Origin of the sequence: Geminocystis sp. M7585_C2015_104, from assembly GCA_015295805.1 — a bacterium.
In the GTDB taxonomy this organism is placed as follows: domain Bacteria; phylum Cyanobacteriota; class Cyanobacteriia; order Cyanobacteriales; family Cyanobacteriaceae; genus DVEF01.
The window spans coordinates 1-57671 of the sequence record DVEF01000079.1; the positions used below are offsets into that span (position 1 = coordinate 1).

Genomic DNA, 57671 nt, shown 5'->3' on the forward strand with positions numbered 1-57671 from the left:
AGGCTGCCAGGCGGGCTTCCTTACCCAGTCCCCGCAGCGACACCCCCGCCTCTTTAAATAGACAAGCACGCAGAACCCCATCCGCAGAGAGTCGCCATCGGGAACAGTGACCACAAAAAGGTTGCGACTCCGAGGCAATAAATCCAATCTTGGCACCACAGGGGGTGACAAAATTGAACGAAGTTGAATCTTGAGGACGAGAAACAGGATGTAGCTCATAGTGCTGACGTAGGCGGGTTATCATGGCGGCGGCGCTTACAAATAGCTCCTGGGGTAGATTACAAGCATAGCCGACCCGCATCAGCTCCAAAAAGCGTACCTCAATTCCTAATTCCTTGGAATACTCCACCATAGGCACCAGTTCGTGGTCGTTGATGCCCTTCATCACCACCATGTTCAACTTGACGTGAAAGCCCTGAGCCACCGCCGTGGCAATGGCGGTCTTAACTTGCTCTAGGTGGCCACCATGGGTGAGGGTGGCAAAGGTTTGAGGGTTGAGACTATCTAGGCTAATGTTGAGCCGCGACACCCCATAGCGCGCCAGTAAGGGCAAAAAAGGAATCAGGCGAATCCCATTAGTGGTCAGGCCCAGTTCTGGGACACCCACTGCTGCTATGGCTGCCACAATTTCGGGGAACTCCGGTCGTAATAATGGCTCTCCCCCTGTTAAGCGCACCGACTCAATACCCAGTTCCACCAGTTCCCCTACAATAGTTGCGTACTCTGCCGGTGTCAGGTACTCCTTGGGGGACATAAATGAGGCATCCACGGGCATACAGTAGGTGCAGCGCAAATTACAGCGATCCGTCACCGAAAGGCGAAGCTTACGAATCCTACGCTGCTGGGCATCCACAAGAGGTCGCACCGGTGGGGCAATAGTGGCAGGCAAGACCATTTTTTCTAGCTCCATGGAAAATAGCGGTAACACTCTCCTGCTTCAAAGTTATCTCGCTCCGCAGGAAGTTCAAGGAAGCCGTCACTGTCGGCCAAAGCCAAGAAGTCACCCGAATTTTGTGTGGGACGAGGGTGGGCAATCAATTCAGCCGAAGTTGTCGCCTCTAGTTTGACGGGCAAAAAGTAGGTTAACGGCTTGTCAAAGTGAAAAGGAGTAGCCAGGCGAGCATAAAGCGGCGGCATCTCCAGCAGATAGCGGTGCAGGCACACTAGACTAGAAACGGGATTTCCCGGCAAGCCGAAAATAGCCGTTTTGTGCTGGTAGTCCACTCCAAACCAAAGGGGCTTTCCCGGTCGCTGCGCCACCCCATGGACCAACTGCTGCACCCCCTGCCGCCTCCAAATCTGGGGCAGATAGTCAAATTTGCCCTTTGAAACTCCCCCGCAGTAAATCAACAAATCATAGTTTCGGGTGGCTTGCTGGTAATGGGTAGTAAAGGCGTGGGGGTCGTCTGGCAGGTGGATAATGCTTAGCTGGGTGTACCCCTGACGTTGTAAGGCCGCGGCGAGGGCATAGGCATTAGAAAGTCGCAATTGGTAAGGCTTGGGTCTTTGCTCGGGACAGACCAGTTCATTGCCCGTAGCGATAATTTGGGTGCGCGGACGACGCTTGACTGACACTTGGGTTTTCCCCACAGAGGCCAAAATACCCCAAGCCGGACTGTGGAGGATGATTCCTGGGGACAGAATTGTCTTGCCCGCCGGGGCGTCACTGCCGCAACGGTGGATGAACTGATGGGGCAGCCATTGTTGGGAGTCAACAATGTGGGCAATGCCGTCCTTAAGCTCCAGGGCTTCGTAGGGAATGACCATGTCACAGCCATGGGGCAAAGCTGCGCCCGTCATCACTTCAAAACAGCCTCGGGGGTCTGTTAAGGAGGGCGGGGGGTCTCCTGCGGCCACTACTCCCAGAATCGGAAATGCCCGCTGCCCCGACTGGTAGGTCCCCCAAGAAAGGGCAATACCGTCCATCATAATTCGGTCCATTGGCGGATACGGGCGATCGCTTTCTATGGACTCCGCTAGGAGCCCCACCCGCGACTCCCCCAGGGAAATTTTTTCAGTCCCCCAATCAGGCAAATGCTTGGCAATTAGTTCGGCTGCAGTTTCGACGCTAATCATCCCCATTGTTTGTTTGTACTTCCCTCCCCTTGGAGTTTATGTGTAACAGCAACACTTACCAAAATGATAAAGCAGAGCCTTCACTGCTGGCCCTCGTCCTTCAGGGAATATGATGGATTTGCCCCGCACAATTAAGCACAGTTAAAAAAACTAGTTGGTTTTGCCCCCGCCTCATTACATTTAAATCTGGCAGGCAAAGAAAATGGGGCTAAAGTTTCTTATCCCATCCATGGGAGAACACCCACCCCCCATGTCCACCCCGCCTCTGGTTTAGCTCCACTGAAAGGGGGTACCATCAACCGCTCTGCACTACAAAGGATGTCCCCTTTGGCTCTTTTCCCGTCTGCTTTGCCAGTAACTGTGCGCCAGTGTAACATAAAAATGAGTTCCTGTCAAGTATAATACTATTGTATTCTTTTTAGAATGCCCATAACTTTCCTTCCTCCCAAATAATTCAAAAGACACTGGGCTGTGAGCACCAATTTTCGGGCAGTAATTGATAGAGGTGCCTAAATTTAGTGGCTGGGGAAGTGAAGTGACAGGGAGCTGAAATAATAGAAAATTTTTTGCCCTTGTCCACTAAAAGGTTGTGCTTTATTTCATCTAGGAAGAACCTCTTCCTGGGAACAAGCCCTTCCAGCACGAAAAAACAAGCTGATATCAAAAAAAATCAGCTCCAATTCTGGCAGACATCACCCACTGCCGGGGGTGGTTGCCGCTCGTTGCAATAATTGCGGATGTGAATGACATGAACAGAACCCATCAACCCTATTATTCCAAATCAGTTCAAAGCAGCGCGGCCCATTATGACTGACAGGGGGCGTTGACAGTATTCCTATTTGCCCGGAAACCTTACAATACGTTTTCTGCATACTGAGTATACATTAGCCGCATTTAAAAAAGGAAAATGTAGTCTAATTTACAAAAGTTTACAATTTAGCTGCCTAAACTGGGATTTAAAATCAACTAGATGCAAAAGCAAGAACCGTGAGCAATAAAATTGAGGCCATCAAACGTGAAAAAGATGGCTTAGCGGTAAAAGAAGAGTTAGAGCATTTTGCCGCCGTTGGTTGGGAGAACATACCTGAAGCGGATCGCGATGTTCGTCTTAAGTGGTTAGGGATTTTCTTTCGTCCCGTCACTCCGGGCAGGTTCATGATGCGGTTAAGAGTGCCCAACGGCATTCTAACCAGTGAGCAGTTGCAGACTCTTGGAGAAATTGTCGCTCGCTACGGTGAGGATGGCAATGGCGATATTACCACCCGCCAAAACATTCAAATACGCGGTATCCCCATTGCCGACATCCCGGAAGTGCTGCGGCGACTGGAGGCTTGTGGCCTTACCTCTGTGCAGTCAGGGATGGACAATGTGCGCAACCTCACCGGGTCCCCGGTAGCTGGAATTGACCCGGATGAACTAATTGACACTCGCCCCCTGCTCATGAAGTTGCAGGCGATGATCACCAACAATGGTAAGGGCAATCCCGAATTTAGCAACCTGCCCCGTAAGTTTAACATTGCCATTGAAGGGGGGCGTGATAACTCTGTCCATGCTGAAATCAACGATCTCGCTTTTGTTCCGGCCTACCGTGAGGGGCAGCTGGGGTTTAACGTCCTAGTAGGAGGGTTTTTCTCGGCGCGGCGCTGTGCTGCTGCCATCCCCCTCGATGCTTGGGTTCCCCCCGACGATGCTGTCATTCAGCTCTCGCGGGCTGTTTTGGAAGTATTCCGCGATCACGGGCTGCGGGGCAACCGCCAGAAGGCTCGCTTGATGTGGTTGATTGATGAGTGGGGCATCGAAAAATTCCGGGCCGCAGTTGCCGCCAAACTGCCCTTTGAATTGCTCACGGCGGCCCCTAAAGACGAAATTGACTGGGAAAAACGGGATCATCTAGGGGTGCACCGGCAAAAACAGCAGGGGCTAAACTACGTGGGATTACATGTGCCCGTCGGACGACTCTACGCCCCGGATTTTTACGAGCTAGCACGCCTTGCTGAGGTTTATGGCAAGGGAGAAGTGCGGCTGACGGTGGAGCAAAACATAATTATACCCCATATTCCCGATGCAGTTCTGCCAAGTTTTTTGCAAGAACCCCTTTTGCAAAAGTTTCGCCCCTCTCCGCCCCCTTTGGAACGCCACCTTGTCTCCTGCACCGGCTCCCAGTTCTGTGGCTTTGCCCTCATTGAAACCAAAAATCGTGCCCTTGCCCTCGCCCGTTGGCTGGATCAACAACTGGTTCTACCGCGTCCTGTACGAATTCATTGGACAGGGTGTCCCAACTCCTGTGGGCAGCCGCAGGTGGCTGACATTGGTCTGATGGGCACCAAAACCCGGCGAAATGGCGAAACCGTTGACGCCGTGGATTTGTACATGGGTGGCAAGGTGGGCAAGGATGCTAAGCTGGGAACTTGTGTCAAAAAAGGGATTCCCTGTGACGAACTGCCGGAAGTTTTGCGCCAACTCCTGATTGAGCATTTTGGTGCACGGCCAGTCAACGCTGAAAACCCACCTGCCCCCACAGCCAAAGTAACCATGACAGTTAACTAGCTTAAACTCCTCTAAATCTATCATTCTTAATCCATCAACCGATCGCACTTCAGGATAAAGGACTAAAAACTATGGCTCATTTTTCTCGTCGTCGTTTTTTAATGACTGCGGCCGCTACAACCGCGACAACGTTTCTCTTCCATGGCTGCACCAACACCAACCAGCAGCAAGCCTCCCAGACGGCCCAACCGACCACTATGGCAGAAACCCCAGAAACCACCACTGCCAAATTGGGGTTTATTGCCCTCACCGATGCCGCACCTCTAATCATTGCTAAGGAAAAAGGGCTGTTTGCCAAGTATGGGATGCCGGATGTGGAAGTGGTGAAGCAGGCATCCTGGGGGGTGACCCGCGATAACCTAGTCCTAGGTTCAGAGGGAGGTGGCATTGATGGGGCTCACATTCTCACCCCCATGCCCTACCTTATGACCACCGGCACCATCACCAGTGGCAAAAAAGTGCCTATGTACATCCTGGCAAGGCTGAACACTAATGGTCAGGGAATTGTCCTTGCCAATGCCTATAAGGAGCTAAAGGTCAGCACCGATAGTAGCCCCCTGAAAAAGGCCTTCGCAAAAGCCAGGGCAGCGGGCAAGGAAGTCAAGGTAGCTGTGACTTTTCCGGGGGGTACACACGACCTATGGATGCGTTACTGGCTGGCTGCGGGGGGCATTAACCCAGAAAAGGATGTTTCACTGATTGTCGTGCCGCCACCCCAGATGGTGGCTAACATGAAAACCGGCACTATGGAGGCCTTTTGCGTTGGCGAGCCGTGGCCTCTCCAGGCCGTGAATCAAAAGGTGGGAGTTGGCGCAATCACCACGGGGGAGTTTTGGAAGGATCACCCTGAAAAATCCCTCGCCTTACGGGCAGATTGGGTTGACAAGCATCCAAAAGCGGCCAAGGCCATTTTGATGGCAGTGATGGAGGCCCAGCAGTGGTGCGATAAAGATGCCAACAAGCCGGAAATGGCCAAAATCCTCTCGAAGCGCGAGTGGCTCAAGGCGCCCGTGGAGGACATCCTAGATCGCTCTCTGGGCAAGTTTGACTTTGGCAACGGCCGCACTATCGAAAAACCTGAAGTAGCAATGAAATATTGGCGCGATACAGCTTCCTATCCTTACCAAAGCCATGAACTCTGGTTCTTAATAGAAGAAATTCGCTGGGGGTATTTGCCCGCTGATACGGACACTAAAGCATTGATCAAGCAGGTTAATCGCGAGGACTTGTGGCGGGAGGCGGCCAAAACCCTGGGCGTGCCTGCGGCGGAAATCCCCACCAGCACATCGCGGGGGGTAGAGAAGTTTTTCGATGGTGTGGCCTTTGATCCGCAAAATCCGCAGGCCTATTTAAGTAGTTTGGATTTGAAGAAGGTATAGGTTGACCATCAGTTTAAGACCCACTTTATCAAAGTGGCAAAGGAGGAAAAGAAATATGGTAAGTTACTCAAGAGAATTTATCGGGGTGCGGCGGCAACGCTGGCTAAAACTACTTAAGGCATTGCCCGTCTTCCGGAAAGTGACTATGGGCTGCCTTGGGGTGCTGTGCTTTTTGACGATTTGGCAGTTCTTATGTATAGTGGGGCTACTGAAGTTGCCGACACCGCTAAGGGTTATTGCCGACACCTGGGATTTGATTGTTAATCCTTTTTACCGGGGCAGCGGCAATGATGTAGGCCTGGGTTGGCAAATTCTCTCGAGTTTACGGCGAGTGGCGATAGGTTTCTCTCTGGCGGCGGTGGTGGGCGTGAGTATAGGAATGCTAATTGGCTCCAGTCGCCTCCTCTACGACGCAGTAGACCCGATTTTGCAGGTGCTGCGTCCTGTTCCCCCCCTGGCTTGGTTGCCGATTTCTCTGGCGGCCATGCGGGACAATGAGCCGGCGGCAATCTTTGTGATTTTTATCACCGCCGTTTGGCCTATTATCATAAACACCACTGTGGGGGTACAGCAAATACCTAGAGATTACAAAAACGTTGCAAGCATGTTGCGGCTGTCGCGGAGGGACTACTTTTTAAACATCCTTGTGCCCGCAACCCTGCCCTATGTATTCACGGGGCTGCGGATTGGCATTGGCCTATCGTGGTTGGCCATTGTGGCGGCAGAAATGCTCATAGGAGGTGTTGGCATTGGCTTTTTTATCTGGGACGCCTGGAACAGTTCTTTGATTAGTGAAATTATTGTTGCCGTGGTCTATGTGGGCATTATTGGTCTGGTGCTAGATCGCTCTGTGGCCTTTTTGGGACGACTGCTCAGCCACGGTGAAGAAGTGCATTCTTAATGTTTTTCCCCGATGGAATTGATGTAACTACTATGGCGAAGTCCCTACCCTTGATTGAAGTTGACCACGTAGACCAGGTTTTTGAGCTACCTGGAGGCGAGCGATACATTGCTCTCAAGAATATTCACCTGGAGGTCCAAAAGGGGGAGTTTATTTCCCTCGTCGGTCATTCCGGCTGTGGCAAGTCCACCCTCCTGAACATCATTGCCGGTTTTCAGCAGCCAACCAGGGGTGGAGTGGTGATGGCGGGCCGCCAAGTTACAAAACCGGGGCCGGAGCGCATGGTGGTGTTCCAAAACTACTCCCTACTACCCTGGAAAACTGTTTATCAAAATGTAGCCTTGGCAGTGGAAGCGGCACTGCCCCGTCTAAGTAAATCAGAACGGCGGCAACGGGTAGAAACTGCCTTGGAGCAGGTACACCTGAGTGCCGCGCGGGACAAGTACCCCAGCCAACTTTCGGGGGGGATGAAGCAGCGAGTAGCCATCGCCCGGGCTTTGGCAATTCAACCCCAAGTACTGCTTTTGGACGAACCCTTTGGCGCCCTGGATGCTTTGACGCGTGGGTTGCTACAAGACGAACTGATGCAAGTCTGCCAGGCGACAGAAACCACATGCATTATGGTCACCCACGATGTGGATGAGGCTCTACTGCTGTCGGATAGGGTAGTGTTGCTCACTAACGGTCCTGAAGCTCAAATTGGCCAGATTCTTAAGATTCCCTTTGCTCGTCCCCGCAATCGCCATGATGTCCTCAACCATCCTAGCTATTATGAGCTGCGCAACGAAATGATTTCTTTTTTGAATCAGCAAAGGCTTCGTCGCAAGAGCCACTACCCACTCCCGACAACGACTACCCCCTGCAAGGTGAGTCTAACCCTTGGCTTTATGCCCACCATCGACTGTGCCCCTCTGGTGGTGGCTAAGGAGTTGGGGTTCTTTGCTAAGCACGGCCTTGAGGAGGTTAGCCTGCATCGCGGGGAAAGCTGGCAGGAGCTGGTGAGGGGTGTGCTCAGCGGTAACCTCGACGGGGCACAGATGCCAGCGCCTATGCCATTGGCAATGACGTTGGGACTGGAGGGACAACCAGCCCAACCACTGATGGGCTCACTAGTCCTAAGCCGCAATGGCAGTGCCATAACCTTAAGTAGACGGCTTTGGCGGCAGGGCGTAAAAACCGCAGCTGACCTGCGGGCGTACATCGAGTCCACTGGCCAGCGTCTCCGCTTTGGCATTGTTCACCCGGCCTCGATGCAGAATCTCTTGCTACGTTACTGGCTAGCTGCGGCGGGCATTGATCCCGACCAGGACCTGGAACTACTGGTCATTCCAGCAGCACAGATGGCGCATCACCTAGAGGCGGGTTATATCAGCGGCTTTTGTGTGGAGCAACCCTGGAACTCTCAAGCAGTGCGTCTAGGGGAAGGGGTGATAGTGGCCACTGATCTGGAGATTTGGCCCGGGCGTCCTGAAAAAGTATTGGGGGTGCGTCCCGAATGGGTACAGGCACGACCCCAACAGCATCTGGCGCTAGTCAAGGCACTAATTGAGGCCTGTGAATACTGTGACACCATTAAAAACCGCGCCGAAATTGCTCAACTGCTCTGTCGGCCAGAATATGTGGGGGGTTCACCCGAAGAGGCGTACGCCGGTTTTGTGCACCCCTTAAACCGGGGAGATGACAGTGCCCCCGCTTTTCAACCTCGCTTTCACCAATTTTACGTGCACCGTTCCCTCTGTCCCCGGCAACCGGAGGGGCTTTGGATGATGACTCAGTTGGCACGCTGGCAACTCACTCCTTTCCCCAAGAACTGGCTAGAGATTGTCCAGCGGGTGCAGCGGGTAGAGCTGTTTAGCGCGGCTGCCCGGGAGCTACAGCTCCTCGAAAACGAGCCCGAGCGGCAGGCTTTTGCCCTATTTGACGGGGTTCCCTTTGAGCCCGACAATCCCCTTGCCTACCTTGAAGCGACGCCAATTCGCCGAGCTTTTGACATTCAGACCATCCCTTTTCTGGAAATGGTTTCTGTCTAAGTTTTTTCTCTGATTAAACTACGGTTGATTCCTATGAAAACCCTCTATCGCATTGAACCCCCTATTACCGCCACCAGTCATCTGCTCATTGATGGGGTGAGCAAAGTTTACCCCACCGTCAATGGCCCCCATGTAGTCCTAGATGACATTCACCTCTCAGTAGAAAGTGGTGAATTTGTCTGCATCATTGGCCATTCTGGTTGTGGCAAAAGTACCCTTCTGAACATGGTGGCGGGCTTCACCAGCCCGACTTACGGAGAAATTCGTCTCAATGGGGCACCGGTAATTCGTCCCGGCCCAGAACGTATGATGGTGTTTCAAAACTATGCGCTACTGCCTTGGTTGACGGCGTACCAAAACATAGAGTTGGCAGTCAAGTCCGTCTGCCCCCACCTAACACGCCAACAACGAAGGAAAATAGTAGAAGAACATCTGGAAATAGTGGGACTGACCGCCGCCGCCCACAAGCGTCCGGCGCAACTGTCGGGTGGCATGAAACAGAGAGTAGCCATTGCCCGTGCCCTGGCGATTCGTCCTGAGGTTCTGTTGTTGGACGAGCCCTTTGGCGCCCTAGATGCCATCACCAAAGAAGAGCTGCAAGATGAGTTGCTGGAAATTTGGCACAGCCACAAACTGACGGTATTGATGATCACTCATGACATTGACGAGGCTCTTTATTTAGCGGATCGGGTGGTGATGATGACCAACGGGCCAGCTGCCCGCATCGGTGAGATTCTGGAAATTCCCTTTCCTAGACCAAGGCTACGGTCTCAACTTTTTGAAGACCCACAGTATTGCCATTTGCGCAACCGCATCGTGGATTTCTTGTACACGCGGTTTGGGCATTAGGGGAGGTGGGGTTATGAGTAAGTCCAGGGATTGGCTACAGACTGGCTCACCGGCAGTCCGAGCCGATGCCTCTCCGTTGGTACAACAAGTGGCAACCAACCCCCATTTTATTTCTACTAGTCCTGTCTCCTCCTTGTGTCCCTATTGTGGGGTTGGCTGCGGCCTCGAAGTTGTAACCCAAGGACAGGGGAACTACAAGGTTAGGGGAGATCGCCGACATCCCTCGTCCCAAGGCATGGTTTGCGTAAAGGGTGCGACAATACTAGAGGCCATGGACCGGGATCGTCTTGCCTATCCTCTATGGCGGGAAAATATGGATGAGCCCTTTACGGTAATTTCCTGGGATGAGGCCCTCTCCCGCCTGGTGCAGAGGCTTCAAGAAGTACGGCAGAGTCAGGGAACCGATGCTATTTGCATGTACGCCTCGGGTCAATTGCAAACGGAAGACTATTACGTAGCGCAAAAACTTATCAAGGGCTGTTTGGGCACCAACAACTTTGACACCAACTCGCGGCTTTGTATGTCCTCTGCCGTGTCAGCCTACATGGCCAGCTTTGGCTCCGATGGTCCTCCATGCTGCTATGATGATTTGGAAGCCACCGACTGTGCCTTTCTCATTGGCACGAACACCGCCGAATGCCATCCCATCGTCTTCAATCGACTGCGCAATCACCATAAACGAAATCCCAATGTTAAGCTGATCGTTGTGGACCCGCGTCGCACCCCCACAGCTGAAGTGGCCGACCTTCACTTGGATATACGCCCTGGCACTGACATTGATTTGCTCCACGGTATTGGCCATTTGCTCTTGCGGTGGGGATATGTCTGTAAGGAATTTGTTGATAATCACACTCGTGGCTTTGACGACTATGTAAGACTTTTGGCAGCCTACCCGCCGGAGAAGGTGGCTGAACGTTGCGGCATTAGGCAAGAGGACCTGGAACGGGCGGCGCGCTACTGGGGAAACGCCCAGGCCGTGTTGTCCCTGTGGTCCATGGGCATTAACCAGTCGGCAGAGGGCACTGCTAAAGCGCGTTGTCTGATTAACCTACACCTGCTCACCGGGCAAATAGGTCGTCCCGGCAGTGGCCCTTTTTCCCTAACAGGACAACCCAACGCCATGGGAGGACGGGAGGCCGGGGGGCTAGCACACTTATTGCCGGGTTATCGCCAAGTTACGAATCCCCGGCATCGGCAGGAGGTGGAGGATTTTTGGGGCCTGTTACGGGGACAGATCAGCCCTCGCCCCGGACGTACGGCCTGGCAGCTAATAGAGGCTCTGGAAAGAGGCGAAATAGGCTTTCTTTGGATCGTAGCGACCAACCCCGTGGTGAGTATGCCCCACCTGGAGCGGGTCAAAAGGGCTCTACGTCAATCCCCCTTTACGGTTTATCAGGATGCCTACTTCCCCACCGAGACGGCGGCCTATGCTCATCTCCTTTTGCCTGCTGCCCAATGGGGGGAAAAAACAGGGGTGATGACCAACTCTGAACGCCGAGTTACTCTAGCGCCGGCCTTTCGCTCGCCACCGGGGGAGGCCCGCCCCGACTGGGAAATCTTTGCAGAGGTGGGGCGACGATTGGGCTATGCAAGACAGTTTGATTTTCCCGACGCCGCTGCCGTCTATGCCGAGTTTGTCCAACTTACCGCGGGCCGCCCCTGTGACCAGTCGGGGCTAAGTCATGAACGTCTGGCACGCCTGGGAGCAGTGCAATGGCCCTGTCCCGCGGGCTGTAGCGATGAAGAAGCCCTAGCCCCTAAGCGCCTTTACACCGACTGGCGTTTCCATACACCCGATGGGAAAGCTCGTTTTTGTATTACCCACAGCAAGGGAGTTGCCGAACCCACTGATGCCGTGTACCCCTTCCTCCTGACCACGGGTCGCCTTTATGGCCACTGGCACACCCAAACCCGCACCGGCCGCATTCCTAAAATTCAGAAAATGCATCCTAGTCCTTTTGTGGAAATGCACCCAAGTGATGCGGCAAATCTGAATCTCAAAGACGGCGACTGGGTGGAGGTGCGTTCGCGCCGGGGAATGGTCTGCCTGCCGGTGACGGTAACTGAGGCTATTCGGCCGGGGACTCTTTTTGTCCCTATGCATTGGGGGTTTCTATTTGCTGAAAATGCCGAGGCTAACCAACTGACCCACCCCACAGCCTGCCCCGTATCCCAGCAGCCTGAACTCAAGGCCTGTGCCGTCCAGGTACTTCCTCTCAAGGGAAAGCCAAAGCCTTTTTCCACTAGGCCTTTTTTGGGGGTGAAAAATGGAATCCAAAAAGGGTGATGAGACAAAAGAGAACCGAATCATGTCTCACTTTTTTGGTTTTGAGGCTGATTTCGCCGCCACACTGCGCTGCATTCCAATGATTGTGCGCTATAAGCTGGATTTATGTGGTGTGAAGCTGAAGCTGTCACACTGGCATCAGTTGACACAAAATCAGCGGCAATGGCTTGTAACTGCTCCCTGCGATAGCCCAGAAACAAGGGACAACTATCGTCAACAACTACGGGATTGGGTAACCCAAAACCATGGGGCCCCTCCCAGCGATTTGGAAATGCCCCAGCCATTTCCCTGGGACATCATAACCGAAATACCGGAAACTGTGCAACAACAACTGACCAAAGTTCCCCACCACACCCTAACCGTGGAAAAGTGGGCGGCCTTGACACCATTGCAACGCTTTGCCCTCGTCAAACTCAGTCAACCAGGCCACGAAAATCGTAACTTCTGGCCGGCTTTGCAGGAATTTGGCCTGGCTTAGGCGGCACTTCACCTCTTATTTGCTGTTTATCATTCACTTTGATAGGCTAACACTGGCTATGGATTCAATTCATCAATCAACCCCCTGCCATGAGCCCTAAGAGAACATCCGTAGTCATGGAGAGCTACACCTGTTATACGGCTTATTAACCAATTAGCGACTTTAGAGGGGACTACTCTAGTAATGGTATCATCCCGACGGTGTCTACGCCAACCGCTCACCAAGTCGTAGCCCTCTTGTAGTTTAGCTAACAACAAGGGAATGTCAGCCGGGTCATTTTGCAAATCCCCATCCAGGGTGACAATAAATTGACCACGGGAATTTTCAAAGCCAGCCGCCATAGCAGCCGTTTGGCCATAATTACGTCTTAACGCCACAACCCTAAGACGGGGATTGACCATGGCCAGATTTTTCAGTATTTTTAAAGAGCAATCCTGAGAGCCATCGTCTACACAGACAATTTCATACTCATAACCGGTGTCCTTCAGACTCTCTTCAATAGACTGGATGAGGATAGGAATATTATCCTCCTCATTGTATATGGGGACAACTATGGACAAGTCCATTGCTTAACGCCACCAGAGTTGGTGATTATAGTGTAAAACAATACCTCATGGAGAAAGATAGTAGACGGAGGCACATAAACCCCTCTACAAAAGCTAAGACTTAGAGCCACCTCATCGTAAACATCTCTAAACACATCCCTATCCACTTCTTGGGGTAAGGACTTTTTGGTGGTATTCCCCACCGGCCTAATACCAATTTCCTCAGCCCTCTTTTTAACCTTCTGACGGCCCTGAGCTCTGAAATTAGCAAGTATAACCCCTATAGCCCTCTTATTCTCATTGGCTCGCCTGATATCTTCCAAGGCCCTGCTATAGCCATACCTTTGATTGGAAGCCCCTTTCTGAGAACCTGTCCCATCAAGAAAGCTTATAGCCATTTTATCCTCCTCATAACAGATGCACAAGCTGAACGCACTGTTTCTGATATCCTTGAAAAAACCTCATGGGCCTCTTGTAGTCTCCTGCAGTCAGGTCACCCTTATTTTCCCAGTGAGGCCTTCTCACATAGGTCAAAGGATATTCTACTTGATACTGTCCTGTTATAGAACTCCTGAAAATGTAGAAGTGAAAGCACATGAGTCTGGGGGCAGAAGTAGAACTGTTGAGCCAACTGCTGAAAACTGTTAATATAATAAAAAAAATCAATCCCTATCCCCTAACCCCTACATGCTACCCCCTTTCTACCAATGGGGCCCGCGGGATATTGTTACAAATCTAACAGTCCAGGATTATCTGTTCAATGACACTTTCTCTTAGATCCTTTCCTAGTATTTTTGAGAGCTTGTTGTAAATAGATTCTTTATACTTCTTAATTATACTTCTGTGCTCCCGGAATTCTTCTTTCAGCCTAAAAAATCTTTGGTTATTTTCCTTTTCCTGGTAGGAGATAACTTCTATATTTACCAGGGAATTCAGGCAATCAATTAGGGTTTTGCCGTTTATTTCGGGGTATTTTTGGTTTATTTTCTCTTGAATGGTGTTTAGAGTATATTCTTCTGATAAAAGGGTGATGGCTGCGGTGATTTTCAAAAAATCTTCGGAATCAATCACTATAATTCGCGGTTTTTGAGTTTCAAGAATATCTCTATAGTTTTCCGGGGAGTGGACAAAATTATCATCTAGGGGGGGCAGGGGTATAAAGGCTTCAATGGTGGCATCACGAAAGGCTATCTTTGCCTGGCATTTTTCACCTATCAGTATTTGTAAATCAGTGTCACGACAGATGTACTGTAGAAATTTTACAAATTTAGGAAAACCGACTTTCGATGGGTGAAAATCTTTTATTCCATATTTGAAAGCTTCTCTGACTACCGACACGTAAATACCGGAGCTAGATAACAGTTTTGCCGCCTCTTTGTCTTCAGCAAACCACTGCAATATTTTGAGAGAGTGTTGGATAATTTCCTCTCTATTATCGGATGAAATTCTCTCCAGAGATTTTGACATTCTTAGGATTAGGGGATGGGTAATTTGTGTCTTTTCCGATTCTTTTTTGTCCTCTTCAGGGGTTCTGTTCTCACTATTGTTTTCTTTATCTGGCTCTTCTATGGTTATAAATTGGTCACAAATGGACTCGAATACCTGATTGGTAGAATACTTATAACCACAGCCAATAACGTATTTTCCATACTCATGTAGTTTTCTGGCTACAGCGGAGAATCCTCCATCGCCGGAGACAATTACAAAAACATCAATATTCTTTCTAACATAGGCCAAATCGATGGCATCTACTGCTAGTTGTATGTCGGCCGCATTTTTCTTTTGATAGTAGGAAAAACCAAAGATCTGCACTGGCTCAATTCCCAGTTCGTTTATCTCTTTCTTCATGAAGGAAAGACGATAATCACTCCAATTTGCATAGGCTTTTTGGACCAGCACCCTTTCTACTTGCGGAAGGCTTATTATCTCCTGAAATATGCTTTTTAGTGATATTTTACTAATATATTTTTGCTCCAGACTGTAGCCCTTTAACAGATTTTCTACATCGTAAAATATAGCAGTATTGCCGTTCATGCAAAACTTTGAACGAGGTTTTTTATCGGTATTACACTAACCAACCCTCCCCTATCTTAGCAGAGAAGTATAACAAACTCCAAGGGGCCGCTCTTGGTATAAAATTCACCGGCGTCAAGGGGGATTGACCATTGAGTTTTGGGGGAGCAACCGGAGAAAATAGGGAGATAAAGGGAATAAAATATTGAAGAGGGGAAACAATGACTAAATGGGTTACGATAGCATCCTAGTGGAATTAAAGCTGGAGCCTATTAGGGCCGATAGCTTGTTTTTTCTAAAGCTATTACATAAAAATTAATATTATGGAAATATTAGACTACTGGATAAAACTGGTAGGGCAAATACGGGAAAAGACTAACTCCCTCCTAGCATATGTTGAAAACCATACAGAAAAATTCCAACTGGTGGTAAAAGGTTTATTGCCAAGCCGGGGAAAGTCAAAATTCTCATCCTAATCCCTGAGAAACTCCAAAATGTGATTTGACACGGTGTCTGGTTTTTCCAGATGAGGCACATGCCCACATTCCTCAATCCAAATTAACTTGCTGTGGGGGAGTAGCTGCTGAAAACGAGTGGCTGGGTTTGTGCCCAGGATTTTGTCTTGTCTGCCCCACAGTATTAAAGTAGAACATAGTATTTTACCAAGTTGTGCACTGAAATCCCCATAACCTCCGCTTCTGGTAAAGGAAATTAATGCCTGACTCCAGTTGTCACACAGGGTATGTAGGGAAGCACAACACCTGGCATCCTCGTTGGCAAGACTGGGATTGTAGTAGGCTTTCTCGCTAATTTTTTGTCTTACTAAAGAGTTGCGCAAAAACTCAGTAGCCAGATAACCAAAGGGGAGGAAAGTGGCAATTCGACTAACCAGTGGCGGTTTTGTCAAGCCTACACTGTCGATAAGAATGAGTTTTTCTACTATGTGGGGATGGCTAAGACAAAAGTCAATGGCGGTGGCGCCTCCCATAGATGCCCCTATTAACACCATTGGTTGTTTAATGACTTCTGCCCAAAAATGATACACATGTGCTTTAATGGTAGCGGGGGAGTAATTCAAGTTTGGCAGTCTTTGGGTAAAACCGAAACCCAGCAAGTCCAATGCCCACACCTGACAGTGGTTGCTCAATTTGGGTATTAAACGTCGGAATTCTAATAGGGAACTGTCAAAGCCGTGTAATAATAACAGGGGCCTATTCCTTTTTGTCTTTCCCTGATGGATGTAACTGGTGACAATGGGACTTTGGCAAATACTTGTTTTTAGGGGGATGAATCGAATTTGGTTGAATGTCTCACGGGATGTGCTTTCTTGCAACTGCTTTGCTCTTTGCTGAATTTGGGGTGACAACATGCCCTAACTTGCCTTTTTTAATCAAATAATACTGACTTATTGTCTCCTGTTCCGGGACTAGTTTATTCTATTAGCAATTCGGGAAACTCATTTAGGGTTTCGTCTAGGGATTCTAAGTCTAGGTTTTCAATATCCTTCTTTATTTTTTCGACGTATTTTAACAATGTTTCCTCATGATACCTGATGGCTTCCTCCCTTAGGGCTTCCGCGAATTTCTTTATCTTGGATATAATTTTTGTCTCTTTAATTTCCAGCCACTGTTTTTTGTATACATCTCCCATCTTTTGCTTCAGTTCAACACTGGATAGGGCTTTCCCTGAGTTTAAGTCTATGGTTTTGTTGCTGGTTTCTTTTGCTTTCTTCTCATTAGAAAGTACTTTTTGAACCAATTCTTTTAAGTCCTCTTTTTTTAGGGGTTTCAATAACAAGCCTTGGAGCCCCTCCCACTGTTTTACTTGTTCGTATTTTTCAGGAGATGTGATGACGATAAGGGGTATATTTTTTGTGTCCTCATGGTTTCTAAGGGTTTTCACAAGTGCTTCTTCTGGTGAATTATTAATCCCCAATAGGAGCATTTCTGGGTTATATTTTCTTGTTAAGTTGATGGCTTCTTCCCCGGATTCGGCGTAAATTACATGACGGTTATTGCCTTGAAAATACTCTCTGATTGTCGCCAAATCTGACTCAGTTTCGTTTACCACTAGTACACATGGTGTGAAGATTTGTGGGTCAAAGTTGTGTTTTTCTAGGGAAAAAATAGGGGTCACATTCGGGAAGCATACTGTAAATTTACTCCCCACGCCCACCCGGCTTTCTACATGAATATGTCCCCGGAGGAGAGACACTAGTTTCTTGGTAATAGTCAAACCCAAACCAATTCCTTCATACTGGCGAACAGTTTGTTCATCTTCCTGGGTAAATGCCTCAAAAATTCGCTCCAATTGATCTTTTTTAATGCCAATGCCAGTGTCTTCTACAATTATCCTAAATCCACAACAGTTGGGCTTGTTATTACTATCAATCCCTTGGGCAAACACTTTTACATATCCCCGGTGGGTGAACTTGATAGCATTTCCAATTAGATTGAATAGTATTTGCCTTAATCTTATTTCGTCAAACAGGATATTGTCTGGGCAATTTTCGCCCACTATCAGCTGAAAATCTAGGTTTTTTTCTTTGGCTTTGAAGGAAAAAACTCCCATGACATCTCTTAACAGTAGTCTTAACTGCATTGGATTGTGGTTGACGGGCATTTTCCCCGCTTCAATTTTCGACAAATCCAGGATATCATTAATCAGGGATAAAAGGTTGTTTCCACTGCTTATAATAGCTTCAAGATAGTCTTTTCCCTTTTCGTCAGCAATTATGTCTCGAAGCAACTCGGCGAAACCGAGGATTGTATTCAGGGGAGTGCGAATTTCATGACTGATATTAGCTATGAATTCGCCTTTGGCTTTGCAGGCTATTTCTGCTTTTTCTTTTGCTTGTTTTAACTCTTCGGATTGTTTCTTAATTTCCTCGAACAAATTAGCCTGTTCGATGGCAACACCCAGCTGAACTGCTATTTGTTTTAGTATGTTAACATGACGAGGTTGCCAATGGTAGGGATGACGATAATAACAGGCCAATAATCCCCATAGTTTATTGCCGCAAAAAATTGGGATTGTACATAGGGATTTTATGTTGTACTCTCGGTATTTTTGACGGTGACAAGGGGATAATTCACACTCATCTAAGTTATCAACAGTGAGAATATCGCCGTGACGGTATCTCCCTCCCTTTAGAGATTGTAGGTAGGAATCATCCCAAACTCCATTGTGGTGATGGAGGAGGGAGACGGAATCGCGACGACGATTTTCTGCCACAAAACTTCCCCCCCAATCCTCCCGAAATTTGTATACTGCCACTTGATCACAACCTAGTAGATTCCTCACCTCGGCGGTAGTGGTATCGCAGATGGATTGAAAGTCTACTGTTTCCCTCATTTTTTGCATTATGGAGTTAACTGTCTTTTGGAGGAGGGCATTTTCTCTTAAGGCGATTTCTCTTTGTTTTTCCACCGTCACATCAATCACAATTCCATTCCAAATTAGACTGCCTCCTGAGATTTTCTGTGGGGAGGAGTGGATGCGTATATATTTGGTTTTACCACTGGGGGTGAGGATTTGACAGTCAAAACTAAGGGGGCTACAATATTGTTTTGATAACTGGATAGCTCGCTCTAGTTGTTGTTTTTCTTCTTGGTTGATACAGGAGAGTATTCTATTTATGTCCTGAATAGCCTCTTCGGGAGTGCACTCAAAAATGTCCTCTACTGCCCTACTGACGAAGGTGAAAAAACACTCATGGGGTGGGTCATATTTTAGTTGAAACACCATTCCCGGGATAAAACTGGCAATTTGTTTGATTTGAATATTGCTTCCCCATACATTTACGTCTTCCCACCTTCCGGCCTCCAGACAGATGTACTGTTCATAATAGACTTTTAATGCACTAATTACCTTTTGTTCTAGAATATCAAACTGCAGATTGTGAGTTTCTAAGTAGTCCAACACCTCCTCGTTTTTTAGGAGTGAGCTTCTTGTTTCCCTGTCTATTTTGTCAGTGGAAATTACCAGAATCTTAGGGAGGAAGTTATTGATTTTTGCCCTTATTGTTCTAAAAAAATAATCGGATATGTTTGTGGAATTAGATATGATGACAAACAGGAGGGACAGATTCAACTCTTCGGGGGAAATATTCTGTAAGTTGTCCAAAAGACGGCAGGGTTTATTAAGGAAATAGATGTTGTCACAATATTGTTTTAACTGGCGGAAAAGTTGTGCTCCCCCCCCGACACATAGAATATCCCAGTGGCTTTTACGGGCAATTGTTTCCTGGGTCAGGTTGACGGCTACCATTGGTGGTGGGCTGATATGATTTTTTTAGGACGGTTAAAGGGGGAAAAACCCCGGATGGTTGTTGGTTTATACTTGGCCTACACTGGCAATTATAATTGCAAAACCGGAGCTATTATGATTTTAGTTTAAAAGGTTTTTCCTGCCACTGGATGTGCCATTGTTTGTCATGGAGATATTGGATGAGGACAGTGGCAGTTTTGAGATTACGACAAAACCAATATTGTGTTTCTTTACCCTCAGCGGCAAAGGTGACTTGATACTGATAGGCATGTGCTAGAGTACGCAATAACCCCGGGTATTTTCTTAATTCCCTTTGGATTTCGGTGTGGGAATAGGTGACTAGGGGATGTTTTTGAAAGTGGGGGGGTATTTTTATTTTCCGACGTCGGCCAACGTCGGCAGGGGGGGATGGAGTGGTAGTGCGTTTTGGGGATTTGCGGGGAAAGAGGGGCCACATGGACTCTTGGGAGTGTTATCGTCATTCATATGAGAGTTAATATCTAATACCCACCACCAGAGACTAGGCGGCAAAAGATTTGCCACAACCACAGGTTTGGGTGGCATTGGGGTTAGTGAATTGGAAGCCTCCGCCTATGAGGGCGTCGCTATAGTCCAGTTGTAGCCCGTACAAATACAAAAGGCTCTTGCGATCACAAACTATTTTAAACCCATCATAGTCGAAGACTTCATCGTGTTCAGTGATGTTGTTGGGGGATTCAAAGTCCATCATGTAGGACATACCCGAACATCCCCCTTGTCTTACACCTACTCTCAGACATAGTTCACTGTTTCCTTGTTTTTCTCTCAATGTTAAGAGATGTTTAAGAGCCCTTTCAGTAATGATAATGCCTCTTTTTGGTGTTACTGTTTCTGTCATCTTTGTTCCTAATTCCAAGTGAGGTTATTTCTATTTTAGATTACTCCCCCCCTTCAGGTCACTTATTTTTCCTATCACAAGTTCCCTATTTTTACTTCAGTGTTATTACTTACTACCCTCTAAAAAGCGCATCCGGGAAAACTACGTGTCTTTTTTGAATTTTTATTAAAGATAATGTTAAATATGGGCTATTAAAAAATATTTCAATGAAGATAGTATAAAGGAAAAATCGGAGTCTAAAAAGGGGAAAGAGATTGATCTTTTGGACTATTTGCCCTATAATCAAAAAGTAGGTTACAGGAAAAATTTTAAAGGGAAAAAGGAAAATGAAAAGCGTAAAATTGTCTCTCTGTCTACTACCAGTGACGGCTCTCGTGGCGGCGGCAGGCGTAAGTGTTAATGCGGAGGCGGCTCAAGCAGTCAGTGTAACGGGAGGTCGTCCTAGTAGCAGTATTACCATCAATGGACTAAGCAGTCTCTCCTTTCAGGGGAGTGGGGGCTTGGGCAGAGCCAATGTGTTTCTGAATTTCCGGACAATAGATGGTATAAGTGCCACGGGGATGTTTACAAGTCTGTCACCCAGTTTAAGCAACCTGATAGGCACAAATGATAGTAGTGCGGGGTTTGCCATACGCGATCTAACCTTTACTGCACCGGGGGTAGGCGGCAGTCCCTTTTATACCAATTCTGGTATGACTTCCTTTATAAACTTCGGCACCAGGACATGGAGAGGTTTTACTGGCAACCTTAGTTTTGACTTATCGCCGGCAACTTATACTGTTTTGGCTTCAAGGGGAAGACCTAGTGTGGTATCTTCCAACCCTGAGTTTACAGGCATTTTGAAATTTGGTAGCAGGAGCCTTCCCGCCACAGGCACTCTAACTTCCAGTCGTTCCGGGGACACTTCCAGTTATACTCTCACTCTGGAGGTGGAAGTGCCTGAGCCCGTTACAATTCTGGGTACCGGTTTAGCCCTGGGTTTAGGGGTGTTGTTCAAGCATCAACAGTCAAAAAAACAATTAGTCAGAGGCTAGGTTAGGATTCCTGATTCTGACAGTTGTACCTTCTGCTATGGGGGGTTTAACCCGGTGGATTTTTGTTCTTTTTTTATTTTTTTTTTTAAACTAAATATTTACCGGTGAGAAAAGAGGATTCCTGGAGATTTCAAGGGGGGATATTGTCTCGCCCATTAGAAACAATCGCATTTTCGGCAGGATCCTGATTATAGTTGTTGTAACTGTTGGGGAGGATTATAGAACTGTAAGATTGGAAGGGGAGGGACAAGAAAATGGTAAACATGGGCTGCCAGAAATTGCTACCCTTAGCGGAGGCAGTGGTGATGGGCACTGTTGGTTTTGTGGTAGCCCTGTAACCGTGGATGTTGCCTAGGCGGTTCCCATAAAAAGCCACAGGAGAGGACTTTTCCTTCTACTGGCTTGGTGGTAAAGGCGAAAAAGAGGGGGACAAAACAAGCTCCACCACAGAATTTGGCTCTCTTAGGGGTGGCAGGGGGGATTATGATTTTCTCCCCGATTTGGCCTTGGAGGAAGTATTTTGTAATATTTTTGTAGTAAAAATCCAAGAGGAGATGTTGTGGCTGAGACTCCTACATGCGGAGGGCTGGGAGAAACAGGAAGGGGGAATGTGCTGAAATCTCAAACAATTCTGGATAGCACCACTTGGAATGGGGGCGCGCTAGCACCCACAGTGTGGTGCCTGTGGTAGGGGAAACACGCGAACCTGTTACAATGGCGGGTAAGGGTTTAGCCCTGGGTTTGGGGGTGTTGTTTAAACAACGGCAGTCCGGGTAGGGGGCTGTTAGAGGAGGGCAATGTGAACTAGGGCATCTCCCTGGTTTACAAGGGGGTTTTGCACATGTCCTATGATTATCCCCCTCACAGTGGACTTTACAGCCACAGTCCTATTGCCAAAAGCGTCGGTGATGGTGCCGATGACTTGTTTTTTCTCCACCACTGCCCCCAAATGGCTTCTAAACTGGAACATACCACTATGGGGTGCCCTTAACCATTTGGACTGTTGGATGCGGATGGGGGGGGGTAATTCCTCGTAACAGCAGGGATGTTCATACATGCCGAGAACCCCCATTACTCGGAAGATTCCCCTTATGCCCACGTCAATGGCATAGTCGTCAAAACGGAGTGCTTCTCCGCCTTCGTAGAGGAGAATGGGAATACCCCGACTACTGGCTGCCTGTCGCAGGGAACCGTCTCTGGTATTGGCATGAATCATTACGGGACAGTTGAAGGCCTCGGCTATTTTTAGTGTTTCGGGATCGTCCAGATTTGCCCTTATCTGGGGTAGGTTAATACGATGTATTGCCGCCGTATGTATATCGATACCGTGAGTACACTTGTAAACAATCTCCCGCATGAAGAGATGGGCTAGACGGGAGGCAAGGGAACCATTTTCAGACCCGGGAAAGCAACGGTTTAAGTCTCGTCTGTCGGGCAGGTAGCGGGACTGTTCAATAAAGCCGAAGACATTGACTATGGGCACAGCAATAAGGGTACCCTTTAGATAACGGGGATTTACTTGGTTTACCACCTGTCGGATGATTTCTACGCCGTTGATTTCATCTCCGTGGATGGCGGCACTTATCCACAGCCTAGCACCACTTTCCAAACCGTTTATTACTGTCACTGGTAGACAAATTAGTGTTTGGGTTGGCAATCTTGCCACTGGTATTTCTAGTTGTTTTACTACTCCCGGTGGGATGATTTCTCCTGCAATTTTTATCTGGTGTTCTTTGGTTTTTTCCTCAGTTTTGTCCATTTTTTTGCTTCTATTAACCCCGGTGGGGCTGAAAACTTGCCCGAGAAGCTGATTTGTTATATCTATTCATGTAAATGATAATACTCAATACTACCATTTTGTGGCCAGGATTATTACTCACTGTTGGTGGTGTAATTTTTCTTTCTGGGATTAACATGAAGGGGGGATTTTGAGGCTGTATTGGGGAGTGGGTAGGCATGACAATTTCTCTGGACAAAACCGGCTTAGCCAGTTTAACCAAGTAACCAGTTTAACCAAATAGTCCTATGGGCCTTCCAAGCCTGTAAGGGCGACTAATATTAGGGTACGGGTATAGCATTTTACTCTTAAAACCAACCAACTAACTTAAAACCGACCAATAATGCCATTTTCCGTTATCCCTCTGTCTAACACAGACGTGGGGGATTTCGACTGCCTTTTTTCCACTTCCTTTGACAATCCTTTTTTCTTCCCCTGCTGACTGCACCCCTCTATAAGGAATGCCTGGTAATGAGAATCATTATAACTATATTCAATAAGCTATTGAGATACAGTAGCAATAGAAGCGATTGAGCCGGAGATGTATGACAAGACTATGAGAAAAAATCTCAACAGACTGGCAGACTATTGCAAAGGTAAGAATTTTGTTCGTTAATTTGTTCTTCGCAAAACCGAATGAATCCAGGCACGGGAAAAAGGTTTAACCACATAGTCATCAGCACCCGGTAAAAATTATATATTACGACCAGCTACATAACCCGGAGCAGTCAGCATGATTATGGAAATATAACACTTCTTCCGCAACCCCCGAAACAACCCATAACTAGTCATGGGAAGACGGGTTTCTAGAATCCGACGTATGCTAGCCTCGTTTTCTACTACTAGGATTTTCTCCTTGCGGTTTTCCAACTTTCTCCCCCTCTTAGGGGGTTACAAAAAAAGCCTCCCACTGGGGGAGACAAACAGAAAAGGGGGTGTTTTATTATTCTACTTAGCGAGGGCTAGTTCTCTTTCTTTGGCCTCCCGGATGACCTCTTCGGCTACATTTTTAGGACAGGGGGCATAATGGGAAAATTCCATAGAAAATTGTCCTCTGCCGGAAGTCATGGTGCGCAAGTCGCCGATGTAGCCAAACATCTCACTGAGGGGCGCTTCGGCTTTGATTCTCACGCCAGTGGGGGTGGACATTTGGGATTTGATCATGCCGCGACGACGGTTCAAGTCACCAATGACGTCTCCCACATGGGCTTCTGGGGTGAAGACGTCTACTTTCATAATTGGTTCTAATAGTTGGGGTGCGGCTTTGGGGATGGATTGACGATAGGCGGCACGGGCGGCAATTTCATAGGCGATGGAACTGGAGTCCACAGGGTGATAGGCGCCGTCAGTGAGGATTACTTTGAAGTCCACACAGGGGTAGCCCGCCAATACACCCCTCTCTTTACTAGCCTCAAACCCCTTTTGTACTGCGGGCCAGAACTCCCTAGGTATGTTGCCACCTGTAACACGAGACTCGAACTGGAATCCGGACCCCGGCTCGCCTGGTTCTATGATATAGTCAATGCGGGCAAATTGTCCAGCCCCTCCGGTTTGTTTTTTGTGGGTGTAGCTGTCTTGTACTGCTCTAGTAATGGTCTCCCTGTAGGCTACTTGGGGTTTGCCCACCTCTACCTCTACACCATAGGTGCGTTTGAGGATGTCTACTTTGATTTCTAGGTGTAATTCGCCCATGCCTTTAATGATGGTCTCACCGCTTTCCTGGTCAGTTTCTACCCGGAAGGAGGGATCTTCTTGTACCATTCTGGTGAGGGCGGCGATCATCTTTTCGTTGGCGCCTTTTTGTTTGGGTTTGATAGCCACGGAAATAACTGGATCGGGGAATACCATGGGTTCGAGGGTGGCTGGGGATTCTGGGTCACAGAGGGTGTGGCCGGTTTGGACGTTTTTCAGACCTACCAGGGCTACTATATCCCCTGCCTGGGCTGATTCTATCTCCTGACGCTCATTGGCATGCATTTCCACAATCCGGCCAATGCGTTCAGTCTTGCCAGTAGCAGTGTTAAGGACGGTCATGCCTTTTTCGATGCGGCCGGAGTAAATCCGTATAAAGGTGAGGGCTCCATACCGGTCATCCATAACCTTGAAGGCCAAGGCTCTCAACGGCAGGTTGGGATCAACTATGGCATAGTCTCCCGTTTCATGACCCTCCAAATCGATTATGGGTTGTGGTTTTACCTCATTGGGTGCGGGAAGATAGTCCACCACCCCGTCTAACACCAACTGCACCCCTTTGTTTTTGAAAGAGGAGCCACAGAAGGTGGGGAAGAAGGACATGTTAATAGTGCCCTTGCGGATGCATTTTTTCAGTTCCTCTACGGTGGGTTCCTCCCCTTCTAGGTATTTTTCCAGAATCTCGTCGTCCTGTTCTACCGCAGTTTCTATCAAACGCTCCCGATATTCCTCCACCTGGTCCTTCATATAGTCGGGCACCTCTTCGATGCGGTAGTTCATGGGATCGCCAGAATCGTCCCAAATCCAAGCCTTCCGGGTTAACAGTTCTACTACCCCCTTGAAGTCATTTTCCACCCCGATGGGCAGCACCATTACCAGGGGTTTAGCCCCCAATATTTCCTCGATTTGCTTTACCACCCGGAAGAAGTCTGCCCCCGTTCTATCTAGTTTATTTACATATATAATACGAGCAACCCTGGAATCGTTGGCATAGCGCCAGTTGGTTTCCGACTGAGGTTCAACTCCCCCTGAGCCACAGAAAACGCCAATGCCTCCGTCCAGGACTTTGAGGGAGCGATACACTTCAATGGTAAAATCCACGTGTCCAGGGGTGTCGATGATATTCAGTTGATGCCCCTTCCAGTAACAGGTGGTAGCAGCCGACTGAATGGTGATGCCCCTTTCCCTTTCCTGTTCCATGAAGTCGGTGGTAGCCGCCCCTTCGTGGACCTCTCCCATTTTGTGGATTTTCCCTGTTAATTTCAGGATTCTTTCGGTAGTGGTGGTTTTTCCTGCATCTACGTGGGCAAATATGCCTATGTTCCTATACTTGCTTAGATCTTTGACCATGATAGTGTTTCTTTAGATTACAAAAAAAAAACAAGATCTACCTGTTCTATTCCGAGCATGCCTGGAGGGGCGGTTGTTTTTCTCCCCACAGGAGAGTCTTTGCCAACACTAAAATTCTGATTTCCCCTCTTGTGCCTTGTACGGATTATACGTCATCTTAACAAATTGTAAAAGTCCTTTACCTTAACTTTCCCTCTAAAATGAAATTGACAACCTGTAAAACTTAGTGGTATGAAAATATGGGAAGAATAATACGGGAGGGGTTCAACCCCGGAAGGGGATGGTCTGTGCTTCTTGTGGGGAGATCCTTTCGAGGGCAATAAGTAGGCTGAGGGGGGTAAAGGAGTGCGTGGTGAATTGTGCGTGGGAGATGGCCCTTGTTACCTATGACGCCTCGGTGACGGATTTTAATGCTATTCAGCGGGTGGTAAAAGGGTGGTGGCGGAGGGAGAAACGGGAGTGGATGAGGAGACGATGGGCAAACTAATCGTGGGTGGGGCAATTAGTGTTATTTTGCTTGTTACCTCCCTGCCCATGATGACTGGAATGGGACATGCTTCTGCGGGGTTACGCTGGCTGCAACTGGTTTTGACCACCCCGGTAATGTTTTGGTGTGGCCATTCGTTTTTTGTGGGGGCAATTTCTGGACTTAAACACAGGAGTTTAAACATGAATACCCTCATTGCCCTGGGGACATCTGCAGCCTATCTGTATTCTATGATTGTTACAATAAATCCCCAGTGGTTTGAAAAAGGGGGAGAGGTGTATTACGAGGCGGCGGCCGTGATTATTACCTTTGTACTGTTGGGGAAGTTTCTGGAGGCAAGGGCTAAACAACAAACCGCCTCGGCCATTGAGAAGTTAATGCAGTTGTTGCCGCAAAGGGCCACAGTGATAAGGGGTGGTGAAGAGATAGAAATTCCTGTTGAGCCTTCTCCAGGTGGATGATGTAATTATAGTCCGGCCAGGGGAGAGGATACCCGTAGACGGGGAAATTGTCATGGGATATTCCACCATTGATGAAAGCATGTGGTAGCTGGTGAATCTTTTCCTGTCAAAAAGGGGGTTGGGGATGAGGTAATTGGCGGCACCATCAATCAAACGGGCAGTTTCCGTAGGCGGTTGTACCAGAATAGGGAAGGATACCGTTTTGGCCCAAATCATAGAGTTAGTGAGACTAGCCACGGTTAGTAAAGCTCTTCAGGTGAGAAATTTGCCGATAGGGTTACTGGTTATGAAAGTGCCTGTGGTAATTGCCATTTCCCTCTTCAGCTTTCTGGGATGGTGGCTGTGGGGAGGAGATTTCAATATGGCTTTGATTACCTCCATCAATGTTTTAGTCATCTCCTGTCCTTGTGCCTTGGGATTGGCTACACCCACTTCCATCATGGTGGCTACGGGATTGGCTGCCCAACATGGCATTTTATTCAAGTCTGCCGAGAGTCTAGAGACTGCCAGGATGGTGAAAACTGTCGTCTTTGACAAAACGGGCACTCAGGTGTGGGCAAGCCGGTGTGTACTAATTTTATCACCCTCAGGGGAACAGAAACAGAAAGGCAAATCTTGGAAGTGGCGGCTGCGGTGGAGTCTTTTTCTGAACATCCTCTTGCCAAGGCTATTAGAGAATATGCCCAACAACAAGGGGTAGACATTAACTCCCAAAATGAGCACGTTTCCCAGATTCAGGTTACCCCCGGTGGTGGCATTCAGGCGGTGGTAGGGGGAAAACTGGTACAGCTAGGAAATAAACAGTGGTTGCAAAGTTTGGGAGTTGACACCACGCAGGTGGAAAATATATGTGCCTCCCTGGACAAAACCACTGTCTGGATTGCTGTAGATGAACAAATACAAGCAGTAATGGCCTTTGCCGACGCCCTGAAACCCTCTACCTTTTTGGCAGTTGACCAGTTGCGACAAATGGGACTAGATTTAGTTATACTCTCAGGGGATAACGAGAAAACCACTGCTAGGATTGCCCAATCCCTAGGGATTAGAAGGTATTTTGCCTCCCTGTCGCCCCAGAGGAAAATGGCCAAACTACGGGAAATCCGGCAAAGTCAACCGAGAGGGGGGAAGGTGGCCATGGTGGGGGATGGGATTAACGATGCCCCCTCCCTGGCCCTAGCAGATGTAGGCATAGCCCTAGCCACCGGCACAGAAGTAGCAATGGCCGCCAGCGACATCACCCTTACCCGGGGTGACCTAACTGGCGTGGTATTTGCCATCAAACTGAGTCAGGCCACCATGGAGAATGTCCGTCAAAACCCCTTCTTCGCCTATGCTTACAACCTGATTGCTATTCCCGTGGCTGCCGGTGTCTTCTACCCCTCTTGGGGTATTCTGTTAAACCCAATGATTGCCGGCGCGGCTATGACACTATCTTCCATCTCGGTGGTGACTAATGCCCTGCGTCTACGCCGGGTGGCAGCGGACATATTCTGTTGCCCAAATGCCTACTGAGAAACCTGGGTGGCAGATACTGCCTGATTTTTGGGCAATAGGAAACGCCACATGTCTGGCTCAAAGGGTTCCCCCTTTAGCATCCTGTTCCAGTACAACCAGGGTAGGACATATTTTTTCACCAGCCACATGCTATATCTTTCCTTGGTAGGATCGAGGGGGAAACTGGGTAGGGGTTGCTTGTTATAGTCGAACTCTGCAAGGATAACCCTGCCATAGCCGGTAATCAGTGGGCAACAGGCATAGCCATTGTATGTTTCTGTGGGGGCTTTCTTTTCCATGAGGGCTAATATATTGGCCACCACCACGGGTGCTTCTTTGCGGATGGCGGCTGCTGTTTTCGAGGTGGGTAGGGAGGAGGAGTCTCCCAGACTAAACACGTTCTTATATTTCTTGTGCTGACAAGTGTATTGATCCACATCCACCCATCCCTGTTCATTGGCCAGAGGACTTTGTTTGATGAAATCGTAGGTAGTCATAGGGGGGGCGACGTGAATCATGTCATAGTTGAGGGTAACAGTTTGCCCGTCAGTAGTGGCGAAAACCGCTTCTTTCTTGTCGCCTCGGATTTCTATCAGGTTGTAGCCGTATCTGACCTCGATTTGTTTACGTTCTACTACTCTTTCTAGGGGGGCATTGTAGGCAGGAACCCCAAACATTTTCCCCATGGCGTTGGCGTAGATGATGTGGGTTTTCTCTCTGACGCCATTTTTCCGGAAGATGTCGTCTGCCATGTACATGATTTTTTGGGGAGCCCCCGGGCATTTGATGGCACCCGCTGGGAAGGTGAAGATAGCTGTACCCCCCTTAAAATTATTAATCAGCTCCCAGGTATAAGGGGCTGTATCCTTGGTATAATTGGTGGTGACCCCGTTTTTGCCTAAACACTCTTTTAACCCCTTGATTTTGTCCCAATCTATGGTGATCCCGGGGCATACTACCAGATAGTCGTAGGTGAACACGTCTCCTTTTTGTACAGTCACCTGATTGTTGTCCGGGTCAATTTTCACGGCGTAGTCCTTTATCCAAGTCACCCCCTTGGGGAGCACACTGGCTTCTGGCCTGGCAGTTTTTTCCACCCTATATTGTCCCCCCCCTACTAAGGTCCATGCCGGCTGATAGTAGTGTGTTTCTGAAGGCTCTATGATGGCTAGTTCCACAGAGGGTTTTTTCTTTTTCATTTGGGCGGCCACGGTAATTCCAGCGGCGCCTCCCCCAATTATTAATATCTGATAGTGATTTTTTTCGCTCATCTTTTCCCCTGTTTTTTTTCTATACTTTTATGTTTCTTTGTTCCGTCGTCTATTGCTGAAAAATTTCCCTCTTTTTTGTCCTTATTTTAGCCCATTTCAGCTCTCCTTCCCGTATTTTCTTAATATTTATTTAATAATAAATTTTTAACCAATTAGCAATATAACGATTTAAAGAAGAAAGGAAAATGTAAGAAAAACGGAGAGGGGAGGTTGATGAGAGGTCCATTGATTGTAGAATGGAGACAATGGGAGGTATTGTATATTTCCCCTCCATGGGTAACAGTAGTAGGCCAACCTTGCAATCCCACAACTTTCCGGTGTCTAATCCTTCTCTAGCCCGTACTGTTTGCCGTAGGGCGGTTTTGGGGGATATAAATGATATAGCAGAAGTGTTGACTCTTTGTTTTAATCAGTTTAATAAATTCACCTTTTGGATATACCCCTTGGTGAAAATGGCAGTAGCCCAGGATTTGCGCCAACGTCTACAACAGGAGGATGCGGATTATTTTTGTCTGGTTGCCGTCTATAAACAGAGGGAATCTGAGGAGATAGTGGGCACTGTAGAATTATCATTTCGTAGGGGTTTTCCCTGGCTAAAGCCCAATCGTTATGCCTATGTGGCTAACTTGGCAGTAAAAGAAAAATACCGTCGTCGGGGAATTGCCACCTGTCTATTGTTAAAATGTGAGGAAATCGCCAAGGCAAACAACTACGGCTGTATTTACCTTCATGTTTTAGCCAGCAATCAAGGGGCGCAGAAACTGTATCTGGGCAACGGCTATACTATTCATCGAGTGGAAACAGATTTATTGAGCTTATTTGTTCCCGGTAAAAGACGTCTACTATTGATGAAAACCCTATGAATCTTGAGGCCCAGGATTCCATTTCTGAGGAGTATGCTTTGGAGCAATTTTTGCGAGAAAAGAGTCTGTTGGTAGTTAATCCAAAAAGGAAAAATGGGATCATTTTAATAAAAAAATACTATGCCGAATTTGCCGGGCCAGGGGCCGTCATTGGGGGGTGTTTTGACCAAGACGTGTGTGATGCTATTGCCTTGGGGAAATTGTCGTTACTAAAACCAAAAAACTATGAGGAAAGACGTCGTGCCTATTTGTTAAGAAGACAATGGGTAAGGTTAATGAAACAAATCACCGACAATCCCATCCCTCGGCAAAGGGCACAAATTATCCTAAATCAGTTTGAGCATTGGTTTGACAGGGAAACAGCCGCCAAAATTCCCGATGAGGTGTTTGCGTTGATGGTGGGTGTCTTTCCGGAAACCATTGCTGGCGCCAGGGATATAGTAAATCGTTTTTGATGCTATTCCACGCCCATATACTCCGGTTTAACTGTTTTCATCAGTGGAGATGGGGGAGTTTTGTTTCTTTCTTTCCATCTCTTTCTCTTTCTCCTTCTGACGGTATTCTTTTAACAAGTCTGGTATGCCTGCACACCCCCCTGGTATAGTAGAGCGAGTGTATTCACCCCCCCAGCAACAACAATAGTAACGGTTTTCTTCACTCAAGTTTTTAACACCAGTAAAATTGGCCCTTTCTACCACTGCACCAGTATATTCCCCCGTCTTATAGTTAGGTTTTTCTGTGCGACTGCGGGGAGTGGCGGTGCGCACATCACCATAGAATAGTCTTACCCCCTTCAAGTTAGCCTCCGTCAGATTTGCCTCGTAGAGGATAGTGCGGGAAAGATTGCTTTTTGCCAAATCGCACTTACTTAAGTCCGCCCTAACCATATTAGCATCACTCAGATCTATCCAACGCAAATCTTGCCCCTTCAAATTACAACCTGCCAGTGACACCCCCAAATTGATTACTCGCATACCGTTTTCCCTGTCTTCCTCATAGCCTCCCTTACCGTCTAGGATGGGCCTCCCTAGGTGACTGTCTCGTTTTAAGGGGGTGATAAGACGGGAACGAGAGAGAAACCGTAGTATTTTAGCTTTCCCCGATGCGTCAACACTACTGAGAATGGCAGCAGTACGACCTTCTGCAATAGCCCTTTCCTGCGGCCAATCTTCTAGCAACCCATCCGGTCCCAGTACTAAGTCTGAAATTCCTTGGAAGTACGCATCAATGGTTTGTTGCTGGGTTATGCGATTTTGTTGTATAGTTAAATCCCTAGATATTACATACTGTTGCCATGCTACATAGACAGCTAAAATGGCGATCATAATTTGTCCTAGGGCCCCCACCCATTCCGCCCAGGAGCCAAATTCGTCATACTTGAATTGGGTCAACCAGCGGTTTATTTGCTCGTATACCCCTATATACTTAAAAATCACAAGAATGGCTATCAGTAAGCCGATGAAACCGATAAGGGTTTGTCTCTCTTGGGGGGTGAGGAAAGTCCTAATCCATTCCGTTACTGGGGGGATGACTTGAATCAGGGAGAAGCAAAGGGTTAAGACTGCACCAGTAAATCCCAACCAGTGTACATTAGAGAAAACACCAAACAGTGCTGCCGCCAGAGAGATGAAAATCAGGCTGGAGTAGGATTTTTTCTCCCTCTTTATGTAGGTTAATTGTTTTGGCGGGATTTTTATATCCTGCAATTCTTCCATGCTTCTCACTGTCTGAGTGTTTGTACTTAATCCATTTTATCTCTTTTTCCCCATGTTCCTCATCCCCGCCATTTCCCAAAAATCATAGTGACTGTTGTTTTTATTATCCTATTTTTTTCTAATATCCGGCCAAATTTCCGGAAAAGTGTCTGCCAAATATTCTGCCTTTTCTTTGAGTTCCTCCTCCCGCCACTCTGTCAGTCCCTTCAGACTTTTATTCAACTCCAAATCCTCCCCACTTGTTATATTATCCCTACTCTTGCAAAACGGGCTGATTCCTCGATGTTGTTTTTGTTGTTTACTTCCCTTTTTCTTGTTGCTAATTACTAGGGTTAAATTGGCCAAGCAATCTACCCATCTTTCATGGAATATGTTCCAATTACCTCCCAAATGTTCTTTCCACCACTTGTCTAATTTCTCCGGCATTATATGTTCAACTTCTAGGCTATTGAAATTGAGTTCTTTGCCGACGTTGTGTTCTTCTATGGACCCCAATATTAATCTAACTGCCTTCCTTTTGTTGCTGGAGTATACTGGCTTGGCGATTATACTTTCTCTAAACATTGTCCTTGGGATATCTCCCTTTTTCTATTACTAATCCCCTTATGAGTTCCCTTGCCCTATCCTACACAGATTTTCCTTCTACTTTCTCTTTTATTTCGCTGCATAATGAGGCGAAAACTCTGGCAAATCTCTGGTGTCTAACCTACATACAAAACGTCTTACCAAGAAATTTTCAACGGTTTTAAGGAGCTTAACAAAATCCTCCTCACTAATCATCTTCGGTTCGGAATGCCAATAATCATAACATTTCAGTAGAAGCACATAAACGCTGTTGATGCCCGGTCTTTTTATTCTTTCCATACACCTAGATATTTTCTTGTTTTTCTCTTTCTACGGGAGGAAAGTGTGATAGTATTCTGAATACTTAGACAAGGATTCTATGTATTCCACCACGCCCATTTTTGCCTTCTCCTTTGTCTTGATATAGAGCTCATTTTCCCCGATGGGATCTCCTTCTTTCATCAGATAAAAGCGTAAAAACTACCCCAATTTTTCTCCTTTTCCCTCCATGTCAAGCTAGTGTTTTTTGTAGATTTCATCCGCCTCCCTCTCATTCTTTATCCCAACAAACAGTTACGAATGAGATCGGCTTTGCCCAGATGTAGTCCCTTCAAGTATAGAACAGGGGTTGTCCTTTTCTCCTATCTGAATAGAAACAATTTTAAACCGGTGTAGGAGAGTCTTCTTTATTTGTTCCAGTTTAGTTTTATCATGTTCTTTTGTCCTTTGCTTGTAGAAGTTGTAGCACTTTGATATTTTCTCATTCTCCCCTGTTTCTCTACCAACTCCTACATCTATAATCGTCTCAAAGTATTCTTTATCCCTCTTAGATGGTTTTATTTTGTAGTATGATTCTCCGCCTTATTCCCCATGACGATTAACCAGGTAATCCCCTTTAATTCCCCCAGCCAATTTACTGCCCGAATCCAACTGTTTTGCCCTTTTGGCAATGGCAGCCAGGAAAATAGAAACAGTCATCAGCCTTTGTTGTCCGTAAACTATGTGATATTGAGCCATTTATTTCGAATGACTATTGTTATCTTCTTCAACAACTATTGTCCCGAAAAAATGTTTGTATTCTTCGTCTTTTTGTTACAATAAATACTCAACATCTTCCCAGCTACAATGACGTTGGTACCTTGGGACAATATACTGTTTTTTCCCCTCTATGAATTTTACTAGTGTATAGTCCACTGCCTGCATTCTTTCTTCCCACTCCACCACTCCGCTAGTGCCATTGTAGCATCAATCTTCTTCTCCGTAAACCCGTTATAATACAGTTCCTAGGTACCTCCTTTGTCTCAATCGTTGTTATTTTTCCTTCTGAAATCTGGCCAAATTTCCAGACAAATATCTGCCAAATATTCCGCCCTTTCTTTGAGCTCCTTATCCCCCCACTCTGTTATATTTTTGAAGTAGCGATTTAACTGCAATTTGCTTTCAGTGATGCATTTTTTTCTGTCTGCGAAGGGGCTAAGTTTTAGTCCTATGTTATCCTCTAATATAGTCAGATTTCCTAGGGAATTAATCCAAACCCTAACCCTATCCAGCTCATTTTGTCCTAAATAATCTCGCCACCAGTCATCTGGTTTTTCCGGGACTATATGTTCTACTCTTAGGTTATCAAATTTGATTGTTATTTCGGGGTTGATATACTCTTCTATGGATGCCAGTATTAGCATAACTGTATCTTTCTTATTGTGTTTATATATCCCCCTCCCATACAAACTTTCTCTGAAGGAAGCATCAGTGGGGTATTTCCTTTCACTAAATTTGTCTATCAACAGTTTCAACAACACCCCTCCGCCTAGCTGATTCTCCTCTACCATTGTGTTAATTTGTTTACATGTTGAGGGAAACAAATCTGACAATTCCCTTGTATCGATTTGGCATACAAAGCGTCTAATGAGGAAGTTTTCTAGAAGCTGGCAAACTTTAACAAATTCTTCTTTGCCTATTAATCCCTTCTGCCTATAATCATAACAGTTTAACAGGAGAGAGTAAACACTACTGATCCTCAACTTTCCTATTCTTTCTAGGCAGCGGGAAATCTCTTTATCATCCTCTTCGTTTGGAGTTATAAATTTTCTATAATATTCGGCAAATCTATAAATTTCTTCTATGTATAACCTAACCCCCTCTTCTTGACATTTTCTCTTGTGTACCTGGGATTTTACTTGAAAGTAGAATTCGTTTCTTTTTGTCTGTAGTCCCTGTTTTGTGAGGAATAGACGAAGAAAATCTGTAAGTTCATCCCTGATTTCGTACTCTATTTTACTCCAATATTTGTCATAGACTATTTCTGCTTCCTCCTCTGGTATTTCCATCAATAAATAGTTGCGGATCAAATCAGCTTGACTTAGGGGTTGCCCCTTGGCATTTAGACTTTCAAATATAAGATACGGATTATCTTGAGCTCCCAGGGATATACTGATAATTTTAAAGTTAACCAGTAGGGTACTTGTCAATTCTTTTAGCTCCTCTTCCGTCAGGCAATGTTCTCCTATTTTTGCCCTAAAAAAGTGATAGGCTTTGTATATATGAGAGTATTTTTTGAATTTTTTGATTCCTCCAACTACAGTATAGAAACAGCTACGGTCCACCCTAGAAGGTCTTATTTTATAATAGTCATCGCTGCGGTTAGCCTCATGACGATTGATAAGGTATTCCTCATGGATTTCTTGAGCCAATCCACTATCGCGTTTCAACTCCCTTGCCCTATCCCTAATGGCAGATAGGAGAATTTGAACAGTAATTAGTCTCTGTTGTCCATCTATTAGAATAAATTTACTTAGCCTATTATTGGCTTCTTGCTGATTTTTCTGCGCTGCGGTAACAATAGATCCAAAAAAATGAGGGTATTTCCCTTCACTCAGGTAGCATTCGAAAACATCATCCCATAGTTGTTGCCACTGTTTTTTTTCCCAACTATATGGCCGCTGGAAAACCGGCACAATATACTGTTTTTTCCCCTCGATAAATCCTCTTATTTTCTCCTCGCAAGCCTGCATTTTCTTCTCAAGAAGTATTGGCTCGTAAAAATTATATCACCGTCTTGTGGTAATAGAGATGATCAGGTAAATAATGCAACTGAATACAACCGTAAAAATGAAGGTAATAGGATTAATGAGTGGCACTTCCGTAGATGGCATTGATGCGGCATTGGTGGATATAGAAGGAGAGGGTTTGGAGATACAAGTGAAGTTATTAGCAGGACAAACCTTCCCCTATAAGACATCTGTGAGAGAAGAGATTTTAGCAGTGTGTGGGGGTAAGCGTCTATCCGTAGAGGAGTTGGCCCGCTTGGATTATACCATAGCTGAGGAATTTGCCAGGGCCGCCCTCAATATAATTCCAGTTAACACAAAGGTAGACCTGATAGGCTCCCATGGACAAACAGTATACCACCAACCACCCAAGAGAAATCAATTGGGGTATAGTTTACAGTTGGGGAGGGGAGATGTGATTGCCCGTTTGACAGGTATAGACACGGTGAGCAATTTCAGGGTAGCAGACATAGCTCAGGGAGGACAAGGGGCCCCTTTAGTGGCTAAGATAGATGTTTGTTTTTATCGTCACCCTCACCGTCATCGTTGTCTGCAAAATATCGGTGGTATTGGCAATGTTACCTATCTCCCTCCCACTAGCCTTTTCCATTGGCAAGAAAAAATCCTTGGTTTTGATACTGGCCCTGGAAATGTTTTAATAGACCTAGCGGTACAACAGCTGACTAATAATCAACTTCATTTTGACTTAAACGGGGAATGGAGTCGTCAAGGAAAGCCTTGTGAGGCTTTGGTCAAAAAGTGGCTAAAACAGGAATTTTTCCGCCGAAAACCGCCAAAATCTACTGGTAGAGAACTTTTTGGGTTGGAATACCTACGTCAGTGTCGTCTGGATGCCGACAAGTATAATCTTTCCCCTGCTGACTTCCTGGCTACCCTAACGGAATTGACTGCCGCCTCTATTGCCGAAAGTTATCGTCGTTTTTTGCCCTCTCTACCCCAGGATGTCATTCTAGCCGGTGGTGGTGCCCGAAATCTGTATTTGCGAGAAAGACTACAATATCATCTCCCCCAGTGTCGTTTGCTGACAAGTGATGATTTTGGCATTAACAGTGAATTTAAGGAAGCCATTGCCTTTGCCATCCTTGCCTATTGGCATCTTCAGAATTATCCTGGCAATTTGCCTCAGGTTACTGGCGCCAAGAGGGAAGTAGTACTGGGACAACTATATCGAAATTAAATGAAAACTGGCTTAATTTTGGGTATAAAACGGAAATTGTTAAAAAATGTGGCTAAATATTAATAATTCTAAAGAAAGGTATTTTGGCCGAAAAAAAGATGTTAATTTGAAATGTAACTGATATAGCAAACAAGGGAAATATGTATAGGGAAAAAGACTTAGTCAGTGCAGCATTGACAGCGGCTATCGGTGCAGGTATTGTGACTTCCTATGCCGTGGGCCAGGGTCAAAATCCACTAGTCGCCCTTGCAATTACCATCTTTTCCGCCCTTCTGGCCGTTATCATCTACCAAGCTGACCTTATTTGAGGCTACTGGCAAATTGTAACAGATTATTAATTAGTGCAAAGAAAAATAAAGAGAATAGGGGCATGGGGCGGGGGTTGAAAAATAGAGTTTGGGGGGAGGGGAAAAAATGGTATAGAAGTACTCCTGATTTGATAAAGTAGATCACGATAAATGGAAACCGACTAACTAATAACAGGGGAGAGAATATTAACCCTTTTGAAAAAGTTTAAAGAAAATTGAAAAAGAGAGGTTAATTTATGAGAGTACGTGGCCTTTTAGTGGCTTTTCTTATCTTCTGCCTGGGGTTTTTAAATGCCTGTAGCGAAAAGGCAGTACAGGCAAAGGACCCTCGTCAACTCACCTATGATGAAATTCTGGGCACGGGATTAGCCAACAAGTGTCCGGAAATATCAGAGTACACACGGGGGAGTATACCGATTTCGCCAGACAAGCCGCTGCAGGTAGTAGACATGTGTTTGGAACCTCAGGAGTTTTTTGTCAAGGAGGAGGGCACCAAGAGACAAGAGGGAGAATTTGTCAAGGGCAAACTGCTAACTAGACAGACTACCAGTTTAACGGAAATGCGGGGCACCCTGACATTGGATGAGAATGGAGTATTAACCCTCACAGAGGAAGACGGGATTGACTTCCAACTGGTGACTGTACAACTGCCGGGTGGCGAACAGGTGCCCTTTATGTTTACCATTAAGAAACTGGTGGCCCAGAGTGAACCAGGCTTCACGGCAGTCAACACCTCCGCCGACTTCACTGGCAAATTCAAGGTGCCCCCCTACCGTGGCGCCTCCTTCTTAGATCCCCGTGCCCGTGGCCTCAGTAGCGGTTATGATAGTGCTGTGGGCTTACCCGCCGCCGCCGATAAGGAAGAGTACATGCGTGGCAACATCAAACTAGCTGAGGTAAGAGAAGGACAGATTTCCCTCAAAATCACCAAGGTGGATGGGGAAACAGGGGAAATCGGCGGTGTGTTTGAAAGTGAACAGCCTTCCTCCACAGACCTAGGTGCGGAGGAACCAAAGGATGTTAAAATTCGTGGTGTCTTCTATGCCCGTTTAGAACCTCAAGTTTAACCAGCTTGACCTTTAGGGAGGGGGATTTTTTCCTAGTCCTCCTCTTACTTGTCGGCAATGGTGTTAGAATTGAGGATTTAGCAGTAGCTCAACGGAAATACTAGACAAATGTCTTTACTGGACTGGTTTGACAACTTACGTAGGTCGAAACCGAGAATAAATCCCCCCCCCAGAGAGATTGCCGACGGTTTATGGACTAAGTGTCCAGAATGTGGTGCCCTCTCCTACACCAAGGATTTAAAGGCCAATTGTATGGTGTGTTTGGAATGTGGCCACCATCTGTTAGTGCCTAGTGAAGAAAGAATTGCCCAACTGATAGATGCAAAGACATGGAAGCCTTTAAATGAGCACATTCTGCCCACTGATCCCCTTAAATTTTATGATCGCAAGAGCTACGCTGAAAGACTAAAAGAATCACAGGCGAAAACCTCCCTCACAGACGCGGTACAAACCGGTGTGGGCTTGATAGACGGATTGCCCGTAGCCCTAGGGGTGATGGATTTCCGTTTTATGGGAGGCAGTATGGGCTCAGTGGTAGGGGAGAAACTCACCCGTTTGATTGAATATGCTACTGCCAATAGTCTCCCTCTGGTGATTGTCTGTGCCTCTGGTGGGGCCAGGATGCAAGAGGGTATGCTCAGTTTGATGCAAATGGCTAAGATTTCTGGCGCGCTACAAAGACACCACGAAAATAATCTCCTATATATATCGGTATTAACTCATCCTACAACTGGGGGAGTGACAGCAAGTTTTGCCATGCTGGGAGACTTGATTCTGGCAGAACCCAGGGCAACTATAGGTTTTGCAGGCAGAAGGGTTATTGAACAGACTTTGAGAGAAAAATTGCCAGAAGGTTTTCAGACTTCCGAGTATCTTTTAAAACACGGGTTTATAGATGCTATTGTACCCCGGCCCCAGTTAAAGAAAACCCTGGCTCAGCTAATCAGCTTACATCAGCCATTTTATCCCATTGGCAACCACAACCATCACCGGCCTTCACAGCCTCAACCCTGTTAGTCGGGGGGTGTTGCCCAGAAGAATTAATGTTTGTCCTAGGCGAAAATTTGAGTTAATCTAGTGGTGCAGTATTAGGCACATCCTATACCCTATGGACAAAACCACTCCTATCCCCCCACAAACCTCTACCACTGCCATCTCTGACATAGAGGAATTGACTATTACTCTTGCCATCAGAAACTTTAATCCCACCCTTCTTAGTTATGAATTACTTACCATGAGTGGCATTGTCCCCACCACCTGGGAATTGGCAAATCAGCCTGTTGTCAACCCCAGGATTTCCCAAGTTAGTTTCAAGAATGGCGTTAATATTGTCGCTCAGGGTAATACTATCAGTTTTCTTGAAGCGGTGGCCAATAAACCACTAGGTCAGCTACAATTTGCCCAGGTGGCTCTACAATACATAGACAAGATGTCAAATGCCGAATATCAGGCAATTAGTTTTACCCCCCGATTGGTTATTCCCCTCTCTGCCGTTGATGAGGATGCCGGTAAGGACTTTATCAATCAGACTTTCCTCAATACCGGCCCCTGGCAACACTTCGGTCATACCACCCCTCAAACCGCCCTCAGTCTCTTCTACGAGTTGGACAACTGCCGTTTCTCCCTCAACATCAACCCTGCCCGTCTCCAACAACCTGATAATTCTTTTGTTTCTGCCGTTTTATTTGTTGGTAGCTTCAATTATCCTCTCCCTTCCAACACTTCTGACATCCTCTCTCAATTGAGACTCTGTGTCAACTCCTGGCCCCAAGACTTACACACTTTCCATGACTTCGTCTATCAAAAGATTCTCCAACGAGCCATCCCCCCTCGGGAAACTTTATTTAACTTATAATACCCCCTCTCACGGCTCACCAGTTGACAATTTTTATTGTTAAAATTTGGCGCGGCCCCGGGTCCATCCTCCCCCCCCCGCCTCCCCTTTGTCAAGGGAGTCAGGGAAAAATTGGAAGGTGAAAACTGGAGAAGAAAAAGAGACGGAAATCAGTAAGTTTATAGTTCGGTTATAACACTCCACAACGGAGTAGAAAAAGTTAGGATGGATGTGGTATATAGAGTAGGGCCGTGATCTTGGAAGGTAAAAAAAGATGGGAGACTGGGGATGAGAGTGGAATACTGTCGGACTACCAGTTTAATGGATTTAATAAACGAACAGGAGTGGGAGGACTTACAATATAGCGATATGGATGACAGTGAGGCCGACTCTAAGGCTCAAGAAAGCTCCATCCAAGTGTACCATGAGTGGAATGGGGCAGTCGCCTCCTTGGAAAGGCTTTTATTGCTGACAATAGGTAAAAAGAATACTTCCTTTAATCCTGAAAAAAATGGCTTTATTATATCCTCTCCCACCCCCGTCATAAACAATTGGCAGCTTATCCCCCATCTACATACTGTGGTTTTATCTCCAAAGCATACGGTGGCAATCCCCCTACTCCCCAGTGGCAAACCACAAGTAACTGATTATTTTGCCTTTTCCTCCTCCTTCGCTAATATTACAATACCAGAGGGGTATTTTTTACAGGAGCAGTTTTGTCTGGTTTTTACTGACTCTTTTTCCCTGTTTTTGATTAAGGGAATTAGACATAATAAAAAGCCGGCTTTCTTTTTCTCCTTCAACCCCGAAATAATTCACAAGGTGTGGGGTTATTTGAGAAGGCAGTTAATGGAAGTTATATCAGAATCGGATAGGGAAGGTTTAGAAAGAATAAGTCGGCAGCTTAAAATCGTGGTGCCGGAATATATAATAGTGGAAAAGTTTAGTAGAGGGTTTGTAGAAAGTTTGAAGAGGCAAAGATTAGAAAACCCAAAGGAACCCGAGAAGATAAAAAAAGACAAGATAAACAGAAGTAGTATATCGTTGAAAAAAACCCCAATCCCCCCATACCCAGAATTGGAGTTGCTACAGGCGTTGACCCACGAAATAAGGACGCCTTTGACGACTATAAAAACCTTGGCGAGATTACTAGGAAAAAAGGCTAAAAAAGAACCAGAATTGCTAAAATACATAGAAAAAATAGAACAGGAGTGCACCGAACAAATAAACCGCATGGAGTTGATATTTAAGGCGGTGGAGTTAGAGTCGCAAAATAAAAAAGAAACACTCAGACTAATACCAACATCGTTGGAGACAATATTAAATCAAACTGTTCCCTATTGGCAAAGACAGGCAGAAAGAAGAAATATTGTACTAGAGGTGTTTATCCCACAAAAACTGCCCCAGATTATAAGTGAGCCGGCTATACTAAGTCAAGTACTAAATGGCTTGATGGAAAAATTTATCCGCGGCTTGCCAAGTGGCTGTCGTTTTAAAATGTTGGTATTGCCTGCGGGAAATCAATTGAAACTAAAATTTTCCTCAGAAGTGGGATGGATTGGCGGCGAAGGCAAGTCTTTGGGAAGACTATTATTCTTCCAGCCGGAAACCGGTAGTCTTTCTCTTAGTGATGATGTCACCAAAAATATCTTCCAAGCCTTGGGAGGCAAGTTGACTATCAAACAAAAACCAAACGGGGGGGAAATAGTGACTATCTTCCTCCCCCTGGGAAGTCATACTGGCTACCCTTATTGTAGTTCCATTTGAATTCAAACACCCTAGATGGTATGCTAAATCCTACCCCTTTCCCTGTTTCTTTCTAAATCCTATCCTCTATCCCCTACCCCCTAAATCATTATTGGCTTCTATGACTATTTCCCTGTGTGTGATTGTGAAAAACGAGGAGGAAAATCTGCCTTGTTTAGAATCTGTTTCCTCCCTCGTCACGGAAATGGTAGTAGTAGATACAGGATCCCATGATAAGACAAAAGATATTGCCAGGAAATGGGGAGCAAAGGTGTATGATTATCAATGGCAGGATGATTTTTCCAAGGCACGCAATTTTGCTTTACAATTCGTAACAGGAGACTGGGTATTAGTACTAGATGGGGATGAAAAGTTGAATGAGAAGGTAATCCCCCTTTTGAAAAAATTGACAGGGGAGAAAGACAATTTAGTGATAAATCTTATCCGCGAAGAGATTGGTAGTAATTCCCCTCCTTATTCTTTGGTGTCTCGTCTGTTTCGTCGTCACCCCCAAATTTACTTCTCTCGCCCCTATCATGCTTTAATAGACGATTCAGTAATTGCCTTGCTGGAAAGAGAAAATCACTGGCGGATAGTGGATTTAACGGAGGAAGTAGCAATTTATCACTATGGTTACCAACCCATTGTGTAGTCTCGCCAGAGACTATCACCTTGCGGCGAAAAATAAAACGGAGAAAGCCAGAAAGGCAATGGAAAAATATCTTGCAAATCACCCCTATGATGCCTATGCCTGTAGTAAACTGGGGGGATTATACTTGTCTTTGGGAGAGGTGAAAAAAGGGATAAAGTTGTTAAAGACTGGTTTGAAACACAATTCTTCTGCTACCCCTGATGTTTTATACGAGTTGCATTATCATCTCGGCAATGCCATGGTAGAAGAAAAGCAGTTTACCCTCGCCGAAAAATACTATCAAAAGGCAATACAAATCCCTATAGCTGAAATATTAAAACTGGGGGCATACTTAAACTATGGCAGTTTGTGTCATCAACGCCGACAGTATCAGCGGGCAATAGAGTTTTATAATGCCTGCATTAGGATTGCCCCTAATCATGCCCTAGCTTATTACAATCTAGGTTTAACTTACAAGGCAATGGGAAATATTCCTCTTGCCATCGAAAGCTACCGCCAGGCAATTCGGCTAAATCCCAATTGTCCTTGGGCATATCAAAACCTAGCGGTGTTATTATTCAAGCAGGGATACATAGAAGAAAGTGCCTCTTTGTTTAAAACTGCCTATCATTTACACCAAAAGGAAAATCCCTCTCTAGCAGAAAACCTTAAAGAGGAATTGAAGTCGATAGGCATTCCACTGGAAGAAGCCTAGACTGAAGCCAAAACTTGAGAGTGTTTCACTACTGAGTTTTAGACAGATGCGACTAAGGGTAGAGTCGGAGAGTGAAAAAAGGTTTGGCTATCAGAGGGATTGGCGGTGGCATGGTTGGCGTATCCACTACACTTTTTACCCCCCATTACAAGCCAATAACCCCTTTGTTTCCCCACCCATTCTTCTGTTACACGGTTTTGGGGTATCCCTTAGACATTGGCGTCACAACATCCCTATTCTCCGACAAAGACATTTTGTTTATGCTTTAGACTTACTCGGTTTCGGCGCCTCTGAGAAGACTTATACCGAATATGGTATACCCCTTTGGTCAAGACTAGTTTTTGATTTTTGGCAAGAATTCATTTCCCAACCCTGTATTCTTATTGGTAATTCCCTAGGCTCATTGATAGCCTTAAACACTACTGCCTCCTACCCCGACACTGCCAAAGGGTTAGTAATGCTTAGTCTTCCCGATTTGAGGGGAAAAAGAGATGACAACAACCCCATTCTAACTCCATTATTACACAAAATAGAGGAGTTGTTCACTTTCCCCCTATTAATTCGTCTAATCTTCCAGATAGCAAAACAAAAAACAGTAATCAGTAATGGTCTGAAAATTGCCTACGTCAATCAAAACAATTTGGATGAAGAATTAATTGAAATTGTCACCAAACCCACCGAGGATGTTGGGGCAGCAAGGGCTCTAATAGCTATGACTAAATCCATTAATAAATTCCCTGTTTCTGTCAGGCAACTTTTGGAGTCTATTAACATCCCCATTCTACTGTTGTGGGGTAAAGGGGACAAACTTATTCCGCCAACAAAAGCGTCACATCTAGCAGCCATTAATACCAATATAGAATTACACCTATTAGACAAAATCGGGCATTGTATTCATGATGAAAACCCAGATTTGTTTCATAAAATTCTTTTCTCCTGGTTGAAGAGGAATAATCTCACATAAAATGGAACTCGGAAATAGCAGCTTATAATTATGAGCCCATAATTAGGGCGTAGGGAATGGGATTTAGGAAATCTAAAATAAACAGTGGAGTTGCAGGGGCTGTGGCTCATAAGAGACCATAAGAGATTATAAGCCTGTAGTTATAGTTTTCTATTGGGCTGTCTAGTATAATTATTAGTGTCAATTGTTGGAAGAAAACTGACGGACTCGGTTTTTATGAGGTGGGGCGGGTTATTGCCATGGGTGGTTTTATTGGTTACGGGGATTAGTATTTTCCAGTCCCAACAACAATACGCCGCCAAACACCTGGAAAATTCTCGTGGGAATGTAGATTACTTTCTAGAAGAAAAGAAAATAAAAATGGCACTTTTGTTGCGGAAAAAAATGCCAACTTTTGGTTATAACAACATTTTGGCAGACTGGTACTATCTGCGGTTTATACAGTATTTTGGAGACAGCCCAGCGCGAGAAAAGACTGGTTATTCAGCCGTGGCGGATTACTTTGAGTTAATCAGTGATTATGATCCCCGTTTTGTTGATGCATATTTGATACTTTCCACGGCAAATTCTATATATGCTGGACAGGCACCAGCCACGGTAAAATTCCTGAACAAGGTTTTGGCAAATATTTCTCCAGAAATATCTCCCTATGCCCCCTATCTTTGGATTTACAAGGGAGTAGATGAAATGTTGTTTTTGGGGGATATAAAAGCAGCAAAACACTCCTATGAGATGGCGGCAAAGTGGGCATTGGCAAGGGGAGATGAGGTAGGAAAAGAAATTGCCAAAAGAAGTCTAGAAACAGCAGCATTTTTGGGCAAAAATCCGGATAGTAGGAAGGCAAGAGCAGGGGCTTGGTATACAATTTTCAAGAATGTTTTTGACGAGGAAACAAAGGAAAAAGCACGCCTAGAAGTAGAAAAAGTGGGGGGAAAAATTGTAGTCCTCCCGGATGGCAGCACACAGCTTCAATTGCCGGAAGAAGACTAAAAAAGAGGACCAAAGACAAGATACTTGCTTTTATAGACTACTAACCTCCTCTAGACGTTTGAAAACAAAATTTTTGTCCAAGTAGGAGAATAAATATCCTGCCTTTGGGCCTCTATCCTTACCCAAGAAAGCATAATAAACTGCGGGAAAAGCAACATTAGGACTAATTCCCATCTGTTTTGTCACCGTAAATAGGGCAGTTTGTAATTCCTCTCCCTCCCATTTTTCGACGGTTTCCAAATATTCCCTCAGACGACGTAAATACTGTTTTTGTTCGTCGGTAAGCATAGACACCTTTGAGGGGATTTCCTCAAAGTAAATCACCAGTTTTTCCTCCTCATCGGCATAGGATTCTAACCACTTTTTAGCTACAGTAATTCGCTCATTTATCTTCTGCCAGTCGTATTCAGTTAAAGGCCTATCACAGCGTTTTTCTATTTCGGACTTCAAGTCCAAATGGGGTATTTGTAGAAGGGAAATGATAGTACTAAGTTCAAAGGTATAGTAAGGTTTGATTTCATCTTGCAGCTGGGAATAGTAAAGAGGCAAAAGTGTGGGAGGCAATTCAGATGTTTCCGCCCCAGCCAACAATTCTGCATACTCATTCAGGAGAGTGTCATAGTCTCTAAAAAGACGGGTAATAGTCTCATAATTAGGGGCAAAATTAATAACAGTTTTTGGCTGTGTTCTTAGCATCAAAAAGCGCAAAATTTCTGGGGGCAAAAGTTCAGCCATTTCCCTGGCACTAGAGCCTATTCCCTTGGAAGAACTCATTTTAGTGCCATTAACTAAAACGAACTCGTAAGGGGAATGGAAGGGCGGTTTTTTCCTGAGGATTTTGCGGCAAAGGGCATTAGCAACATCCCGTGAGCCCCCTTTTTGGGAATGGTCTTTCCCAGAAAGCTCAATAGTAACCCCCAACAAGTCCCACTTGGCTACCCATTCCACCTTCCAAGGGAGTTTCCCATTGCCGTCGAAGGGAGAAATCCATCCCTGATAGCCACACCCCCTCACCCAATCCGTGGCATCCTCCCTACAGGTGTAAAAAACCTTTTCTCCATTATACTCGCTTACATAAGTAGTAGCAATTTTCCCACAATTTTCACATATCACCTGAAAAGGATACCAGTCATCGGGGCGTTGGGCATTACTAACTTCTTTATAAATATCTCTTACTACTGCAGCGTTACGGAGAAATAAATCGATGTAGTAGTTTAGCTTTCCACTGCGGTACAAGTCCCTCAGGTAATAGATTTCAGCTTTAACCCCCAGGTAGTCAAACACTTGCAGAAACTCCCCCATATAGTATTTGGCATAATCTGGGGCCACTGTAGGGTCAGGGGATGGGACATTACAGAGGGGAAAACCCAGATAAGGGGAGAATTTTTCCGCGTCTAGGTAACGGGGTATACTGTCAAAGGCGTCGTAGTCATCCACACCGTAGGTAAAACGCGCCGGTTTGCCCTGTCTTTTCAAAGCCCTATAGATAACATCATGAATTATAACACCCCTTAGGGAGCCCACATGTACTCTGCCAGAAGGAGTTTTCGAGTCGTTTACCAATTCCGGCTGTTGTGAGCTTGCCGCTATCTTATCCGCCCAAAACATATTCTAGTTCAAAAAATTCCACTGCAGGGTAACTATTATATCTTATCCCCTCTTTCCCCCTCGCCCCCCTAATCCTCACCTAGTTGACAAAAAAATGGCCGAGCCCCTTGTCAAAAGGGGTAATTTTGTAGGATAATAGTAGACTGTCCAGAAAAGCTAGAGGGAGAAGACTGGCTAGAGATGGCAAGCAAAAAAGGTGCCAGGATAATCATCACCTTGGAATGTACGGAGTGTCGCACCAACCCCAATAAACGCTCTAATGGGGTGTCTCGTTATACTACCACGAAGAATAGAAGAAACACCCCCAACAGACTAGAGTTGAGGAAGTATTGTCCCTATTGTAACAAACACACTATTCACAAGGAAATCAAGTAGTAAAAGGAAGTTTTTGTAGTTTGTAGAGGAAGGATTATGGCCTATTTTCGCAAGAAAACATCTCCCATCCCCCGCAACCAAAAAATCGACTATAAAGATGTAGAACTGTTGCGTAAGTTTATCACGGAAAGGGGCAAGATTCTGCCAAGGAGAATAACAGGATTAACAGCCCGTCAACAGAGGGATTTGACAGACGCGGTGAAAAGAGCTAGAATTCTGGCCCTGTTGCCCTTCTTGAATTTAGAAGGCTCCTAGTATATCCCCCGTCAGCCACGATTCGACTCTTTTTTCTCCATGACGGGTGGCTGATATTCATCTAAATGTGCTATTATCATGTAATGATGGCTTGTTATGGGTACGTAGCTCAGAGGATAGAGCGCCAGATTCCGGTTCTGGTGGTCGGGGGTTCAAGTCCCTCCGTACTCGTGGCCCTTTCGTCTTAATCTCGACACCGTTAGGGGTAGACTTCTGACCCGATTTTGGCCCACGGTGCCACCAATAGCACAACTTATAAGGACTTGTCAGGATAACTCCCCGTCTGTTTGTTACAGTTTTTTAAAAAACCCTGACATGAGACACCAATTTTGTCAGGGGGGACTTAAATTAGGAAAAACAAAAATTCGGACGATTTTAGAAGCTACTTCAGGATATCTAAGTAGTAACCTCCGAAAACCCCTCTCTATCATCCTGTTACTCATACTCACTCTCCATTTTAACAACATAAACACCCCCAACCACTTCCCACTAGCCCTATATCCACCAAAATACCTATCCTTTATCCCCTCTACCCTATACCACGTCCTGTCAAAGCTAATCCCATCATCTTTATCAACTCATCTATATCTTTGTTCACTATCTTGTTTATGCTTATTGAACCCTTTATCTCTCTAAGATTATACTCTAACCTCATCCTCTTTTTGTAAATCTCTATGGCCCGTTCCACATTCTCCATGTTAGCAAATAAAAACATATGGTCTGAAAATTTCCTATCCCAAAAACCTACTGTACTACCTTTAACTATTCTTTTATAATAAACACTTCTAAACACCACTTTTTGACCTGTACCCACTGATGAATCTATCCTATTGTTTTATTCTCTTGGAGATAGTCAAATGACTTAAGAAAACTGGACTTTTTATCCATCACCAACCCTCTATTCCTCATAGGGTGTTTCATTTTTTCCTCGAGAGGATATATAAAAGGCAAAGGACAAGAAAAAGTCAAGCATTAAAATTCGTTTATTTCACCATCAGACAGCTTACCAACATAATCTGTTTTTTTTTTTTTGGAGAAAGGTGTTTCAATTTCAATGGTTTAAGCTACAATGGATTCAGCATCTTCTTTTAACAGGTTTACAAGCATACCCCCCTGATTGTATTTTGGGTGGCATTATTTGTGTGAATTTATAGGCGGCTTCGTAGGATAAGTCTTTGATATATAATGCTGTGTCAGAAATTGGGGATTTAGCAGAAAGTATAGCAGCAGTTGCTTTTGAAGTTTTTTTAAAAGCTGATGCTCAAAGTTAGAAATAAGGGGTAGATTTTTATGTGAGCATCTTTCTCAACTCCTAAATTTTAATTTATCTTGTCCCAACTCAGGGAGACAGTGGTAAACAGGAAAAGTAGAAGACTGACTGCCAGCTGATATTATTCACCAACCCTTAGCCGCCTATGGTAAAACTCTGTTAGTCTGTCTGCTAGCAGCAATCCCCCCTGTCAGCAGGTTGTCAGTTAGTTGGGAGAGTAATTAGTCTTTTTTTTTTCACGCCGATTGCAACCACCCCTCTGTTGTCAGGAATTTTGGGGGATGCCGGGGGGTGAATAAATTTATACCCCTATACCAGTGATTTATACTGCCATTGGCAAGAGGAGTAACCAGTGGGGATAAGACTATCATCCTCTCTTTTCAGAAATTATCCACCTACCAGCAGAGGGGGGAAGGGAGAAGGGAAGTAAGTGGCATAAGAGGGATAATACTAGAATTGGTTGCAATAAGCTTTTGAAGATATAAACGATATATTAGGGTTTTAGAGTATAAAAGGTGATAAATAATAGCAATAATACTGGGATTAATTGCAAGCAAGGGGAAGAATAAATGAAAGAGAAATGTGGAAAATCATGACAAAGGGAAAAATAGTGCAAAGGGTGTAGGAATACCCTATGATAGGGAATGCGGTAGGAAAGGGAAAGTATGATAAATTACAAGAAAACACAAACCTTTTATGGTAGGGTGGGGGAGTGGTTAAAAATAATAATGATGGTGATTGTTATCATGGGGGTGGGAAGAGTAATCCTGAGAGAGGGAAGAATAAACTGGAAAGGTGCGGGGAAATATTTGCTCAATAGTCTTTATGGTAGCCCACCACTGGTGATGGAGGGAGGGGATCCCTATGTAAGGGCATTAATGCGTACAATTAGTTTTAGTGAGTCCAATTATCCCAATCCCTATCATGTGATTTACGGGGGAAGGTATGTGAAAGACTTGAGTCGTCACCCCAACCTCTGTGTAGAGATAGAAAGTGGTCCGAATAGAGGCAAGTGTACTACAGCTTCTGGGCGCTATCAGTTTTTAAACACCACCTGGCAGGAAAAGGCTGCTAAGTATCATCCCCACCCCTCCAAATTCCTCTTCTGGAAGGAATATAGTTTTGAGCCGGAATATCAGGACTTAGTATTGTACAATTGGTTGACTGACAAGACAGCTTGGGGAGAAGACATACCCCAGTTGTTACGGGAAGGGGAAATAGATAGGGTTTTGAAAATTCTATCCCCTATCTGGACGAGTCTGGGATATGGCATTGAAGACAACAGTATGACTAAATATCTTCCCCAGGTTTATCAACGTTTTCTCCGGGAAGAGTTAATCAGGCAAGAGAAGTCTTCCTATCGACAGAGGACCTGAATCCGCAGTCAGGTATACTGGAAGCTGAGGCGTTATATTCTCCAATTGGGTATCTGAATCGACAACGGTTGAAACACCATGGATGACTGGGAAGCTACCATAGACAGTTTAAACAGGTGGCAGGCGGAAATCAACTATCAGAAGGCACAGGAGTCGTTAAGGCATGTATTATTGAATCTGGACCTAAAAGAGGAGGAAAAAAGGGGATTAGAGGCGGAAATAGAACGTCTACAACGTATTTTACAGAAATTAGAGGACTCAGTGGTCCAAATTGCCGCCTTTGGTATGGTAGGCAAGGGGAAGTCCAGTGTTTTAAACGCCCTCATCGGCGAAGAAGTTTTCGCTACCGGACCACTACATGGCGTAACTCGAAACATTGAACAGACTAACTGGCGGTTGACAACAGAAACTCTTGGGAAAGGCAGCTTAGACATCCAACGACTGGTTAAGGAAACAAAAGACGTACAAATCCAGTTAATTGACACCCCCGGTATAGATGAAATAGATGGGGAAGCCAGGGAGAAGTTGGCAAAGGAAATAGCCTCTCAGGTGGACTTGATTCTCTTTGTCATAGCGGGAGACATAACAAGAGTAGAATACCAAGCCTTGTGTCAATTGCGGGAAGTAGGCAAGCCTATAATTCTAGTATTCAACAAAATCGACCAATACCCCCAAGCAGATCGCCAGGAGATTTATGAGACAATTAGAGATGTGAGGGTAAAGCAATTGTTATCCCCAGAAGAGATAGTAATGGTGGCGGCTTCTCCCCTTGTAACCACGGCAGTTAAAGACGCCACAGGGAAAATTCGTATTGTCAAAAAGAGGGGAAAACCACAAATTGAGCCTTTAAGACAAAAAATCCTGGAGATATTATACAAGGAGGGGAAATCCCTGGTGGCCTTAAATGCTATGCTGTCAGTGGGGGAAATCAATCAAAAACTGGCACAACAAAAGTTACTGTGTAGGGAGAAAATCGCCGAGAGAATAATTCAAAAAACCGCCCTCACCAAAGCCACCGCCATCGCCCTCAATCCGGTAACCGCCATCGACTTGTTTACCGGTGCCATCATCGACGTGGCCATGATTCTCAATCTTTCCCAATTGTACCACATCCCCATGACTAAAGAGGGAGCGATCCAACTACTTCAAAAAATAGCATTTAGTCTCGGTGGTATTAGCATCAGTGATATACTAATAACACTGGGACTAAGTTCCCTCAAAGGTATTCTAGGATTAACTAGCCCCCTCTCTGGCGGTTTATCCTTGTTGCCTTATACTTCAGTTGCCATTACACAAGGGGCAGTAGCCGGCGTGTCTACCTATACCATCGGCCAGATTACAAAAGTATACCTAGCCAAGGGGGCATCCTGGGGGGAGGATGGGCCCCTAGCCGTGGTGGAAAATATCCTTAATTCCTTGGATGAGACTTCCATTCTTCATCGTCTCAAGGGGGAATTAAAGGCAAAACTCAAAAGAAGAATTCTCAAAGAGCACCATCAGGCTATAATTTAAGCATCCGGGGTCCAACCGTCTGGATGGTGGGCTGCAGAGTCTGGAAAACGAACAATATCATCATCCCCCAGGTACTCCCCATTTTGAATTTCAATCATCACTAGGGGTATTACACCCGGATTTTCCACCCTATGACGGGTATTCATGGGCACATAGGTTGACTGTCTGGGTAGCAAAAGTTGTTCTTTCCCGTCACAAATTACTTTTGCAGTGCCAGATAGTACTACCCAATGTTCACTGCGGTGGTAGTGGAGTTGGGTGCTTATGTGGTGTTTGGGTTTGATTACAATTTTGTTTATACGGTAACTGGGGCCCTCTTCTAGGAGGGTAACGGTACCCCATGGCGGGTGGCGCACAACCGTGTTAGAATCAGCAGTGGGGAGGTTGTTGTCCATGAATTTGCACTGAGACTATTGACACTGGGACTACTACTAGCTATTCCTCCTCGATTATAACTATTCTTGAGCCTGAGGAGGGGTCTTTTTTGCCCTGTAAACATAAAAATTGTTTAAAATTCCCACCGTTTCAAAACTGTACAGATACAGATCAGTTCGATATATACTCAACAGGAGATAGTTGTCTCTTTTAGTGTTGGTGGCAATTATTGCGGGGATAGCCTCCTTTCTGCCAGCCTCCAGTAAGACATTACATAGCTGACTTTTTACTAACTCCTCCAGACTTTTAGAGGTGGGAATACATACATTCTCCTTAGCATAGCGTACCAAAGCCTCTGTGCCATATTTCTGATACTTTCCCATTCCAGGATTGGTGGCCACCAGTATCCCCCCCGCTGCCAGCAGGAATAAAATGAATGAACAGGAGAGACAAGAGGAGGATTTTTTCTGCTCTAACAGTAAAGGCTCCATACAGAGATTTTAACAGTTCCTGGACTTTTTGTCTAAAACTTGCTATAATAATGATAGTGCTTGGCGAGCGTAGCCAAGCGGTTAAGGCAGTGGATTGTGGTTCCACCATTCGTGGGTTCGAATCCCATCGCTCGCCCTTTGAACAACCCCCGAAACACAAGGGGTTTGGGAGATAAGCCGGACAGACTGAGATAGGGGTTTCTCCAATGTTTCTAATTGCTATCCTGGGTGTGACACGGGGGGTGTTCTTTTTAAAGGAGAAGGAACAACTCCATACGGGGATTATAGCATTTTCTACACCTTACTGAAAGGGCCATCTGTCAGCTGTCTTCAGTCTAACACATGGGGGGTTGTCTTTAGATAAACCCACAAAACATCAGGGGTTTATAAACCAGGGTGGGGAAAAATCACAGGAATCAGCTCTCTTCCAAACCCCATTTATGTTTTAATATGTCCTTGTAGAGATTCTCCCTTATAAGCATTTCCGCATATAGTCTAACCAAAAAATCCTGAGCCTGTTCCCTTGTCATTTTTGCCACCTGCATTTGGAAGTTGCGAAGACTTAATTGTTGTTCTAATGATAACCCCTCAAAATTATACATGTTCTTTCTAGCCTCCTAATATGAATAACCCCTGCCTAATAGTTAACACAGAGAGAAGTGAAAAACTGCTCATCACGAACAGTAAGTAGAAATACTCAGAGAAAGGTAGTAGGAGAGAGTTTGGTTTTTGGCAAGGATAAACGTAAAATTAAGCTGTATTGTGAAGTATGGGGATAAAGTAAACTAACTCTGTGAGGAAACAGAATAGAGGCGAGGGAATATCCGCCATCAACAAGTTTTTTTGGGCATTAATCGGTTTAATGTTAACTGTTGTTGGCACCTTTGTGGAGGTATTTGTGGTGTTGCCTGAGGGGGGGAATATGAAAGTGGCCTCTTTGGGAATTACCTATCAGCTGGCGGGAGTGTTTTTTACGGGAATGTTGGCTGGGAAAAATGCAGCTGCCGCGGCTCAAATCGCCTATGTTATCATGGGACTGTTTAAACTGCCCATTTTTTTCCTTGGAGGCAGTTTCGACTATCTTCAATACCCCAGTTTTGGCTATATCCTCGGTTTTATTCCTGGCGCCTGGTTGTGTGGTTTCCTTGCCATACCTGGTAAACGCCGTTTAGAATTATTTGCCCTGAGTGCTTTTTGTGGTCTACTGGTAGTGCACGCCTGTGGCATTCTCTACCTTGTAGGTTACACCTGTGTTACCCCCCTGTTGGGAAACCAGTTGAGTGATAGTTACCTTTGGGATGCCATCCGTTTGTATACTATCACCCCTTTTGCTTCCCAACTAGCCTTAATTTGTGCCGTCTCTTTGGTTGCGTTTGTGATTCGTCTAATTTTATTATATTGAGCCTATGAGTTTACTGGTTTTTTGTCTTATAATCTTTTTGACTACCAATTTCTTTTGTTGGCTGATTATCTCTGTTGTCCACCCCCTTTTTATCTCAATTTTTAGCTGCCTGCTTTGGTTTGGTTTTTTGCTTATTTTAGGTCTCCTGGCTTGGTGTTTTAATGAGAGTTGAGGGGGGAAAGACTGCAAAACCACCCACTCACTCTGAGGAGGAATAGGCAGACAATGGCTCTTTAATCCAGCGAATATAAAGATGCCTGAAGGTGGATTTTATCACCCTGGGCAGGCCAAAGTCAATGGGCATTAAAGCATCAGGGAGACGCCAGTCGGATACCCTCAAATCCTCTGGTTTTAAAAGGGGGAATTCTATGTCTTGTATGTCACTACACAATCCCAATCTCTTCTGGGCCACCAGAGTAGGCACCATCCTCCAGTCTACACCTATTATATCGGCCATTGCCCAGTCCAGAGCAAAGACGTCGGCGGAAGCACCCAAAATTCCTAACTGTCTCGGCTCGCCATTGCTAGGACCGTTGCCCTCATGGGCCATAATAGCATCTATTATGGTCAGATCAGGATTGATAGTCCTGGCTGTTTCTACTAGCATTTCTGCGAAACCCTGAGAGTCTTTACCTGCCTCCATGTGCCACCATGCCTTCATTTTACCCGGCACACACCCAAAGAGGTTTTTTACTCCCATTGTCATGGTTAGCTGACTATGGGATTTGAGTTTAGGAAGGTTTATGACTACATCCGCTTCCATTGCCTCTTTGGAGAGTCTGAGATGGGGGAATTTTTCACTTCCCGTGCTATATCTGTCACCTCTAAACTCTACAATGGGGATATTCAATTCTCTGCATAAAGGCAGATAACCATTTGCTTTGGCTACTCCTTTTGCACTACCAAAAGCCGGGCTATCCCCCAAGAAGGGTTTACCTCCCGCTTCCTGTACCATCTTTGCCACACAGTACACTATTTCTTTCCTGGTGATACACTCCTTAGTGGGGCGAGAGGCTGTTAAAAGATTTGGCTTGAGTAAGACTCTGTCTCCTGGTTTGACGAAGGCGGCAATGCCTCCCAAAGGCTTCAGGAGGCTTTCTAGACTGTCTCTCAACTGGTCTATTTGATACGAATTGGCCCTAATCAGTGCTACTTTTGCCATTGTTTGCCTTGTCTTTTGTGAGGGCTACTCTTTTATATTATGCTATCCTTAATGTTTGTGTTAGATACTTTTGAGGATGGAGATAACCCAGGCCATTACTATTGCCAGGAGGATAGCCAATTCAACTTTTTTAGAAAATGCCGGAATCCTGTTCCACTCTCGTTGTATAATCTGACGATAGTTCCTGATGAAGTTTTGTATTTTCCCTGGCCAATGTTGGGGACTATCCTTATCGATATATCCCCATTTTAACATTGACATTATTAGCTCTTTCCCTCCTATTTGGCTTATTGTTAATAAGTGTAAACTGATAGTTAAAATGAGCAACACTAGGGATATAAGATGCAAAAAGTAGGCAAAATGATTTAATTCTCCTCTCGGCAACCAAGTTTCGTCCATCATTTTACCTGTAAAGGTGGCAAAGGTAAGGGCGAGGATGTTAAGGGTATTGACGAGACGATGGATACTATATTTGCCGATAGGGGTGTGGCTCAATTTAATTTTAGCGAGGGTATCCTTTTGGATAAGTTTGGCGTTGCCCCGGTGGAAGCAATAAATGACAAAAAAAGGTAGGATTAGTATTGTAAATAGGCCGAAAGTGCCATGAATACCCTCAATTTCACGCCAGGGTGGCAGCAGGGGTATCTTTAGAATTCTGGCGTCATAGGTGTTGTATGTCCAGATAGCCGTGAGAATGGCAAGGATTACGAATAGTGCCAACAGGTTATGGAGGATTCTAAAGAGTAATTTTTGGTAGGGGAAAGTGGTATTCATAGAGGGATTCTAGGTAGATTCCAACAAAGCTTTGGTTTCGGAGACACCGGCTTGTTGTAATACCCGTTTTAGTTGATAGTTTAAGCCGATGACAAGGAGAATTTGTGTGAGGATGCCGCCAAGGATGCCACTGAGTGGTAGCTGATTGATGACTAGGGGGGAGAAGGGGGAAAACAACCAGACAAAGGCAACAGATGTGGGGTGGGGGGAGATTGTCATGGCTATTTGTGGAGAGAAAACAAGACTGGTTAGTAAGGCAATGGCAATGAGATTCCTTTTTCTGGTTTTTAGCATCAATATCAGCTGATAGATGGTGGCATAGGTTAGGATAACTAGGATTATGGATAAAAAGCCGAGGAAGACTAATAGTGGCGGGTATTTACTGTATAGCCAGAAGGATGGGAGTGAGTATAGAAAGATAATAACACTATTGAGAGCAATACAGAGGACGGCTGGACTTTTTTCCCCCAGTATCAAATCGAAAAGGAGAATGGAAACTCCGTTTAGACCATGGTGTGGGTTTTCATGACGGAAACGACTCCAGTCTAAGAGAATTTGTCTTTGAGGGGTTGATGCCAGGGTGATAATAAGGAGATAGAGGAAATTGAAACTCAGAAAAACAGTTAATGCCTCCACCTCCTGGAAGACGTCGAAAGACTTTTGTTGTAGGGTAAAACCAAGATTGAAGAAGGCAAAACAAGCAGACATCAAGTAACTATCCCCCTTAGAAAGAATCACATCCTGGGGATTATGGAAACTACGTTCAATAGCCTGCCATACCCAGAAACTCCATACGGCATAGTGGAGTAGAATAAAGATAAAACCAAAAAGACTCTGGTGCCAAAGAGAGGTGCCATAGAATTGTAGTTGTCGGAGACTGTCTAGGGAAAGATAGCCTACAGTGTCAGGGTTAAGAAAGGTGGCATTGACAAGGTAGGGGAGAAACAACAGGGGAGAGAATAACAGCAACCAGTCAAGGGAGTTGCCAGTAAAGCCACTGGCATTCATGATAGCCAGTGTGGTGATAAAGAGAAAAAGGAGAGTAAACAGACTTATCACCCATGTTTGAAAGTTTCCCAGGTTTCTAGTGGCTAATACCCACAAGACAGCCGCCGAGTATAAGAAGAAGCAACCAGCAGCCAGGACAATATAAAAAGCTATAATCAGATGTGGGGGAATGCCTGCCTTTATGCCTGCCAATAGGTGTAGGGGCATGGCCAACAGGGTGAATATGTATACTAGAATTGGCACGCCCAGAATTTTACCCGAGATGATGGTGAAAGCCGATTGGGGTGAAAGACGAAGGAGATGAAGAGTTTGACGGCGGTTTTCCCTCTCCATGTCGTTGGCTAGCAGATATACACCCGCCACCGGGAGAATAAAAACAATAATAACACTGAGGGTGGTGAACAAGTCTAGCCACCACAATTCTTTGATGATTTGAATGTTGCCCAGCAAGTCCGATGTGCAGGGGGAGCCACTGGTACAATAGCGACTATAATGGTACCCGTGGTGTTTCTCATTGTGGGGCAGAAGATTGACGAAGCAGAGGTATAATAGGTATTGTCCTATTAGAGAAGCCAGGGATGTTATTAGAAGGGATTTGGGTTTA

General features: G+C 45.6%; 50 protein-coding genes, 2 tRNA genes and 2 pseudogenes (1 of these 54 running past the window's edge). 28 read left to right on the top strand and 26 right to left on the bottom strand.

Translation table 11 applies throughout. The features are described 5' to 3' along the window. Positions 1-928, bottom strand: a 928-nt coding sequence (moaA, locus tag IGQ44_09190) for a GTP 3',8-cyclase MoaA (GenBank protein HIK38152.1), incomplete at its 3' end; no start/stop codon positions are given. Next, complete coding sequence (locus tag IGQ44_09195) at positions 901-2076, bottom strand: molybdopterin molybdotransferase MoeA (GenBank protein HIK38153.1); 1176 nt, start codon at positions 2074-2076, stop codon at positions 901-903. The genes IGQ44_09195 and moaA, both read right to left, overlap by 28 nt. Positions 2077-3063: 987 nt before the next feature. On the opposite strand from IGQ44_09195, the gene IGQ44_09200 reads away from it, so the two are divergent. From IGQ44_09200 to IGQ44_09230, 7 genes are all read left to right on the top strand, one after another. Next, on the top strand, positions 3064-4623 hold the full coding sequence (locus tag IGQ44_09200; protein ID HIK38154.1) for a ferredoxin--nitrite reductase: 1560 nt from the start codon (positions 3064-3066) through the stop codon (positions 4621-4623). Positions 4624-4694: 71 nt separating this feature from the next. Beyond that, positions 4695-6002, top strand: a complete 1308-nt coding sequence (locus IGQ44_09205) for an ABC transporter substrate-binding protein (protein ID HIK38155.1) — start codon at positions 4695-4697, stop codon at positions 6000-6002. A 55-nt stretch (positions 6003-6057) separates the two neighbouring features. Beyond that, entirely contained in the window at positions 6058-6903 is an 846-nt protein-coding gene (ntrB, locus tag IGQ44_09210; protein ID HIK38156.1) for a nitrate ABC transporter permease, read from the top strand. A 32-nt stretch (positions 6904-6935) separates the two neighbouring features. Next, positions 6936-8933, top strand: a complete 1998-nt coding sequence (locus IGQ44_09215) for an ABC transporter substrate-binding protein (protein HIK38157.1) — start codon at positions 6936-6938, stop codon at positions 8931-8933. 33 nt (positions 8934-8966) lie between these two features. Continuing rightward, positions 8967-9782, top strand: coding sequence for an ATP-binding cassette domain-containing protein (locus tag IGQ44_09220; GenBank protein HIK38158.1), 816 nt, complete (start codon positions 8967-8969; stop codon positions 9780-9782). Positions 9783-9795: 13 nt separating this feature from the next. Continuing rightward, positions 9796-12069: a nitrate reductase gene (locus tag IGQ44_09225; protein ID HIK38159.1), complete on the top strand. Its 2274-nt coding sequence runs from the start codon at positions 9796-9798 to the stop codon at positions 12067-12069. Positions 12070-12091: 22 nt separating this feature from the next. Beyond that, positions 12092-12547: a nitrate reductase associated protein gene (locus IGQ44_09230; protein HIK38160.1), complete on the top strand. Its 456-nt coding sequence runs from the start codon at positions 12092-12094 to the stop codon at positions 12545-12547. A 56-nt stretch (positions 12548-12603) separates the two neighbouring features. On the opposite strand, the gene IGQ44_09235 is transcribed toward IGQ44_09230, so the two are convergent. The 7 genes from IGQ44_09235 to IGQ44_09265 all read right to left on the bottom strand — a co-directional run bounded on the left by IGQ44_09235 (position 12604) and on the right by IGQ44_09265 (position 20251). Continuing rightward, a complete protein-coding gene (locus tag IGQ44_09235) occupies positions 12604-13113 on the bottom strand; it encodes a glycosyltransferase family 2 protein (protein ID HIK38161.1) in 510 nt (169 codons plus the stop codon). Further along, the gene (locus IGQ44_09240; GenBank protein HIK38162.1) at positions 13098-13490 is read right to left on the bottom strand and encodes a hypothetical protein; all 393 of its coding nucleotides are present in this window, start codon (positions 13488-13490) and stop codon (positions 13098-13100) included. Before IGQ44_09240 ends, IGQ44_09235 begins: the two co-directional genes overlap by 16 nt. A 337-nt stretch (positions 13491-13827) precedes the next feature. Continuing rightward, positions 13828-15126: an NYN domain-containing protein gene (locus tag IGQ44_09245; GenBank protein HIK38163.1), complete on the bottom strand. Its 1299-nt coding sequence runs from the start codon at positions 15124-15126 to the stop codon at positions 13828-13830. 451 nt (positions 15127-15577) lie between these two features. Further along, a complete protein-coding gene (locus tag IGQ44_09250; GenBank protein ID HIK38164.1) occupies positions 15578-16474 on the bottom strand; it encodes an alpha/beta hydrolase in 897 nt (298 codons plus the stop codon). Positions 16475-16536: 62 nt separating this feature from the next. After that, a complete protein-coding gene (locus IGQ44_09255) occupies positions 16537-19374 on the bottom strand; it encodes a GAF domain-containing protein (protein ID HIK38165.1) in 2838 nt (945 codons plus the stop codon). Between the two features lie 112 nt (positions 19375-19486). Beyond that, positions 19487-19831: a hypothetical protein gene (locus IGQ44_09260; protein ID HIK38166.1), complete on the bottom strand. Its 345-nt coding sequence runs from the start codon at positions 19829-19831 to the stop codon at positions 19487-19489. Between the two features lie 63 nt (positions 19832-19894). Beyond that, a complete protein-coding gene (locus IGQ44_09265) occupies positions 19895-20251 on the bottom strand; it encodes an iron-sulfur cluster assembly accessory protein (GenBank protein HIK38167.1) in 357 nt (118 codons plus the stop codon). A gap of 326 nt (positions 20252-20577) precedes the next feature. On the opposite strand from IGQ44_09265, the gene IGQ44_09270 reads away from it, so the two are divergent. Continuing rightward, positions 20578-21285 (top strand): PEP-CTERM sorting domain-containing protein, encoded by a 708-nt coding sequence (locus IGQ44_09270; protein ID HIK38168.1) that lies wholly within the window; start codon positions 20578-20580, stop codon positions 21283-21285. 130 nt (positions 21286-21415) lie between these two features. Here IGQ44_09270 and IGQ44_09275 read toward each other — a convergent pair whose 3' ends face one another. Continuing rightward, the gene (locus IGQ44_09275) at positions 21416-21661 is read right to left on the bottom strand and encodes a hypothetical protein (GenBank protein ID HIK38169.1); all 246 of its coding nucleotides are present in this window, start codon (positions 21659-21661) and stop codon (positions 21416-21418) included. 269 nt (positions 21662-21930) lie between these two features. Between IGQ44_09275 and IGQ44_09280 the strand changes: the two genes are divergently transcribed. Beyond that, positions 21931-22062: a PEP-CTERM sorting domain-containing protein gene (locus tag IGQ44_09280; protein HIK38170.1), complete on the top strand. Its 132-nt coding sequence runs from the start codon at positions 21931-21933 to the stop codon at positions 22060-22062. A 7-nt stretch (positions 22063-22069) separates the two neighbouring features. Here IGQ44_09280 and IGQ44_09285 read toward each other — a convergent pair whose 3' ends face one another. The 3 genes from IGQ44_09285 to IGQ44_09295 all read right to left on the bottom strand — a co-directional run bounded on the left by IGQ44_09285 (position 22070) and on the right by IGQ44_09295 (position 26104). Beyond that, entirely contained in the window at positions 22070-23044 is a 975-nt protein-coding gene (locus tag IGQ44_09285; GenBank protein HIK38171.1) for a succinylglutamate desuccinylase/aspartoacylase family protein, read from the bottom strand. Between the two features lie 711 nt (positions 23045-23755). After that, complete coding sequence (locus IGQ44_09290) at positions 23756-23932, bottom strand: hypothetical protein (GenBank protein HIK38172.1); 177 nt, start codon at positions 23930-23932, stop codon at positions 23756-23758. 78 nt (positions 23933-24010) lie between these two features. Next, the gene (locus IGQ44_09295; protein ID HIK38173.1) at positions 24011-26104 is read right to left on the bottom strand and encodes an elongation factor G; all 2094 of its coding nucleotides are present in this window, start codon (positions 26102-26104) and stop codon (positions 24011-24013) included. A 280-nt stretch (positions 26105-26384) separates the two neighbouring features. Here IGQ44_09295 and IGQ44_09300 point away from each other — a divergent pair. After that, positions 26385-28564, top strand: a pseudogene (locus IGQ44_09300) (heavy metal translocating P-type ATPase). Here the strand turns inward: IGQ44_09300 and IGQ44_09305 are convergent. Next, positions 28558-29817, bottom strand: a complete 1260-nt coding sequence (locus IGQ44_09305; protein ID HIK38174.1) for an NAD(P)/FAD-dependent oxidoreductase — start codon at positions 29815-29817, stop codon at positions 28558-28560. The pseudogene IGQ44_09300 and the gene IGQ44_09305 sit on opposite strands and share 7 nt — an antisense overlap. A 317-nt stretch (positions 29818-30134) precedes the next feature. On the opposite strand from IGQ44_09305, the gene IGQ44_09310 reads away from it, so the two are divergent. Together IGQ44_09310 and IGQ44_09315 are read left to right on the top strand one after the other, a co-directional pair. Then, positions 30135-30680, top strand: a complete 546-nt coding sequence (locus tag IGQ44_09310; protein HIK38175.1) for a GNAT family N-acetyltransferase — start codon at positions 30135-30137, stop codon at positions 30678-30680. Then, on the top strand, positions 30677-31135 hold the full coding sequence (locus IGQ44_09315; protein ID HIK38176.1) for a hypothetical protein: 459 nt from the start codon (positions 30677-30679) through the stop codon (positions 31133-31135). Before IGQ44_09310 ends, IGQ44_09315 begins: the two co-directional genes overlap by 4 nt. Positions 31136-31162: 27 nt before the next feature. Here IGQ44_09315 and IGQ44_09320 read toward each other — a convergent pair whose 3' ends face one another. The 4 genes from IGQ44_09320 to IGQ44_09335 form a co-directional block, all read right to left on the bottom strand. Next, positions 31163-32395, bottom strand: coding sequence for a pentapeptide repeat-containing protein (locus tag IGQ44_09320; protein ID HIK38177.1), 1233 nt, complete (start codon positions 32393-32395; stop codon positions 31163-31165). 108 nt (positions 32396-32503) lie between these two features. Continuing rightward, positions 32504-32959: an HNH endonuclease gene (locus IGQ44_09325; protein HIK38178.1), complete on the bottom strand. Its 456-nt coding sequence runs from the start codon at positions 32957-32959 to the stop codon at positions 32504-32506. A gap of 861 nt (positions 32960-33820) precedes the next feature. After that, positions 33821-33976 carry a hypothetical protein gene (locus IGQ44_09330; protein HIK38179.1) on the bottom strand — a complete coding sequence of 52 codons (156 nt, stop codon included), beginning with the start codon at positions 33974-33976 and terminating at the stop codon, positions 33821-33823. A 284-nt stretch (positions 33977-34260) separates the two neighbouring features. Continuing rightward, the gene (locus tag IGQ44_09335) at positions 34261-35970 is read right to left on the bottom strand and encodes a DUF262 domain-containing protein (GenBank protein ID HIK38180.1); all 1710 of its coding nucleotides are present in this window, start codon (positions 35968-35970) and stop codon (positions 34261-34263) included. Between the two features lie 97 nt (positions 35971-36067). Here IGQ44_09335 and IGQ44_09340 point away from each other — a divergent pair, with 97 nt between their 5' ends. The 9 genes and pseudogenes from IGQ44_09340 to IGQ44_09380 all read left to right on the top strand — a co-directional run bounded on the left by IGQ44_09340 (position 36068) and on the right by IGQ44_09380 (position 45459). Next, positions 36068-37204 (top strand): anhydro-N-acetylmuramic acid kinase, encoded by a 1137-nt coding sequence (locus IGQ44_09340; GenBank protein ID HIK38181.1) that lies wholly within the window; start codon positions 36068-36070, stop codon positions 37202-37204. Positions 37205-37344: 140 nt separating this feature from the next. Next, positions 37345-37512 (top strand): hypothetical protein, encoded by a 168-nt coding sequence (locus IGQ44_09345; protein HIK38182.1) that lies wholly within the window; start codon positions 37345-37347, stop codon positions 37510-37512. Positions 37513-37748: 236 nt separating this feature from the next. After that, on the top strand, positions 37749-38579 hold the full coding sequence (locus IGQ44_09350) for a photosystem II manganese-stabilizing polypeptide (GenBank protein HIK38183.1): 831 nt from the start codon (positions 37749-37751) through the stop codon (positions 38577-38579). Positions 38580-38687: 108 nt separating this feature from the next. Beyond that, positions 38688-39596: an acetyl-CoA carboxylase, carboxyltransferase subunit beta gene (gene accD / locus IGQ44_09355; protein ID HIK38184.1), complete on the top strand. Its 909-nt coding sequence runs from the start codon at positions 38688-38690 to the stop codon at positions 39594-39596. Positions 39597-39687: 91 nt separating this feature from the next. Next, positions 39688-40434, top strand: coding sequence for a hypothetical protein (locus IGQ44_09360; GenBank protein ID HIK38185.1), 747 nt, complete (start codon positions 39688-39690; stop codon positions 40432-40434). 267 nt (positions 40435-40701) lie between these two features. Then, positions 40702-42180, top strand: coding sequence for a HAMP domain-containing histidine kinase (locus tag IGQ44_09365; GenBank protein HIK38186.1), 1479 nt, complete (start codon positions 40702-40704; stop codon positions 42178-42180). Positions 42181-42280: 100 nt separating this feature from the next. Then, positions 42281-43505, top strand: a pseudogene (locus IGQ44_09370) (tetratricopeptide repeat protein). Between the two features lie 46 nt (positions 43506-43551). Then, complete coding sequence (locus IGQ44_09375; protein ID HIK38187.1) at positions 43552-44469, top strand: alpha/beta fold hydrolase; 918 nt, start codon at positions 43552-43554, stop codon at positions 44467-44469. A gap of 216 nt (positions 44470-44685) precedes the next feature. Further along, positions 44686-45459, top strand: coding sequence for a hypothetical protein (locus IGQ44_09380; protein ID HIK38188.1), 774 nt, complete (start codon positions 44686-44688; stop codon positions 45457-45459). A 30-nt stretch (positions 45460-45489) separates the two neighbouring features. Here the strand turns inward: IGQ44_09380 and lysS are convergent, their stop codons facing one another. Then, positions 45490-47067, bottom strand: a complete 1578-nt coding sequence (gene lysS / locus IGQ44_09385; GenBank protein ID HIK38189.1) for a lysine--tRNA ligase — start codon at positions 47065-47067, stop codon at positions 45490-45492. Between the two features lie 180 nt (positions 47068-47247). On the opposite strand from lysS, the gene rpmG reads away from it, so the two are divergent. From rpmG to IGQ44_09400, 3 genes are all read left to right on the top strand, one after another. Beyond that, positions 47248-47442 carry a 50S ribosomal protein L33 gene (gene rpmG / locus IGQ44_09390; GenBank protein ID HIK38190.1) on the top strand — a complete coding sequence of 65 codons (195 nt, stop codon included), beginning with the start codon at positions 47248-47250 and terminating at the stop codon, positions 47440-47442. Between the two features lie 36 nt (positions 47443-47478). Beyond that, complete coding sequence (locus IGQ44_09395; GenBank protein ID HIK38191.1) at positions 47479-47697, top strand: 30S ribosomal protein S18; 219 nt, start codon at positions 47479-47481, stop codon at positions 47695-47697. A 98-nt stretch (positions 47698-47795) separates the two neighbouring features. Then, a tRNA-Arg gene (locus tag IGQ44_09400) sits at positions 47796-47868 on the top strand. Between the two features lie 358 nt (positions 47869-48226). On the opposite strand, the gene IGQ44_09405 is transcribed toward IGQ44_09400, so the two are convergent. After that, entirely contained in the window at positions 48227-48511 is a 285-nt protein-coding gene (locus tag IGQ44_09405; protein HIK38192.1) for a hypothetical protein, read from the bottom strand. A 1121-nt stretch (positions 48512-49632) separates the two neighbouring features. Between IGQ44_09405 and IGQ44_09410 the strand changes: the two genes are divergently transcribed. Together IGQ44_09410 and IGQ44_09415 are read left to right on the top strand one after the other, a co-directional pair. Then, positions 49633-50343, top strand: coding sequence for a glycoside hydrolase family protein (locus IGQ44_09410; GenBank protein ID HIK38193.1), 711 nt, complete (start codon positions 49633-49635; stop codon positions 50341-50343). A gap of 78 nt (positions 50344-50421) precedes the next feature. Continuing rightward, entirely contained in the window at positions 50422-51855 is a 1434-nt protein-coding gene (locus tag IGQ44_09415; GenBank protein HIK38194.1) for a DUF697 domain-containing protein, read from the top strand. On the opposite strand, the gene IGQ44_09420 is transcribed toward IGQ44_09415, so the two are convergent. Together IGQ44_09420 and IGQ44_09425 are read right to left on the bottom strand one after the other, a co-directional pair. Next, a complete protein-coding gene (locus IGQ44_09420) occupies positions 51852-52250 on the bottom strand; it encodes a phosphomannose isomerase type II C-terminal cupin domain (GenBank protein HIK38195.1) in 399 nt (132 codons plus the stop codon). The genes IGQ44_09415 and IGQ44_09420 overlap by 4 nt on opposite strands. Positions 52251-52310: 60 nt before the next feature. Continuing rightward, a complete protein-coding gene (locus IGQ44_09425) occupies positions 52311-52721 on the bottom strand; it encodes a DUF4359 domain-containing protein (protein HIK38196.1) in 411 nt (136 codons plus the stop codon). Between the two features lie 63 nt (positions 52722-52784). Here IGQ44_09425 and IGQ44_09430 point away from each other — a divergent pair. Continuing rightward, positions 52785-52857 (top strand) — tRNA-His (locus IGQ44_09430). A gap of 280 nt (positions 52858-53137) precedes the next feature. Here the strand turns inward: IGQ44_09430 and IGQ44_09435 are convergent. Next, the gene (locus IGQ44_09435) at positions 53138-53323 is read right to left on the bottom strand and encodes an NblA/ycf18 family protein (protein HIK38197.1); all 186 of its coding nucleotides are present in this window, start codon (positions 53321-53323) and stop codon (positions 53138-53140) included. A gap of 260 nt (positions 53324-53583) precedes the next feature. Between IGQ44_09435 and IGQ44_09440 the strand changes: the two genes are divergently transcribed. Continuing rightward, positions 53584-54123, top strand: coding sequence for a biotin transporter BioY (locus tag IGQ44_09440; protein HIK38198.1), 540 nt, complete (start codon positions 53584-53586; stop codon positions 54121-54123). A gap of 199 nt (positions 54124-54322) precedes the next feature. On the opposite strand, the gene IGQ44_09445 is transcribed toward IGQ44_09440, so the two are convergent. The 3 genes in view from IGQ44_09445 to IGQ44_09455 are tightly spaced (at most 60 nt apart) and all read right to left on the bottom strand, a layout consistent with a single transcriptional unit that may run on beyond the window. After that, positions 54323-55285, bottom strand: a complete 963-nt coding sequence (locus tag IGQ44_09445; GenBank protein HIK38199.1) for a DUF362 domain-containing protein — start codon at positions 55283-55285, stop codon at positions 54323-54325. Between the two features lie 60 nt (positions 55286-55345). Next, complete coding sequence (locus tag IGQ44_09450; protein ID HIK38200.1) at positions 55346-56059, bottom strand: cytochrome b/b6 domain-containing protein; 714 nt, start codon at positions 56057-56059, stop codon at positions 55346-55348. 9 nt (positions 56060-56068) lie between these two features. Next, positions 56069-57671 carry the 3' portion of an ABC transporter permease gene (locus IGQ44_09455; protein HIK38201.1) on the bottom strand. It continues 71 nt past the right edge of the window, so the window shows 1603 of its 1674 coding nt (coding positions 72-1674); its start codon lies off the right edge, out of view; its stop codon occupies positions 56069-56071.

What these genes read in the sequence shown, in the direction of transcription:
- IGQ44_09195 (HIK38153.1), bottom strand. Translation starts at nt 2,076, where the DNA reads ATGATTAGCGTCGAAACTGCAGCCGAACTAATTGCCAAGCATTTGCCT.
- IGQ44_09205 (HIK38155.1), top strand. Translation starts at nt 4,695, where the DNA reads ATGGCTCATTTTTCTCGTCGTCGTTTTTTAATGACTGCGGCCGCTACA.
- ntrB (HIK38156.1), top strand. Translation starts at nt 6,058, where the DNA reads ATGGTAAGTTACTCAAGAGAATTTATCGGGGTGCGGCGGCAACGCTGG.
- IGQ44_09215 (HIK38157.1), top strand. Translation starts at nt 6,936, where the DNA reads ATGGCGAAGTCCCTACCCTTGATTGAAGTTGACCACGTAGACCAGGTT.
- IGQ44_09220 (HIK38158.1), top strand. Translation starts at nt 8,967, where the DNA reads ATGAAAACCCTCTATCGCATTGAACCCCCTATTACCGCCACCAGTCAT.
- IGQ44_09225 (HIK38159.1), top strand. Translation starts at nt 9,796, where the DNA reads ATGAGTAAGTCCAGGGATTGGCTACAGACTGGCTCACCGGCAGTCCGA.
- IGQ44_09230 (HIK38160.1), top strand. Translation starts at nt 12,092, where the DNA reads ATGTCTCACTTTTTTGGTTTTGAGGCTGATTTCGCCGCCACACTGCGC.
- IGQ44_09235 (HIK38161.1), bottom strand. Translation starts at nt 13,113, where the DNA reads ATGGACTTGTCCATAGTTGTCCCCATATACAATGAGGAGGATAATATT.
- IGQ44_09240 (HIK38162.1), bottom strand. Translation starts at nt 13,490, where the DNA reads ATGGCTATAAGCTTTCTTGATGGGACAGGTTCTCAGAAAGGGGCTTCC.
- IGQ44_09245 (HIK38163.1), bottom strand. Translation starts at nt 15,126, where the DNA reads ATGAACGGCAATACTGCTATATTTTACGATGTAGAAAATCTGTTAAAG.
- IGQ44_09250 (HIK38164.1), bottom strand. Translation starts at nt 16,474, where the DNA reads ATGTTGTCACCCCAAATTCAGCAAAGAGCAAAGCAGTTGCAAGAAAGC.
- IGQ44_09255 (HIK38165.1), bottom strand. Translation starts at nt 19,374, where the DNA reads ATGGTAGCCGTCAACCTGACCCAGGAAACAATTGCCCGTAAAAGCCAC.
- IGQ44_09260 (HIK38166.1), bottom strand. Translation starts at nt 19,831, where the DNA reads ATGTGGCCCCTCTTTCCCCGCAAATCCCCAAAACGCACTACCACTCCA.
- IGQ44_09265 (HIK38167.1), bottom strand. Translation starts at nt 20,251, where the DNA reads ATGACAGAAACAGTAACACCAAAAAGAGGCATTATCATTACTGAAAGG.
- IGQ44_09270 (HIK38168.1), top strand. Translation starts at nt 20,578, where the DNA reads ATGAAAAGCGTAAAATTGTCTCTCTGTCTACTACCAGTGACGGCTCTC.
- IGQ44_09285 (HIK38171.1), bottom strand. Translation starts at nt 23,044, where the DNA reads ATGGACAAAACTGAGGAAAAAACCAAAGAACACCAGATAAAAATTGCA.
- IGQ44_09295 (HIK38173.1), bottom strand. Translation starts at nt 26,104, where the DNA reads ATGGTCAAAGATCTAAGCAAGTATAGGAACATAGGCATATTTGCCCAC.
- IGQ44_09305 (HIK38174.1), bottom strand. Translation starts at nt 29,817, where the DNA reads ATGAGCGAAAAAAATCACTATCAGATATTAATAATTGGGGGAGGCGCC.
- IGQ44_09315 (HIK38176.1), top strand. Translation starts at nt 30,677, where the DNA reads ATGAATCTTGAGGCCCAGGATTCCATTTCTGAGGAGTATGCTTTGGAG.
- IGQ44_09320 (HIK38177.1), bottom strand. Translation starts at nt 32,395, where the DNA reads ATGGAAGAATTGCAGGATATAAAAATCCCGCCAAAACAATTAACCTAC.
- IGQ44_09325 (HIK38178.1), bottom strand. Translation starts at nt 32,959, where the DNA reads ATGTTTAGAGAAAGTATAATCGCCAAGCCAGTATACTCCAGCAACAAA.
- IGQ44_09330 (HIK38179.1), bottom strand. Translation starts at nt 33,976, where the DNA reads ATGGCTCAATATCACATAGTTTACGGACAACAAAGGCTGATGACTGTT.
- IGQ44_09335 (HIK38180.1), bottom strand. Translation starts at nt 35,970, where the DNA reads ATGCAGGCTTGCGAGGAGAAAATAAGAGGATTTATCGAGGGGAAAAAA.
- IGQ44_09340 (HIK38181.1), top strand. Translation starts at nt 36,068, where the DNA reads ATGAAGGTAATAGGATTAATGAGTGGCACTTCCGTAGATGGCATTGAT.
- IGQ44_09345 (HIK38182.1), top strand. Translation starts at nt 37,345, where the DNA reads ATGTATAGGGAAAAAGACTTAGTCAGTGCAGCATTGACAGCGGCTATC.
- IGQ44_09350 (HIK38183.1), top strand. Translation starts at nt 37,749, where the DNA reads ATGAGAGTACGTGGCCTTTTAGTGGCTTTTCTTATCTTCTGCCTGGGG.
- accD (HIK38184.1), top strand. Translation starts at nt 38,688, where the DNA reads ATGTCTTTACTGGACTGGTTTGACAACTTACGTAGGTCGAAACCGAGA.
- IGQ44_09360 (HIK38185.1), top strand. Translation starts at nt 39,688, where the DNA reads ATGGACAAAACCACTCCTATCCCCCCACAAACCTCTACCACTGCCATC.
- IGQ44_09365 (HIK38186.1), top strand. Translation starts at nt 40,702, where the DNA reads ATGAGAGTGGAATACTGTCGGACTACCAGTTTAATGGATTTAATAAAC.
- IGQ44_09375 (HIK38187.1), top strand. Translation starts at nt 43,552, where the DNA reads ATGCGACTAAGGGTAGAGTCGGAGAGTGAAAAAAGGTTTGGCTATCAG.
- IGQ44_09380 (HIK38188.1), top strand. Translation starts at nt 44,686, where the DNA reads ATGAGGTGGGGCGGGTTATTGCCATGGGTGGTTTTATTGGTTACGGGG.
- lysS (HIK38189.1), bottom strand. Translation starts at nt 47,067, where the DNA reads ATGTTTTGGGCGGATAAGATAGCGGCAAGCTCACAACAGCCGGAATTG.
- rpmG (HIK38190.1), top strand. Translation starts at nt 47,248, where the DNA reads ATGGCAAGCAAAAAAGGTGCCAGGATAATCATCACCTTGGAATGTACG.
- IGQ44_09395 (HIK38191.1), top strand. Translation starts at nt 47,479, where the DNA reads ATGGCCTATTTTCGCAAGAAAACATCTCCCATCCCCCGCAACCAAAAA.
- IGQ44_09410 (HIK38193.1), top strand. Translation starts at nt 49,633, where the DNA reads ATGATAAATTACAAGAAAACACAAACCTTTTATGGTAGGGTGGGGGAG.
- IGQ44_09415 (HIK38194.1), top strand. Translation starts at nt 50,422, where the DNA reads ATGGATGACTGGGAAGCTACCATAGACAGTTTAAACAGGTGGCAGGCG.
- IGQ44_09420 (HIK38195.1), bottom strand. Translation starts at nt 52,250, where the DNA reads ATGGACAACAACCTCCCCACTGCTGATTCTAACACGGTTGTGCGCCAC.
- IGQ44_09425 (HIK38196.1), bottom strand. Translation starts at nt 52,721, where the DNA reads ATGGAGCCTTTACTGTTAGAGCAGAAAAAATCCTCCTCTTGTCTCTCC.
- IGQ44_09435 (HIK38197.1), bottom strand. Translation starts at nt 53,323, where the DNA reads ATGTATAATTTTGAGGGGTTATCATTAGAACAACAATTAAGTCTTCGC.
- IGQ44_09440 (HIK38198.1), top strand. Translation starts at nt 53,584, where the DNA reads ATGTTAACTGTTGTTGGCACCTTTGTGGAGGTATTTGTGGTGTTGCCT.
- IGQ44_09445 (HIK38199.1), bottom strand. Translation starts at nt 55,285, where the DNA reads ATGGCAAAAGTAGCACTGATTAGGGCCAATTCGTATCAAATAGACCAG.
- IGQ44_09450 (HIK38200.1), bottom strand. Translation starts at nt 56,059, where the DNA reads ATGAATACCACTTTCCCCTACCAAAAATTACTCTTTAGAATCCTCCAT.